Source organism: Thiobacillus denitrificans DSM 12475, assembly GCF_000376425.1.
GTDB lineage: Bacteria > Pseudomonadota > Gammaproteobacteria > Burkholderiales > Thiobacillaceae > Thiobacillus > Thiobacillus denitrificans.
The window spans coordinates 111,894-155,013 of record NZ_AQWL01000008.1 but is presented as its reverse complement, the minus strand read 5'-3'; the positions used below and the strand labels follow the sequence as shown (position 1 = coordinate 155,013).

At 61.5% G+C, this 43,120-nt stretch carries 41 protein-coding genes and 1 pseudogene (1 of these 42 running past the window's edge); 33 read left to right on the top strand and 9 right to left on the bottom strand.

The genetic code is table 11. The annotated features are described in order from the left end of the window. The 3 genes and pseudogenes from B059_RS20845 to B059_RS21780 form a co-directional block, all read left to right on the top strand. A pseudogene (locus tag B059_RS20845) lies at window positions 1-118 on the top strand (IS30 family transposase); the annotation flags it as partial. Continuing rightward, window positions 102-1,487 carry a ThiF family adenylyltransferase gene (locus B059_RS0113620; protein WP_157273704.1) on the top strand — a complete coding sequence of 462 codons (1,386 nt, stop codon included), beginning with the start codon at window positions 102-104 and terminating at the stop codon, window positions 1,485-1,487. The pseudogene B059_RS20845 and the gene B059_RS0113620, both read left to right, overlap by 17 nt. Further along, window positions 1,474-1,902 carry a ubiquitination-like system serine protease family protein gene (locus B059_RS21780; RefSeq protein ID WP_419184834.1) on the top strand — a complete coding sequence of 143 codons (429 nt, stop codon included), beginning with the start codon at window positions 1,474-1,476 and terminating at the stop codon, window positions 1,900-1,902. The genes B059_RS0113620 and B059_RS21780 overlap by 14 nt, the downstream gene beginning before the upstream one ends. 323 nt (window positions 1,903-2,225) lie before the next feature. Here the strand turns inward: B059_RS21780 and B059_RS0113610 are convergent, their stop codons facing one another. Together B059_RS0113610 and B059_RS0113605 are read right to left on the bottom strand one after the other, a co-directional pair. Then, on the bottom strand, window positions 2,226-3,512 hold the full coding sequence (locus B059_RS0113610) for a Y-family DNA polymerase (protein WP_018078809.1): 1,287 nt from the start codon (window positions 3,510-3,512) through the stop codon (window positions 2,226-2,228). Between the two features lie 8 nt (window positions 3,513-3,520). Beyond that, on the bottom strand, window positions 3,521-4,030 hold the full coding sequence (locus B059_RS0113605; protein ID WP_245538804.1) for a LexA family protein: 510 nt from the start codon (window positions 4,028-4,030) through the stop codon (window positions 3,521-3,523). Window positions 4,031-4,147: 117 nt separating this feature from the next. Here B059_RS0113605 and B059_RS0113600 point away from each other — a divergent pair, with 117 nt between their 5' ends. The 8 genes from B059_RS0113600 (at window position 4,148) to B059_RS20840 (ending at window position 19,102) form a co-directional block, all read left to right on the top strand. Continuing rightward, on the top strand, window positions 4,148-4,663 hold the full coding sequence (locus tag B059_RS0113600; protein ID WP_018078807.1) for a thermonuclease family protein: 516 nt from the start codon (window positions 4,148-4,150) through the stop codon (window positions 4,661-4,663). Then, window positions 4,663-5,337, top strand: a complete 675-nt coding sequence (locus B059_RS0113595) for an SOS response-associated peptidase (protein WP_018078806.1) — start codon at window positions 4,663-4,665, stop codon at window positions 5,335-5,337. Before B059_RS0113600 ends, B059_RS0113595 begins: the two co-directional genes overlap by 1 nt. A 21-nt stretch (window positions 5,338-5,358) precedes the next feature. Then, complete coding sequence (locus B059_RS0113590; RefSeq protein ID WP_018078805.1) at window positions 5,359-5,640, top strand: STAS-like domain-containing protein; 282 nt, start codon at window positions 5,359-5,361, stop codon at window positions 5,638-5,640. A gap of 327 nt (window positions 5,641-5,967) precedes the next feature. After that, the gene (locus B059_RS0113585) at window positions 5,968-12,009 is read left to right on the top strand and encodes an ATP-binding protein (RefSeq protein WP_026177525.1); all 6,042 of its coding nucleotides are present in this window, start codon (window positions 5,968-5,970) and stop codon (window positions 12,007-12,009) included. A gap of 436 nt (window positions 12,010-12,445) precedes the next feature. Then, on the top strand, window positions 12,446-17,464 hold the full coding sequence (locus B059_RS0113580; protein WP_157273703.1) for a hypothetical protein: 5,019 nt from the start codon (window positions 12,446-12,448) through the stop codon (window positions 17,462-17,464). 90 nt (window positions 17,465-17,554) lie between these two features. Further along, window positions 17,555-17,896 carry a hypothetical protein gene (locus B059_RS0113575; RefSeq protein ID WP_018078802.1) on the top strand — a complete coding sequence of 114 codons (342 nt, stop codon included), beginning with the start codon at window positions 17,555-17,557 and terminating at the stop codon, window positions 17,894-17,896. A 202-nt stretch (window positions 17,897-18,098) separates the two neighbouring features. Further along, window positions 18,099-18,860, top strand: a complete 762-nt coding sequence (locus tag B059_RS19125; RefSeq protein WP_026177524.1) for a hypothetical protein — start codon at window positions 18,099-18,101, stop codon at window positions 18,858-18,860. A gap of 83 nt (window positions 18,861-18,943) precedes the next feature. Next, complete coding sequence (locus B059_RS20840; RefSeq protein WP_018078799.1) at window positions 18,944-19,102, top strand: hypothetical protein; 159 nt, start codon at window positions 18,944-18,946, stop codon at window positions 19,100-19,102. An 810-nt stretch (window positions 19,103-19,912) separates the two neighbouring features. On the opposite strand, the gene B059_RS21775 is transcribed toward B059_RS20840, so the two are convergent. Then, window positions 19,913-20,188: a helix-turn-helix domain-containing protein gene (locus B059_RS21775; RefSeq protein WP_038058836.1), complete on the bottom strand. Its 276-nt coding sequence runs from the start codon at window positions 20,186-20,188 to the stop codon at window positions 19,913-19,915. A gap of 148 nt (window positions 20,189-20,336) precedes the next feature. Here B059_RS21775 and B059_RS0113545 point away from each other — a divergent pair, with 148 nt between their 5' ends. From B059_RS0113545 to B059_RS0113520, 6 genes are all read left to right on the top strand, one after another. Next, a complete protein-coding gene (locus tag B059_RS0113545; protein WP_157273702.1) occupies window positions 20,337-20,744 on the top strand; it encodes a hypothetical protein in 408 nt (135 codons plus the stop codon). Between the two features lie 65 nt (window positions 20,745-20,809). Further along, window positions 20,810-21,190 carry a type II RES/Xre toxin-antitoxin system antitoxin gene (parS, locus tag B059_RS0113540; RefSeq protein WP_157273701.1) on the top strand — a complete coding sequence of 127 codons (381 nt, stop codon included), beginning with the start codon at window positions 20,810-20,812 and terminating at the stop codon, window positions 21,188-21,190. Between the two features lie 485 nt (window positions 21,191-21,675). Beyond that, window positions 21,676-22,959 carry a DNA internalization-related competence protein ComEC/Rec2 gene (locus tag B059_RS19120; protein ID WP_272867466.1) on the top strand — a complete coding sequence of 428 codons (1,284 nt, stop codon included), beginning with the start codon at window positions 21,676-21,678 and terminating at the stop codon, window positions 22,957-22,959. Then, the gene (locus tag B059_RS0113530) at window positions 22,952-25,093 is read left to right on the top strand and encodes a RelA/SpoT family protein (RefSeq protein ID WP_018078793.1); all 2,142 of its coding nucleotides are present in this window, start codon (window positions 22,952-22,954) and stop codon (window positions 25,091-25,093) included. The genes B059_RS19120 and B059_RS0113530 overlap by 8 nt, the downstream gene beginning before the upstream one ends. 58 nt (window positions 25,094-25,151) lie before the next feature. Next, window positions 25,152-26,030 carry a Dyp-type peroxidase gene (locus B059_RS0113525; RefSeq protein ID WP_018078792.1) on the top strand — a complete coding sequence of 293 codons (879 nt, stop codon included), beginning with the start codon at window positions 25,152-25,154 and terminating at the stop codon, window positions 26,028-26,030. Next, window positions 26,027-26,461 carry a hypothetical protein gene (locus tag B059_RS0113520; protein WP_018078791.1) on the top strand — a complete coding sequence of 145 codons (435 nt, stop codon included), beginning with the start codon at window positions 26,027-26,029 and terminating at the stop codon, window positions 26,459-26,461. The genes B059_RS0113525 and B059_RS0113520 overlap by 4 nt, the downstream gene beginning before the upstream one ends. Before the next feature lie 12 nt (window positions 26,462-26,473). On the opposite strand, the gene mnmH is transcribed toward B059_RS0113520, so the two are convergent. From mnmH to smpB, 3 genes are all read right to left on the bottom strand, one after another. After that, window positions 26,474-27,520, bottom strand: a complete 1,047-nt coding sequence (gene mnmH / locus B059_RS19115) for a tRNA 2-selenouridine(34) synthase MnmH (protein ID WP_018078790.1) — start codon at window positions 27,518-27,520, stop codon at window positions 26,474-26,476. Between the two features lie 229 nt (window positions 27,521-27,749). Then, entirely contained in the window at window positions 27,750-27,923 is a 174-nt protein-coding gene (locus B059_RS21120) for a hypothetical protein (protein WP_018078789.1), read from the bottom strand. 126 nt (window positions 27,924-28,049) lie between these two features. After that, entirely contained in the window at window positions 28,050-28,493 is a 444-nt protein-coding gene (gene smpB, locus B059_RS0113505; RefSeq protein WP_018078788.1) for an SsrA-binding protein SmpB, read from the bottom strand. A gap of 50 nt (window positions 28,494-28,543) precedes the next feature. On the opposite strand from smpB, the gene B059_RS0113500 reads away from it, so the two are divergent. Together B059_RS0113500 and B059_RS0113495 are read left to right on the top strand one after the other, a co-directional pair. Further along, entirely contained in the window at window positions 28,544-28,975 is a 432-nt protein-coding gene (locus B059_RS0113500; protein WP_018078787.1) for a type II toxin-antitoxin system RatA family toxin, read from the top strand. Further along, window positions 28,972-29,328 carry an RnfH family protein gene (locus B059_RS0113495; RefSeq protein ID WP_018078786.1) on the top strand — a complete coding sequence of 119 codons (357 nt, stop codon included), beginning with the start codon at window positions 28,972-28,974 and terminating at the stop codon, window positions 29,326-29,328. The genes B059_RS0113500 and B059_RS0113495 overlap by 4 nt, the downstream gene beginning before the upstream one ends. Before the next feature lie 27 nt (window positions 29,329-29,355). Here B059_RS0113495 and B059_RS20835 read toward each other — a convergent pair whose 3' ends face one another. Both B059_RS20835 and B059_RS0113490 read right to left on the bottom strand, forming a co-directional pair. Next, a complete protein-coding gene (locus B059_RS20835) occupies window positions 29,356-29,547 on the bottom strand; it encodes a hypothetical protein (RefSeq protein ID WP_157273700.1) in 192 nt (63 codons plus the stop codon). After that, a complete protein-coding gene (locus B059_RS0113490; protein ID WP_245538801.1) occupies window positions 29,544-30,044 on the bottom strand; it encodes a hypothetical protein in 501 nt (166 codons plus the stop codon). Before B059_RS0113490 ends, B059_RS20835 begins: the two co-directional genes overlap by 4 nt. Window positions 30,045-30,123: 79 nt before the next feature. Here B059_RS0113490 and guaB point away from each other — a divergent pair, with 79 nt between their 5' ends. Both guaB and guaA read left to right on the top strand, forming a co-directional pair. Continuing rightward, window positions 30,124-31,584 (top strand): IMP dehydrogenase, encoded by a 1,461-nt coding sequence (guaB, locus tag B059_RS0113485; protein WP_018078784.1) that lies wholly within the window; start codon window positions 30,124-30,126, stop codon window positions 31,582-31,584. A gap of 111 nt (window positions 31,585-31,695) precedes the next feature. After that, entirely contained in the window at window positions 31,696-33,258 is a 1,563-nt protein-coding gene (gene guaA / locus B059_RS0113480) for a glutamine-hydrolyzing GMP synthase (RefSeq protein WP_018078783.1), read from the top strand. Between the two features lie 103 nt (window positions 33,259-33,361). Here the strand turns inward: guaA and B059_RS0113475 are convergent, their stop codons facing one another. Beyond that, window positions 33,362-33,934, bottom strand: a complete 573-nt coding sequence (locus B059_RS0113475; protein WP_018078782.1) for an NADPH-dependent FMN reductase — start codon at window positions 33,932-33,934, stop codon at window positions 33,362-33,364. Window positions 33,935-34,373: 439 nt separating this feature from the next. Here B059_RS0113475 and B059_RS0113470 point away from each other — a divergent pair, with 439 nt between their 5' ends. The 12 genes from B059_RS0113470 to B059_RS0113415 form a co-directional block, all read left to right on the top strand. Then, on the top strand, window positions 34,374-35,621 hold the full coding sequence (locus B059_RS0113470; RefSeq protein ID WP_018078781.1) for a BaiN/RdsA family NAD(P)/FAD-dependent oxidoreductase: 1,248 nt from the start codon (window positions 34,374-34,376) through the stop codon (window positions 35,619-35,621). Window positions 35,622-35,714: 93 nt separating this feature from the next. Beyond that, on the top strand, window positions 35,715-37,379 hold the full coding sequence (locus tag B059_RS0113465; protein ID WP_018078780.1) for an NAD(P)/FAD-dependent oxidoreductase: 1,665 nt from the start codon (window positions 35,715-35,717) through the stop codon (window positions 37,377-37,379). 86 nt (window positions 37,380-37,465) lie between these two features. Next, the gene (locus B059_RS0113460) at window positions 37,466-37,804 is read left to right on the top strand and encodes an ArsR/SmtB family transcription factor (RefSeq protein ID WP_018078779.1); all 339 of its coding nucleotides are present in this window, start codon (window positions 37,466-37,468) and stop codon (window positions 37,802-37,804) included. After that, the gene (locus B059_RS0113455) at window positions 37,801-38,271 is read left to right on the top strand and encodes an ArsI/CadI family heavy metal resistance metalloenzyme (protein ID WP_018078778.1); all 471 of its coding nucleotides are present in this window, start codon (window positions 37,801-37,803) and stop codon (window positions 38,269-38,271) included. The genes B059_RS0113460 and B059_RS0113455 overlap by 4 nt, the downstream gene beginning before the upstream one ends. Window positions 38,272-38,301: 30 nt before the next feature. After that, window positions 38,302-38,730, top strand: a complete 429-nt coding sequence (locus B059_RS0113450) for an arsenate reductase ArsC (protein ID WP_018078777.1) — start codon at window positions 38,302-38,304, stop codon at window positions 38,728-38,730. Window positions 38,731-38,745: 15 nt separating this feature from the next. Further along, window positions 38,746-39,243: an arsenate reductase ArsC gene (locus B059_RS0113445; RefSeq protein WP_018078776.1), complete on the top strand. Its 498-nt coding sequence runs from the start codon at window positions 38,746-38,748 to the stop codon at window positions 39,241-39,243. Beyond that, on the top strand, window positions 39,240-40,331 hold the full coding sequence (gene arsB, locus B059_RS0113440) for an ACR3 family arsenite efflux transporter (protein WP_018078775.1): 1,092 nt from the start codon (window positions 39,240-39,242) through the stop codon (window positions 40,329-40,331). Before B059_RS0113445 ends, arsB begins: the two co-directional genes overlap by 4 nt. 36 nt (window positions 40,332-40,367) lie before the next feature. Further along, on the top strand, window positions 40,368-40,808 hold the full coding sequence (locus tag B059_RS0113435) for a hypothetical protein (RefSeq protein ID WP_018078774.1): 441 nt from the start codon (window positions 40,368-40,370) through the stop codon (window positions 40,806-40,808). 10 nt (window positions 40,809-40,818) lie between these two features. After that, a complete protein-coding gene (locus B059_RS0113430; RefSeq protein WP_018078773.1) occupies window positions 40,819-41,736 on the top strand; it encodes an MBL fold metallo-hydrolase in 918 nt (305 codons plus the stop codon). Further along, entirely contained in the window at window positions 41,736-42,698 is a 963-nt protein-coding gene (locus B059_RS0113425) for a permease (RefSeq protein ID WP_018078772.1), read from the top strand. Before B059_RS0113430 ends, B059_RS0113425 begins: the two co-directional genes overlap by 1 nt. Then, window positions 42,695-43,009 (top strand): hypothetical protein, encoded by a 315-nt coding sequence (locus tag B059_RS0113420; RefSeq protein ID WP_018078771.1) that lies wholly within the window; start codon window positions 42,695-42,697, stop codon window positions 43,007-43,009. The genes B059_RS0113425 and B059_RS0113420 overlap by 4 nt, the downstream gene beginning before the upstream one ends. 13 nt (window positions 43,010-43,022) lie before the next feature. Then, window positions 43,023-43,120, top strand: partial view of an arsenite methyltransferase gene (locus tag B059_RS0113415; RefSeq protein WP_018078770.1) — the 5' end (the start) only. It continues 724 nt past the right edge of the window; the window shows 98 of its 822 coding nt (coding positions 1-98); it begins with the start codon at window positions 43,023-43,025; the stop codon falls past the right edge of the window.

The following is a 43,120-nucleotide window of genomic DNA, read 5'->3' as shown; positions in this document are numbered from 1 at the left end:
CTACTCGCAAGCCAAGCTCAATGCCATCGCGAGGAAATTGAATGAGCGCCCTAGGAAAACACTAAACTACGCAACACCCGCCGAACGATTTCACCAATCCGTTGCGTCGATCGGTTGAATCCGCCGCTGCGGTGGTGCTATTCCGCCGCTTGCACGTTCATGTCCCGGGACTGCCAGATTCCGACCGCTATGTCGCCCATGATGTGATTCAGTTTGAGGATGCATGGGTGACCGGGAGTTCACCAGAGATAGTCGCCTTCGAACTTGCCCCACTGCGCGAACTGTTCCAACGCTGCGAGGAGGAGGGGCTCGTCTTTGGCTTCATTCACAACCACCCCGCAGGCCCGGCGCAGTTCTCAGATATGGACGAAGAGAACGAGCGGACATTGATCAAGGCGCTACGTAACCGCAATGGCCCCGACATCACTTTTGTTGCGATGCTGTGGGCGGACGGGCAATGGCTGGCCAGGACGCGTAAAGGCGGGTGCCCGGAAATCGCGGTGCCAGTTAGGCACACGCTTGTACTTGGCGAGCGGATCACGCTTTACGGGTACAAGGAAAGCAGTGACGAACACACTGAGGTCCAGGCGCGTCAGGCTGCTGCGTTCGGAAAACCTTTCGTCGATATGCTTCAGTCGTTGCGCATTGGCGTTGCCGGAAACGGCGGCACCGGAAGCCCATTTGCAACGCTGGGCGCGCGCGGGGGAATCGGCGAGCTCGTGTTGCTCGATAAAGATCCGCTCGCTGCGAGCAATCTCAACCGCGTCAGGGGCCTCATGAAGGCAGATGTCGGTTTCGTCAAATCGGACACACTCAAGAACTTCATCGAAGGCATTGGGCTATCGGTCAAGGTTGCGTCCATAGCCTCAGATGTCGATACGGATCCGGTCGCCGTCGATGCGCTCGCTAGTTGCGATGTCATTGTTGGCTGCACCGACGATTTTGCAGGCCGTGAACTAATGAACGCTGCGCTTTATGCCTATGCGCAACCACTCATAGATATCGGGCTAGGCGGCAAGGTTGATGACGGGCTCGATGGTCACCCCTATCTTCGTTATCACTACGGACGCATCAGCACGATCCTGCCCGAGCAAGGCCAGTGCCTTTTTTGTCAGGGCGTGATCAAGGACATCTGGATTCAGGCACAGCTTGCACGCCGCGAAAATCCGGATATCACCGCCGAAGAACTAAAAGACCGTTACCTCGAAGACGGTGGCACAGACGCGCCCGGCGTCGGGCCCTTCACCAGTGCTTCGGCCGATTTTGCCGTTGCAACACTGTTTGACCTGATCAAGCCGTTTCGACGTTTTCCGCCGGAGGTGCGACGCGACATGTTCTTCGTGGATTTCGTGAAGATGGAGATCCACAGCCACGAAACGGTGGGCAACCCTGACTGCTCGTATTGTCGTGCACACGAATTCCTTTTACTGAAGGAATCATGCAGACTCAATCGACCATTTTTAGGAAAGCGCGATGACTTTTGTTAGCCGGGTCGTAGCATGGATTAGGGGGCTCTTTACCCCGCATCCGGTTCCCGGTCAGGCACCGGAGCATGCCCCACAACTCGCGGCACCAATTCATTTTTCCTCAGTCTTTATTGTCGGTAAGCCCCCTCATAATGACGAAATCGCGGCCGAATCTTTTTACTGCGTCATGATTGCAGACAAGCCAAAATGGGCCTTGTTTAAATGCCCTTGTCGGTGTGGTGACGTAGTTACACTCTCGCTTCAACAAGTACACCGCCCTCATTGGCGCTTAACGAGCACACTCACCGGTCGCCCAACCTTATACCCGTCGATATGGCGGGACAAGGGCTGTCTTAGTCATTTCTGGCTACGCGAGGGTCGCGTGTTTTGGTGCGCAGATACTGGAAAACACCCCGGCCTACGAACGTCTTATTGAGCGTTACCAGGCTTGGGATATAAGAGACTTGGGCGATCCGGGAATTGTTCCAACAGGCACTTGCGAAATACACCCCCGAAACCCATGAAATGGATAAATCACTCTTAATCTTTTCGCAAGCGCATTGCACAAAGAGGCGGGAAGGACAGATGACTCTCAGGACTCAATGGCTGCTGTGGGTCGGTAGCACGCGATATTGTTCCAGGCTGAGTGGCTGGTAACCGAAGTACGGCAGACTGAGTTTGTCTTGATACTCACAGTCGGCTTTGGCCGACTTGCCGACATCCCGGTCACCGACTTTATAGAGCTTCCCTAATCGCCATCTAAGCCCCTACCACCGGCAACCCCTCCCAAGCCGTCGTGAACCGCGACGTCAGATTCCCACGCCGCATCTTCCAGGTTTGCTCCACGCCCTCGGCACTGAAGCGCAGCGTCCCTTTCCCCATCTCTGAATTGATCGCATCCATCACGCTAAGCAGACGTGTCCGGCGTTCGGTCTGGGCCTCCGGCTCCTGCTGGAACAGATCGCCTTGGCTGACGCCTGCTGGCTTCAGATCGACCAGCATCACCCCTGCCTTTTTGTAGCGGAATTCCTTGCGGTAGATCCGCGTCATGCCCTGGCGGGCAGCCTGGATCAGCCGTGCTGTGTCGTGAGTCGGCGTGTTGAACCGGATCAGCACGGCCGGATGGTATTGCGGCTCGTTCGGGATGAACGGATTGGTTTGCAGGAAAATCTGGATGCCACCCGCCATTTCGTCTTCCTGCCTGAGCTTGCGTCCCGCCGTTGCCGCATAGCTCGACACCGCTTCCAGCAGATCCTGCAGCCGGGTCACCAGATGCCCGAAGCTGCGTGAGGACACGATCTGCTGTTTGGCAGGCGGTGCTTCTTCGAGGGGAATGCAGGAAATCCCATTCAACTCTCGGATCGTGCGCTCCATCGTCACGTTGAAGCGGTTTCGCAGGGTTCCGGGATTAGCCAGCTTCAGGTCCATCGCAGTCAAAATCCCCTGTTCGCGCAGGCTTCTTGCCCAGCGTGGCCCAACGCCCCAGAGGTCTCCGACGTCTACTTCGGCCATGTAGCGCCACTGCTGCCAAGGCGCCAGATCCTGCAGGTTGCAGACCCCGATCTGCCGGAAGTCGGGGTGGCGCTTGGCCAGCCGGTTCGCCAGCTTGGCCAGGGTCTTCGTCGGCCCGAATCCCACTCCGACCGGGATGCCGGTCCATTGATGGACCTGATGGCGTAGCCGAATGCCATGCTCGGTCAGGTTCCAGTGATCAAAGCCCCGGAAGCGCAGGAAGGACTCGTCGATGCTGTAGATCTCCTGCTCTGGGGAGAACTGGCTGATCACCGACATCATGCGCCGGCTCATGTCGGCATAGAGAGTGTAGTTCGAGGAGAGCGCCACCCCGCGATGCCGTTTCAGCATGTCCCGTACCTCGAAATGCGGCGCGCCCATCTTGATACCCAGGGCTCGGGCCTCTTCGCTTCGGGCCACCGTGCAGCCGTCGTTGTTCGAGAGGACGATGACCGGCCGATTTTCCAGTTTGGGATTGAAGACCCGTTCGCAGCTGACGTAGAAGTTGTTGCCGTCGACCAGGGCGTACTGCATACCCTGGCTCATCGCAGCTTGCGGACGACGCCCTTCACTACGCCCCAGATGGTCAGTTCCTGACCGGGCTTGATCTCGATCGGCGAGTACTCCGGGTTATTGGGGAGCAGCCTGATCTCACCGTTCAGGCGATAGAGCTCCTTCACCGTCAGATCGTTGTCGATGACCGCCAGCACGATGTCACCATGCCGTGCCTCCAGGGCGCGGTCCACGGCGATGACATCGCCATCGAGGATGCCGGCCCCGCTCATCGAGTGGCCCTGGACCCGGACATAGAAGGTCGCGGCCTCGTGTTCGACCAGGAATTCATTGAGGTCGAGATGACCTTCGGCATAATCCTCGGCCGGTGACGGGAAGCCCGCCGGCACGCGGGAAGTGAACAACGGCAGCCGGACAGCCGGACCGGATAGAGAAGCCGTCCCGAGCCACTCCACGTTGCCGCCAGCCTGTGCCATGATGGCCTGGGGCTGGGAGAGAAAGGCGCGGACACCGTTTATCCGGCTGACTGGAATACGCATCACCTTGGTTGCCTCGCCGTATGGCCCGGGGCTGGCCTTGGGGCCTGTGCCCTCGCGTTTGCCACCACGTCCCATGTTTGTCTTTGAATAGTGTTACACAGTTCAATTATAGCCGGAGTGATCAAATTGAAAATCGGGTTGGCAATACTTTCCCTTCTGGCCGGGATCACCCTGGCGCAGGCCGAAACCCTGATGGGGGAAGTCGTCGGCCTGGCCGACGGTGATACGGTGACCGTGCTCGATGCCCAGCGGGTGCAGCACAAGATCCGGCTTGCCGGCATCGATGCCCCCGAGAAAGGGATGCCCTGGGGCCAGAAATCGAAAGAGTCTCTCTCGGACCGGGTCTTTCGCCGGATCGTGATCGTGGAATGGCAGAAGCAGGACCGCTACGGCCGGCTGGTTGGCAAGATCATGGTGGACGGCCGGGATGCCAACCTCGCCCAAGTGGCGGACGGGATGGCATGGCACTACAAGGACTACCAGAAGGAGCAAACCCTCGATGACCGACTGCGCTATGCGCAGGCGGAGCTGGATGCCCGTAATGCCAGGCGTGGCCTCTGGGCCGACCCCGAGCCGGTAGCACCCTGGGCCTGGCGCAAGATGAAGCGGGAAGTCCGCGCGGGGCAGCCGTAATGTGCGGACGTTACGTGCTCAAGCAGATGCCGGCCAAGCTGAAAGAGCACTTCGACCTCGATGAAGTCGCGGACTTCGGTCCTCACTACAACATCCCGCCGGGCACCGACATCCCGGTGATCCGGCAGTCTCCGGAAGGCAAGTGGGTTCTTCATCTCCTGCGCTGGGGGCTGGTGCCGCACTGGGTCAAAGACCCGTCCATCGGCAACAAGCTCAACAATGCGCGCGGGGAGACCGTCGCCGAGAAACCGTCCTTCCGAGATGCCTTCAAGCGCCGACGCTGCATCATTCCGGCGGATGGCTTTTACGAATGGAAAACCGAAGGCCGGGTGAAGCAGCCTTACTACATCAGCCTGAAATCAGGAGAGCCTCTGGCCATGGGCGGGATATGGGAGAGCTGGCGCAGACCGGATGGAGAGATTCTCCGCACAGCCTGCATCATCACCACCGGACCCAACGAAGTGATGACGCCGATTCACGATCGGATGCCGGTGATACTCAGGCCAGAAGACTGGCAGGCCTGGTTGAATGCGCCGGCGGATGAAGTGCAAGGCATGGTCGGACCGTATGATGCCGAGCCCATGCAGGCTTGGCCGGTCAGTCGACGGGTGAGCAAGACGGTGGACGATGATGCAGGACTGATCGAGCCGGCCTCTTCACCCATCGAAAGCTAGCATCGGGAGGCGTTACATCGGATGGTACAGCTCATAACGATTCCTATGACGTTGGCTCAAGCTGGCGATGAGAACCTAGTATCCCGCGCTCAGGCTAAGTTGATCGCTCGCGAAATAGAAAAACTCGGCGAATTGCATACGGTGTGTCTGGACTTTGCGAACATCCCGGTAATTGGCCAAGGTTTTGCAGACGAGCTCTTCCGGGTGTTTGCGGCGAGCCATTCCAACATCACCTTTCAACCTGTCAATTGCAATCCGGCGATCCTGGCGATGATTGCACGTGCCAAGGGAACGGTAAGGTGAGCTTCTATTGAGAACCGCGGTAGCGGAACCGCCGGTTAATTAGCTGCACCTCAGGCACGGTCGACTCCCGCAGTGTAAGGCGGCTTGTCGGCCAAAGCGGACGGTCACCGCCGCAACCCAAGACGTCCGATTAAGGCTGATCTGAGTCATTCACGATCGACCTCGCCAATGACCGCTTCGATCGGCATAGGCCAGACTTCGTTTCAGAACGGCGTTCGATGACTCAGCAGCATGTATCCTCTAGCGCTGGATGCCCCAGGTGATGCTGAAGCAGTTCTTTTCTCCCGGTTGGCGTCAGCTACCGAATCCATTTCTATGGCTCCGATAATGTCCAAGAAACCGAATCCATCCACCGCTACAGCTCCTGCAACTGTGCCGGCGGAAGGCGAACGCCGAGCAGTCCGTGGATATATCGGCCAGTATGAGCGGGCGGGTGCTGCCATCTACGCCGCGCTCGAGCGCGACGAGCTGCTTTGGGTCGGCGTGGCCGATCGCAACGCGGGCATCGCCGACGACTTGGTGCTCGGCTTCGATGGATTGGTGGTCGGCCACCAGTTCAAGACGTCCAAGTTCCCGAGCACCTTCACTGTTGAGACGCTGTTAACTGGCGCAAACGGCCTCTTGAAGCCGCTGGTTCACGCTTGGCAGTGCCTGCGCAATGACAACTCGGGAGGCGGTGTCGAGATCCGCCTTGTCGTCAACGACTTCCCTTCGGTTACCGACAGGCCAGGCGGTGGCACGCCTGCCCACAGTGCGGCCTTTCTAGAAGAGCTCCGGCAGCATCCGAGTCGCCCGCTCGAAGATTGGTACACGTCCGAATGGAGTCGGCTAGTTGACCACCTGCGTCGTGAGACTGGACTGAGCGACGGCGACTTCGAACAGTTCTTGCACTGCCTTCGGGTGGTGTGCGGTGCCGCGGCCGACTTCATCCAATCCCACAAGCTGAACGCCGAGCAGGCGCGACAGGCATCCGAGATTGCCAGCGTGCTGCCCAAGCTGGTCGCCGATGCACGCGACAAGGACAGGTGGACGCGTGACGAGCTGCTTCGTGAGCTTGGCTGGCGCGACCCGGCCAAGACGCTCCTCATCCACCGGTTCCCGGTCGGAGCCTACGTGCAGCGCAACCGCGACACTGAGGTCAAGCTGCTGGCCGCGCTGCATGCCGCCGACCAGGGCTACGTCTCACTCATAGGACCGCCTGGCTCCGGGAAATCCACTCTCCTGCAGGTTGCGCTGGCCACTGAAGCAAATGTCCGGCTAGTTCGCTACTTGGCGTACGTGCCGGGCGCCGCTCAAGGCGTGGGTCGCGGGGAGGCCGACAACTTCCTGACCGACGTCGACACGCAGCTGCGCAACAGCGGCTTGGTTGGACTTCGTCTTCGCGATGACTCGCTGCATGAGCGCCGCGAACAGTTCGACGTCCTCGTGCGGCAGGCTGGTGAACGCTTCGACCGCGACGGGATCCGAACAATCATCGTCGTCGACGGGCTCGACCATGTGCCTCGCGAAGAGCGGCCGACCAATTCGCTTCTTGGCGAGCTGCCTCTTCCCGCGGCCATCCCCAACGGGGTTGTGTTCGTGCTCGGCACGCAGCGGCTGGATCTCGCGAATCTGAAGCCCGCCGTAAGAGAGCAAGCGGAGAAGAGCGAGCGACAGGTTCTCATGGGGCCTCTCGGCCGCGAGGAGGTCGCCCGGATGGCGGATGCGCTTGGCCTGCCTGCCGTGATTCCGAGATTGGATCTGAGCAATCTCACGCATGGCCACCCGCTGGCAACGCGTTACTTGATTCAGTCGCTGTTGCACGCGGACGAAGCCGGCCGTAAGCACCTTCTCAGCGGCGGGATGCCGTTCGACGGCGATATTGAGACTGTGTACACCGCTGCTTGGCGCGAGATCGCAAGCGATGTCGATGCCATGGACGTGCTGGGCTTCATCGCTCGGGCTGAGGCACCCATGGACCTGCGGCTGCTGGCCACGATGGTCAAGGAGTCCGCGATTGAACGCGCCTTGATCGTTGCACGGCACCTGCTCCGCAGGTCATCCCAGGGGTGGAGTGTCTTCCACAACAGCTTTAGGCTGTTCGTCATCGCTCAACCGCGAAGCCGCCTCGGAAGCGTCGACGCCGAATACTCGCAGCGCGTGTACCGCGACCTCGCCCAGTTGGCGAAGAACGCGCCGCCCGAATCTGCGCAGCACTGGCTTGAGCTGCGCTACCGCGCCCGTGCCGGCGACGGTGCCGATGCACTTGCACTGGCGATGCCCGCTCGCTTCAGGCAGCAACTGGCTGACGGGCGTTCTATCGCCGAGGTCCACGCTGATATCCGCCTGGCTCTGCTGGCAGTGCGTGGAACGCACGACGCGACCGCCTTCGCACGGCTGCTGCTGTGTCGTGACGAAGTGGGGCGGCGCGAAACTGCCCTTGAGTACGCCAACCAGCTTCCCCTGGCGATGCTGGCAGTCGGGGACATTGATGCCGCCCTCTCCTTTGTGCAGTATTTCCCCAGCCAGGGCTACGAGGTTGTCGACGCTCTGTTGGCGCGAGGCGACTTCGAGCGCGCGAAGGAGCTGTTTGAAAGCCTCGAGCCGCTAGCGCAGCTCCATACGTCCAAGTTCCAGAACCACGGCTTCAATCACAACATCAAGGAATTCGAAAGGTGGGCAAGGCGCGCCGTCAACTTCCGAGACAGCGAGCAGATCCAGACAGCGATTGACCACCTCGCTGCAGAGGGGCTACACCAGCCCGAAAAGTTAGATCCAGAAACTGTCGCCTCGCTGCGCCAGCATTTGAGGAGGGAAGCCGCAGAGGCGATGCTCCTTCAGAAGGTTGGCGCTGATCCACAAGCACTCTGCAGCGATCTCGGGGTAGCCGATGAAGACAAGCCGTCTGTAATGGTTCACTCAGGACTTGTGGCAAGTCGGCGTGGCGACGTCGCGCGAGCGCTTGCCCTGTTTGATGCCGCCGCCGCCCTTCCTGGCTTCGGAAACGTGCCCAACGGCTACCGCCGCCGTATGGCATTGATTGCATTCCAAGCTGGCCGTTGTGACCTTGCCGAGGCCCTGTTCGACAAGTTGGTCGCACCGATGATCTCCACGTGCGATGACGAGACGGACCTGGCTGGGCTGGGTGATCTGGTCGGCGCGGTGATGCATCACGCGAGGCTTTGCACGCTGCTCAATAAGCCGCTGCCAAGCGCGACACCGTCGAAGCACACCTTCCTTCATCCGTTCCAGCACCACGCCTCGAAGATAGGCGTGCTTCTAGCTCGCGCCGACAACGCGACCGTGCCGGCTGGCAGCATCCAGGACGAAGCCCGCATTGCCCTTGGGTACGTCCTACGTCTGACATCAGAAGGCGGCAGCGAGTCATATCGCATCCAGCAGGCCTTCAAAGCGGTCCCCGTGCTCGCGCAAGCGCTGCTGACACTAGGCGCCAAGTGTGGCGAGGATGAATACCGCGCCGTACTTCGAAAAGTTGAAGCAGCCATCGCCTCATCCACGCTGGGGGGTACTGCGTACCTGCGACGCAGATTGGCCGTCGATGCGTATCGGGTTGACGGTGACCGTGTGGGGGCCGTCGACCGGCTAAACGCCCTCGCGGCGGAGCTTCAAGAGAGCACGCCGAGCGAGCAGGTCGACGGGTTGGCGGATTTGGCCATCGCGTTGGCTGCGGTCGGGGACGTGGAACGGGCGAAACAGTTGCTGGCGACAGTTCCCGAGCAATGCCTTGGCTACGCGCTGGCCCCCAAAAAGGACCCACAGTACGCAATCTGGCGGGACATTCTGGTCCTTACGAACACTGCTGACCCGGAGAACCGTGTCAAGCGGGTCTCAAACTTGATGCACCAGGTCAGCGGCATGACCGAAACGGAAGGGTCGTCGGCCGCGCATCGCCTGACGATGTCGCTCATTGAGGAAGCGATGCAGGTTGGGCCTCGCTTCGGCTTCGAGGTGTCAGAGACACTGGCGGCTTGGCAATTGATTGGCTGGCCGAACCGCGTCGACCTACTCATGTCGGGGATGATCCGGCGAAGCCCCGAATTTGTCTTGCCTTGCGCGACAGTCTGGTGCGGGCTATGCCTGCCGTTCTACATGGAACCGCATTACCGGGATCCGTACAATGTCGGCGACTTCATCGACGTCGCAGCCGACGCTGCCGGCCCCGGCCAGATTGAGCCTCTCGTGCTGATGCTATTGGGGGCGATCGAGGTAGCCAGCAGAGCACACGAGAGGGTCGGACTGCTCAAGCGCCTTCGCGCCGCAGCTGGAAAACATGGGTTCTCATCCGCCGAGCTCGACGCCGCTGTCGCTCGATGGGCATCAGAAGCGCCGGAACCGCGGCATTCATCTACGCCCAGCAAGTACGACTCAGAGGTCACTCTCGAGGAGCTTGAGCGCGCGTTTGAAGCGGATGGCGACGAACTGAACTACAACGCCCCGTACCGTTTCAGAGATCTGGCCGAGACAGCTCCGCTTCCTCTGGTGCAGAGGATGTTTGAGCGCTGGCAGGTTTTGCAGGAGAACGCGCGTTGCCGCTTCCTAATGGTGAAGCGGTTGGTTGCGGCGGGAGAGATCGAGTACGCCAGAAAGCTGATGCAAGGCTACGAGACAAGCAAGGACCCTTGGAGTTCCTGGAGCCAGTGGATGGGTGGCGGCAAGTTCCTCTACTTTGAGGCGAAGAAGCTTTTGGAGGGACCAGCCATGTCCCCCGCCGCCTTCGAGAACATCGTCGATTCAGTGACGGCGGGCCAGGAGAGCACCCAGTCGCTGCTGACAGAGCTGGATTCGATATTGCCAGTAATCAGCGCGACGCCGGACTGGCCTGCCATCTGGTCGCTGCTTGAGGAGCAGATGGCCTGCACTCGCGAGTTCCAACTGGGACGGCCCTTCCAGTCGAGCGAGCTTCCGCTCAGCGACACGGATCTTCTGGAAGAGTTGCTGCACTTTGCCTATCGGCTGCCCGTTGCAGAAGTTCAGCGACACGCACGTAATTGCACGCTGCGATTGGCAGGGCAAACCGAACACGGTCAAGCTTTGTTCAAGTCCCTTATGCGGCGACTTCTAACCGGCGAATCCGATGCCCCTTTGCAGGCGCTCGGAACACTGCTGGCTGCTGACAGCGCGGACCTTGCCCCCGAGTTGGGCACCGCCGTCGCTGCGTTGGTCAGCCATCGCGACATTGCGGTGGCAGAGTCAGCCGCGCTTTTGTCGCATCGGTGGGGGCTGGCTGTCTCCTTGGACGCGACGCCACTGCCGCTCTTCTATAGCCTAGAATTCGAGCACCCTTCAGAGGGCGACCCTGCGTTCAGGGACGAGAGAACTGGTGCAATGCGCATCGAGTCGCCGCTTGGCTGGACCCAGATGTTGAGCTCGACGGCACGGCACATTGCGAAGGTGGCAGGCATTGACGAGATGACAGTCCGCCGCCGCGCGGCGATGTTCATCCAAGATTGGGGGGGACTTGAGGCATTCGGGCCCTCTGGCGTCAAAAGGCTTGAGGCTCAGCTTCGCGTCCTCGACATGCAGATCACTTACCTGAAGCCTCATGCCTACATTGCCATTGCCGCCCTTCGCCACGTCGCGGGAGAACTGCGGCTGGCCGGCAAGCTGACCGGCCGCGACAGGCCGACGCTGTTGGAGCGTTTGGGTTGCCCGCTTCCCCCTCGGCCGCTGAAGCTTCCGCGAGTGCGTCCCGAATGGATTCGAATGCCGCTGATGGACCGAAGTGCCGGTTGGTCCGAGCGAGAGCTGAAGTGGGATGACGAGGTCGACAACGACGTTGCGCCTTTTCCGGTACACCACGACGGCCAGGTCGTGGCCGAGGTGTCTCTCTTCAAGATTTTTAGGCCGCGCCTATCGGAGCACCGCCTCTACCGTTTTAGAGCACCCTCGGCACAGACTGACGGTGAAGACTTCGACGACTGCTATACCAAGCTGCCAATTGCTGTTTGGTTAGGTCAGTACCTCGCACTTGACAATGAACTGGCACCAACGCTGGTAAGGCGGGTTGTTTGCTCTGTGGACATGGGCTTCGACGCAGCAGCCTATCCATTCGTGTTGTGCCCGAACTGGGTGATGAGGCTTCGCTGGCGCGCGCATGACGACGAACCGAGCGTCTTCCTCGACGCGAGCGGAGCTGTGGTCGCAAAGATCCATTGGTGGCGTGACGCCGGTCCGGTTGATATCGATGCGGAATCTCTGTGGGGCGAGGGTTGCTACCTCGTTCTGACGCCGGTAGGCCTCGAACAGATCACCACTGCTCGTGGGAAGATGGACCTGGGCATCAACGTGTTCGCAAGCAGGCAGATCAAGCAGCCGAGCAGCTACGGGCAATCTCTCTTGAAGACGGCGAAGAACGGCTACTCGCTCTAAGTCATGCACATTCAGCGGCGATGCCAGGCGAGAGGGACCACGCGGGCTTGAGCCGGCCGTCCCGGAGGACTGCTTCCGGCCGGGGGGCTAGCGTTCGTAGTGCCTCAACGACCGACCGCTCCCGCGGCTTAGCGGTCGTTCATGGATTGCCTCTTGACAGACCGCTTTGGCCGAAGCGCAGCCCGTCTGGGGAAACCCTCACTCTAGGCTTCAACTGGCCCCATCTGAGGACCATTATCAATAGCGTCAATAAACCGACGCTCCTTTTTACGGCGGTGCTTTCCACCCGCAATTTGCCGTTGTTTAGGATAAAGTCGGTGCTCTATAACAAACCCCTTATGCCGCGTCAGCAGGAGACGCCGAGCAACGGCGAGAGCATTTTCGGATAAAAATGGAAGACAAGCCCCAACGCCCCCCCCTTCAGGGCACACAGGTCGTGAGTACCGTTGCCACTGGCGGCGGGGGCGGTGTGTTCCAGGCGCGGGTCGGCACACTTTATCTGGCAAACATGCTGACAGGGAGGCCGACTGCGTTCGGCCTGCACGGCGCTCGAGTCGAAACGCTTCGCTTCGAAGCCCGCTACACCGGCGCTCATACAGACGACATCTACTGTCAGCTGCGCGACAACGAGGGTTGTCGGCTTCAGCTCGTCCAGTGCAAGCGAGGACTCGACGCGACGCCTAGCAACACCGAGTTCGTCGATGGACTGCGTGGAGCCTGGAGAGACTTTCTTGGCGTAGAAGGAAGCCCCTTCGACCGGGCTTGCGACGTATTGGTCTTGGCAACAGTGGCTCCAGCGACACCGGCCAATAAGGCGGCCAAGCGTCTATGCGAACTGTCGCGTTCCTCGCTCAACTTGCCCGACTTCATCCAAAAGGTTGAGTCCAAGCTCTTTGACGCCCAGCATAAGCGTACTTTGAAAGCCTTCAAGGAAGTATCCAAGAACACGCTAGCCGACAAGTACAACGAAGAGCTCGTCTTCGAGCTCTTGCGGCGGATGCGTGTCGACATACATGATCTTGGCACGGAGGCCTCGCAAGAACTAAGTCTCGTGCAGGCACTGTTGGACTCAGGCCAGCCTGGAGACTCCGGCGAGCAGGTATGGAACGGCCTGTTCTCGTATGTATTCGAGCAAGGCATCACGGTCGGAACGGTCACTCGGGAGACCTGGAGATCGACCGCGCAGGTCGGCATCCAAGAAGCCGTCGGCCGCCTCACCGGGCAAAGGGGGCTTGCCAACATCGCCGAGCGTTTTAGCGGCCGAGCAAGTCTTCAACTCTCGCTCATCTCGACGAAGCTTCCCAATGGCACACACATCCCCCGCGGCCAGTGTGTTGCTCAAGTGCTGGCGGGCCTCGATGAGCGGCAGCTCGTCATCGTCACAGGCGGCCCGGGCGCGGGTAAGTCAGCGGTCATCGCGGAGCTCGCGCCACTGCTTCGCGAGTCCGGCCCGCTGTTCTTCTTCCGAGCCGACGAGCTCGACGAGCCGAGCTTGGCAGCAGTTCAGTCACTCAGCGGCATGCCTGATGCGGTGCTCAGCATGGCGAGCCTCTTGTGCAGTGGCACACCGACTGTCGTCATCGATTCGCTGGAAAAGGCGCTCGAAGCAAGGAACCCGGGTGCCCTTGAGGAGCTACTGGCGCTTGTCCGTCAGAACAAGAGGGTCAGGCTCTGTGTCACGACCCGCTCCTATGCTCTCAACGCGCTCTACTCGCTCTTCCTCTCTGACTTCTCCTACCAAGTCGTCGACGTCCCTTTGCTGACAGACCCAGAGATATCTACGGCAGTGGCAGGGACAACTCTTGAAGACATTGCTACCAAGGACGGCGGCGTGCGAGAAGTTCTTCGAGCGCCCTACTACCTACGCCTTGCTTTCAACTACACTGCGGCAGGAGCAGCTCTACCTCAGGCTTCCGGCAACGACTTGCGGCTGCGCCTGTGGACAGAGCGGGTTGCCCCCAGCAAAGGCTTGCCAGCAGGGCTGGCCACACGCCGTCGAGTAGCTTTCGACGAGGTCTGCTATGCGCGCACGGAACGCTTTGCTCAGTTTGTCGAGGCGCCAAATGACGCCGAGGCCGTTGTCTCGCTCCTGCAAGACGCGGTGCTGGCAAAGGATGCGATGGACCGGGTAGCTCCCGCCCACGACGTCTTGGAAGACTGGTCGCTCTACTTCAGGGTTGAACGGGAGGTGCAAGGTGCCGAGCGCGACTGGGGCTCGCTCTTCGGCAAGCTCGGCTCACACGCCGGAATGCGCAGGGCACTGCGCACATGGACAGCGCAGCGTTCAGCCGAAGAAGATGGGGATGCCTATGCGCTGCTCGAAGCTGCGCTCAGACAAAACTCGACCATCCCGCAGGTATGGCGAGACGAGGTAGCCATTGGTCTGCTGCGCTCAGAGCGGGTTGAAGAGTTGGTCGCAAAGCTTGGTAGCAGTGTCTCCTTCGACAGCGCCAGCCTCCTGCAGCGCCTAAGCCACTTGCTGCGTGTTGCCTGCAAAGGGCCAACGTCTATTGACTACTCAAGCTTGGTGGACGACCCTGCAAACAAAGAGATCGTGCTACGACTCGGGATGGCTGCGCCGGTTGGCAAAGCTTGGGACCTAGTCGTTGGATTGGTTGCAAGAACCTTCCCGAACATGCCGCCGGAGTGTAACTCCTGGGTGGTCCAGTTCGCGGAAGATGCCACGTCTCACGATGACAACTGGCAAAACCCTACCCAGAGAGTGCTCGACGTGTTCAACATGGCGGAGCACTTCTGCCAGCATGACCAAGACGGCTGGTACCGCGAGCAGTCAGTCGGCAGGCGTTTCTACGCTCTTCTATGTCGCTGCTCTGGCGCTGACCCGGCTAGGTTTAAGGCGTTCATTGAGGTTCTTCTCGAGCGCCTGGCAGCCGACCCCGACAGTCGAGACGTCTATTCGGAAGAGCGCCTTGAGTTTCTCGTCAACGTAAAAAACTGCCGCGAGGCGAGCTTCTTCACCTCAGACCTCGTCTGGAAAGTATTCTGGGCCCTCTACACCGAGCCTAAGCCGAGAGTTGGCCGAGACTTAGGCATGCACGGGTGGGAGGCGGAACTTGGGCTGAGCAAACGCGCAGCTCACAAGTTCTTCCCGCCATCGGTCCTGCAGGGCCCGTTCCGCTCGCTGTTGCTCTATGCTTGGCCGACGAGCGTGCGCTTCGTGGTCGACCTATGCAACCACGCCGCTGCCTCACTTGCCACAACGAGCCCGCACGAGATATCGATCGTGCCGCCAGAGAAAAGTCCTAATGGCCGGCTGCACATCCATGACTTTCGGTTATGGGCTGCCTACCGCGGGCACTCGGTCACCAGCTATGTGCTGAACGCGGCCTTGATGGCGCTGGAAGAGCGCCTCCTGATTGAGGCCAAGGCGCAGCCCAACGTCATCTCGCAGGTGCTTGAGATCATCCTGGACCTGGGGGAGTCGAGCCTAACAACGGGAATGGTGGCAGGGGTCTTGATGGCCCACCCTGAGCTCGTAACCGAGAAGCTGCTATCCATCTTCAAGTGCCCGCAGTTCTTCTCCGACGAAATTGCTCGCAGCGTACACGAGGGAACCGCGCTGGCCATCCACGGAGGGCACGATGGGCTAGATGCTTCCAGGCAGCGGGAGCGAATGGCAAGTAATCGGCTGCCGCATCGCCAGCAGCGCTTGGAAGACCTGGTTCTTCAACTGCAGTTCAACCGTCCAGACCTCCGTGAGGCCATCTACAGGATTCTGGACAGCCACCTGGAAGCGTTGAAGGGTGCTGAGGAGGTGCCAGACGGCTGGCGCATGGCGCTCAAGCGTATGGACGCCCGTGGCCTAAGGCTCGGAGAGCCCGTTGGCGATGGCAAGTGGGCTCCACTCGAGATTGCCAACCTTGAACCGGAACTGCAGCAAGCCAGCGACAAAGCCCAGGCTCAGATGCAACGGATGAACCGCATCGCTGCCGTGCGTACCTGGGCAGCAGCGGTCACGGGACGGTTCTCAACAGCCGAGACGGGAACTGCGGAACGTTTCTCGTCGCCCTCTGATCCCTATGAGGAGTTCGTTCGCCTCTGCGACGAGACTAATAAACAAGAGCTCGGCATGCTCGCTGGACTGGAAGACGAGCTTGCTTGCGCCTTGATTGGCATGTGGCCCACTGACACTTCGGAGGCACTTCAATGGGCCCAAGCCCTCTTGCTTGAACGCACCGCAGTACACGAAGACAAGGACGCATGGTTGCGCCAGGACCCTTCGATGGGTGAACTGCGGACACGGACGGTCATCTCGCTTGCCACCGTCGATCCGTCTCTACCCAAGATGGTTAAAGCGTTGGTCAACATTGTGACTGAGCCGACGTGGGAGCTGCGCCGTGTTGCGGCCAAGGCGATCTCCAACGAGCTCAGGTCAAAGCAGCCTGTTTTGGCTGAAGTACTGACCACTGGTCTTGCGCGGTACGCCGAGGCACTGGAAGCAACGATCGAACGCCCGCGCGGACGGACGCGCGACCTCGTCGATGAAGCTAGAGCTACTGCTGTCAAGGCGCTAAGTGACGCACTGCAAGAGATGGAGCCTGGCGTGCGTTCGTCACCAAGGAGCTTGGCCGCCGTCAAGGAGTGGACGATAGCTCTTGATGCTGCGCGAAGCGAGACGACCGATACTTGGCGCGTCCAGTCGCTCATGACGCTGGCTCGGCTGATGGCGGATCAGGAGGGTAGGCCCCGGGTGCAGCGGCACGACCCTGACGATGAGGACTTCGAGGCACGGTGGGAGTTGGGTGAGTTGCTGGCAGCTGAGCTCATAGCGCAGCAACGCAATGACTCCCCCCTCTTCGAGACGCTTGACCATTGCCTCGAGAATGCTCCTGAGTTCAGCGAAAGGATTCTGGAGTCGGCGCTTGGCGAGTGCATGAAGCAGGAGTTCGCAAATGCCACGGCATTCTGGCGGGTCTGGGACCGCGCCGCGACTAAGGTCTTTGGCGACGACTCGCTGCGGACGAAGAGCCGAAGGTCCTACAGCCGATTCGACAAAGTGCTCAGGACGCTTCTGCTGTGTTCAGTACGCTGGCCCAAGAGTTGGTCCGACCTTGAACTGCTGAGGTCCCGTCCGCAGTTCATCGCCAACTGCCTGACCGTCGTTGGCGACAGCCGATTAGGTCTGGAGAACCTGCTGCAGCTGATGGCGGGCGTGGGCAGAGTGTCCGCGGTGCCGTCGGCGCTACCTCAGTTGCGCGACGCCCTGGGCAGAGCTCCCGCCGACTTGCTCGATGACGGGAACAGCCTGTGGCACACGGAGACTATCTGCCGCGTAGCCGTGCATGAACACCGAGAGGCCCTGATTCGAGACGTCAACCTGCGCAGGGCAACACTCGACATACTCGACAGGCTTGTCGACGCCGGGTCGTCGCTCGGATTCCAGCTTCGCGATTACTTGGCGACTTCGCCTACAGCGACTATTGAGCTCCTTTAGTTCCAATACTTGTAGCTGCAAGTCACTTTGACTTTGTCGCTATAGGGCGTACGGGCATGAACCAATCAAATCAATCCCAAGGAGCAAAACGTGACTAATAACGACATCGCATGGCTCGCGGGCCTGGCCGTTACCGCAATTCCTACAATTATTTACTACATCCTTCTGATGACAGAGGATTACGGCCCGATCGAACGACGTGCGCGCCGATTTGCCATTCTTGCATCGTTCATCGTCTTCATGGCGATCTGGAGCGTGACCGCGTCAATCTATAGCTTTGTCAGTGAGTTAGCAGGCATTTTCCTGATGTTCCCATCCATCGGACTCAGCGCCGTCGCGGTATGGCACGTTAGCAGGCTTACGTACAGAAAGATGGGTGGTGGCAAGGAATCACAAAGCAGTAGCTCTGAAGGGGCCACTGTGCGGTCGTGATCCTGTTCTTGAATTGCTATTCATGAAGCCTGGGGATGTTGTCGAAATCTCCGTATCGTCTCGATGAGCGTGACGCAATGAACATCCAATGCCAACTTAGGCGGGGCATAAGAGTGAGGGAATGTGCCCTCTTCCTCGAGTTTAAGTTTATGCGGTTCCTGGCTTTGCCGACCTGATTGGCTGGGTAAAAAGGAAGAGGACTATGAACGAGGAACACACCCGAACACTTTTAGATGCTGCCCCGCTTCTATACAGAAGATACGGCAAAGGAAAACCAGATAATCCTTTTTCCTGCTGGGGGTTCCTGTGCGGTGACGGATGGTTCGATTTGCTGATGCGCCTTTCAGCGAGAATGGAAGCCGAATTGCAGACGGCCTTGGCGTCGGGAAGGCGCAAGCAGGATTTGCCTCAGGTGAGCGAAATAAAAGAGAAGTTCGGTCTGCTGAGATTTTATGTCAACAGGCAGCCGGTCCATTGGGGCGACTGGATTGAAGAGGTCAAGAGAGAGTCCGAGAAGACATGCGAACTCTGCGGTAGGCCAGGTAGGCTGCATCTGGGGATCGGCGTAAAGACGCTCTGCGAAGCCTGCGCTAAACATGATGGGTGGCAGCCGGCGGAAACAAGACGACCTGATGCGGTTTCTACAAACCTAAGTGGGGAGGCTTACAACGTGTTTGTGAATACGCGTCCTTTACTGCTGCTCAACCCGCGAAGTCCTGCCGTTGAGATAGCCGTGCCTCCAGAGTACTTGCCAGCAGTTGAGTGCATGGTGGATCGCATGGTGGCCGCGCTTAAACAGTTGGTTGAAGCTGGCCAATCAGTGGACGAGTTGCCGATTTTTCGAAGAATCTGGCTAGATCATGGATACCTGAACATCGAAATTGAGCCCGACTCTTTTCTCAATTTGCCCCAGGAAACTCAGGATGAGTTCGATGCGGCGCTGGCCGATGCGAGCGGGGTTTAAGATTTCTCATACGATGAGCTGATGGTTTCTTACGATCGTTCCCGGGAGTATCCGTTCTGATCCGTGATGTGGGCAAACTGAGTATGACCTTTTTCGAGTCCTTCCCGGCGAATGATCTCGGCCACGATTTTGTCGTAGGAGATCTCCACGGCGAGCGGCAGCAGCTTCTCGACAAACTCGATGCTCTGGGCTTCGATCCGATGCGCGACCGGGTATTTTGCACGGGAGATCTGATCGACTGATCGCCGGACTCGTTCGATGCGTTAAAGCTTCTGCATGAGCCATGGTTCCATTTCGTACGGGGAAACCACGAGGACGATCTGCCGAATTTTTCGAATTCGAACTCTCCAGATTCCCTGCCTGGCGACCTGCGTATTGCGACCAGGAGCGGCTCTACAGCCTTGAGCCAGTGCAGGTTGAGTATCTGAAACCACCTTGCCACCTCTCTTGGCTGCAGCCCCCGTGGTACTGAGAGTGGAAGGCGAGCGCGGCTTCTGGATGGTTCATGCGGATCGCAGTGACTACTACCGGTATGACAAGCCCATCCCGCTCATTCCCGACAACCTATTGCCTGAAGCGATCGGCAGCCTGCAGCGTAAGACATTCTTGTGGAGCCGTAGGTTGTTCGATCAGATTCCGGTCAAGGAATTGGAAGACTGGGGGCCGTTCCAAGTAGTACCCGGCCTGGAATTACAGTCCGGAGTGGGGCTAACCATTGTTGGTCACTGCATTGTTCAACAGCCGATACTGTACCGTTCACACTTGTTCCTGGACACAGGGGAAGCCCCAGATGGCCCGGGCCTAAGTCTTCTGCGCGTAGCGGATGTATTGCAGTACTCCCAGGCTATTCGAAATTGTTTGGCGAATTCATAGGTGAACAAACTCTGGCTGTTATGTCACCCAAGGCGGCATAGATACGCCTAACAGCTGTACGAGTTTTGCGTACGTCGTGTTGATGTTCTTTCTAACATGCCGAAGGCCACCTGAAAGCGAAGCATTCCAGATCGTGGTGCTCACAGTCACAAACGCACCGTGGTGTTTGCCGGGTGCTTCTATGGCCGACCCAAGTCTGCCTTGATTCGGCCAAACAGCCGATCAAGATTTTCGTGCTCTTCGGCGCGTAGATATGTGAGGCATAAGAGGGCAAGGGGATGAACACCGAGGACTTGGGCAAACTCGTCGACTTTTTCCAAAGTCGGACACCTCAGCCCTCTTTCGATCATGCTGATATAGGTGCGACTGGACACGTTAGAGAAATCTTCCTGGGTCACTCCTCTGATCGTTCTGAGTTCCTTAAGGCTCTTAGCGAAGGCCGTTCTCGTATCCATGGGGTCATCCCTCTCGATAGGGATGACCAATTAATCGCATTGAACACTATTGCACTACAAACTATAGTATTCATACGATGAATTCCGCGCAAAATACTCGACCATGACTTTGCACACGACCACATTCATTACCGAGGAAGACGGCAGAATGGACATACCCGCCATATTCGGGAAGGACGACTCGATCTGCTGGAGCTACGTCATACAAACCGAGTTCCTCCCGTGGTTTTATTGCTTATATTCGGAAGAATTCGAAAAGGGGGTGATCAAGAAAAACATGATTTCCATGATCCATCCAGATCAATTTGTCGGGCTACTTGAAGCGGAAAATGTAATTGAGCTGCTGGATGTTCAGGTTGTTCTTCCTGGACATATGACCAAGGAGGAAAGATGGGTCATGCGGCCGCTGACTTCAATGTGGGAAGGGCAGGTAGACGGTTACACAGAATATGTCTACGTGACCTCAGACGGTAAGCGGTTCTCCACCAGCAGAGAAATCACCGACGAAAATCAACTCGATGATAGACAGATGCTTTTCCCTCTTTCCACAAGTTGAGCCATTATCCAAACAATCCTTCCATCAGGGTTTTGTCTCTTCTAGGGGGGGCGGACATTCTCCAAGTGAATCCGAACACCCCTTTGGAATGGGTCTCAAAGATTCGCCAAGGTTTCCCTACTCAGGCCCTGGATTCACTTGGAGCGAACCTACAGGTCACAACCGCAGAACTCGCTCAACTTCTGGGCATAAGTGTTCGCATGCTTGCGCAGCGCCGGCGTAAGGGGATTCTGTCTCAACAGGAATCCGAAAGGTTGTTCCGTGTGGCCGGAGTTCTAGCCAGGGCAGAGGAAGTCTTCGGCGACATGGGTAAGGCGATTCATTGGCTTAATTCTTCAATTACCGTGTTGCGTGGAGCGACGCCTCATTCCCTGCTTGATACAGAGGTCGGGGGAAGGTTGGTCATGAACACTCTCGTGCGCGCCGTGCACGGTATTCCCGCCTGAAACGTTTATAGGCTAATCCGGCGCCAATTCTTGGTCGAGGCACAATTTTCCGCCTTCGTTTTTTCCTGGGGGGGTGGTAGGTATCCGTGCGGCGAAGGTTAATCTTTTCGCAATATTCTGTTCTCTCGGTGCGTGACGTTGCTAAAGACGACAAAAAACGACGGTTAGTCAGAGTGGCAAGGCTGAATGGCTATTCCTCGACTATAGCGGCCGCTCGAACTTTAGAACGGGATTGGCCACTGTCAATCTCTTATTAGACATTGTTCGGATTGGCCCTTTTGAATCGCAGCTTCGGCATACCCTTATGCTTAGATCGATGCTTCTCCGATTTGTCTGCTGTTCTGGGGAGTGCGTCAGTTCGTCCGGGATTTCAAAATTGAATCGGGATTAGATTATTTTGTTCATGAACACGTGACTCACAAAGATCGATTGGCATCCCCATAAAGCATGCTTAAATAAAACAAATGTGAACAAAACAACTCTACATAAGCAATGGGTTCTGGCTGTCGTTCGGCGCCATGGCGGCGATCCTGTGGGCGACGTTCGGACGGCTGGCGCTGCCCGACAGGCTGCGCGGCTGGGTGGCGGTGCAGGCGGCGGTGACGCTGGCGCTGGCGCCTGCCTTGTTCCTGCTGTTCCAGCAGGTGTCACTGGTTTCACCGTTCGCCAACGCCATCGCCATCCCGCTCGTCAGCTGGCTGGTCACGCCGTTGGCGCTGCTTGGCGTGATCGTGCCGCCGCTATGGCATGCGGCGGCATGGCTGATGGCAGGATTGGGGAAAGGGCTGGTCTGGGCCAGTACGCTGCCGTGGGCAGTGGCGGCCCAGCCTGCGCCGGAGGGATGGGCCGTGCTGCTGGCAGTCGCCGGCACCGTTTGGCTGCTGCTGCCGCGCGGGTTTCCGCTACGGGTCCTGGGCGGCCTGCTGTGGCTACCGCTGGTGTTTCCCGTGCGCGCCAGTGTGGCGCCCGACACTTTCCAGGCGGAAATCATCGATGTCGGGCAAGGCACCGCCATCCTGATCCGCACCGCGCAGCATGCGCTGCTTTACGACACCGGCGCCGCGTTTGCCGACAGCGACACGGGCGAACGCATCATCGTCCCCTATCTGCGGGCAGCCGGTGTCGTCGGGTTGTCCGGCGTGATCGTTTCGCACGACGACAGCGATCACAGCGGCGGCCTGCAGTCGCTGCTGCGCGACGTCCCGACCGACTGGCTGCTGCATGGCCTGTCCGCCGCCAACCCGCTTTTGATGAATGCGCCCGCCCCGCGCCGCTGCGTTCGGGGGCAGCGCTGGCAATGGGAAGGCGTGCGCTTCGAGATACTGAACCCGCCCGTCGCGGCCTATGCCGAATCCACCCGCCGCGACAACGATTTCAGCTGCGTGCTGAAAATCAGCCGGGGCGGTCACAGCCTGCTGATTACCGGCGATGCCGAGCGGCGCGGCGAACTCGAATTGCTGGAGTCGGGTGCGGATGTCGCGGCCACGGTACTGGTGGCCGGGCATCACGGCAGCCGCACTTCGTCGCTGGCGGAATTCGTCGACCAGGTGCGGCCGCGTTATGGCGTATTCACGGTGGGCTACCGTAACCGCTTCGGTCATCCGCATCCACAGGTGACGGTGCGATTCCGTGAGCAGGGTGCGCGGATTCTGCGCAGCGACACGGGTGGCCTTATCCGGCTGACGTTTGGCGAAGCCGGGGTGGTGGCCTCAGAATATCGTCCGTCCCACCGCCGTTACTGGCATGACATGCCGCTGCCCCATGAATGAAGCCGTCCGCCCCCGCTGTTTCGAGGCCACCGATCTGGAATCGGCGCGGCAAGCGCTGGCGCGCGTGTTGCCGGTGGCGGAAAACGACCTGCCCTGGCGCGCGCTGGCTTATGCGCACGACCGCCTGGGCGGCAGCGTGGACTTTGCCCACAGCGTGGGCACGGCGCTGATCGTTGCCGAGCTGCGCGTGGGCGCGGATGCCGTCGCCGCGGCGCTGCTGCATGCCTGTCTGGGCGATGCCCCCGATTTCGACACCGTGTTCGGTACCGCTGCGCGGCTGGCGCGCGGGGTGGCGGCGATGGCACGTATCGAGACGCTGGCCAGCAGCGTCACCGACAAGCGCGTCGATCCGCATGCCCAGCTGGAAGCGTTGCGGCAGATGGTGCTGGCGATGGTGGCGGATATCCGTGTCGTGCTGGTCAAGCTCGCCGAACGGACGCATGCGTTGCGTTGCGCCGCCAGCAAGGATGCCGTTATGCGCGAAGTGCTGGGGCAGCAGGCGCGCGAGCTGTTCGCGCCGCTGGCGAACCGGCTCGGCGTATGGCAGATCAAGTGGGAAATGGAAGACTGGGCGTTCCGTTATCTGGAGCCCGATACCTACAAAAGCATCGCCGTTCAGCTCGACGAAAAGCGCGCCGACCGCGAGGCCTATATCAAGAGCATCATCGAGCGTCTGCAGGCCGAGCTTGCACTGCACGGCATCGAGGCCGAAATCAGCGGGCGCCCCAAGCACATCGCCAGCATCGTCAATAAGATGCGGCGCAAGCGGCTGAGCTTCGAGCAGCTCTACGACATCCGCGCGGTGCGCGTGCTGGTGAAACACGAGATCGACTGCTACACCGTTCTGGGCCTGGTGCACAACCTGTGGCAGCCGATTCCGGGTGAGTTCGACGACTATATCTCGCAGCCGAAGAGCAACGACTACCGTTCGCTGCATACTGCGGTGATCGGCCCCGAGGATCGCGCACTCGAAGTGCAGATACGCACTTTTGACATGCACCGCAATGCCGAACTGGGTGTTGCCGCGCACTGGCGCTACAAGGAAGGCGGCAGGCAGGATGCGCAGTACGAAGAAAAGATCGCCTGGCTGCGGCGCATCCTGGAATGGAAGGACGACGTTGCCGACAGCAGCGAATTCACCGAACAGTTCAAGACCGAACTGTTTCATGACCAGGTCTACGTACTGACTCCGCAGGGGCGGGTGGTGGCGCTCGATCGCGGCGCCACGCCGGTGGATTTCGCCTACGCGCTGCATACGGATCTGGGGCACCGCTGCCGCGGCGCCAAGATCAACGGGGCGATGGTGCCGTTGAGTACCGCGCTGGAGAATGGCCAGCGGGTCGAGATCATCGCCGCCAAGGAGGGCGAGCCGAGCCGCGACTGGCTGAATCCCGCGCTCGGCTATCTGGCCACCCATCGCGCGCGCGCCAAGGTGCGCGCGTGGTTCCGCCAGCGCGACGTCGGCGAACAGGTCAGCCTCGGCCGCACCCTGCTGGAAAAGGAACTCAAGCGCATGGGCGTGGTGGATGCGAATCAGGAAAAGCTCGCCCAGCGCCTCAAGTTCGGCAAGGTCGAAGAGTTCCTTGCCGCGCTCGGACGCGGCGACGTCGGCCAACGCGACCTGGTCAATGCCCTGCCGGAATCCGGCAAAGCCATGGCTGCGCTGGCCCCCACCAGCAAGCCCCGGGCTCGCGCCAAATCAGGCAACCCGGTTACCATTCCGGGGCTGGGCGACGTGCCGTTGACGCTGGCACGCTGCTGCAAACCGCGGCCGCCCGACACCATTGCCGCCTACACTACGGTCGGGCGCGGCCTTACGGTGCACCGCGCCGACTGCGCCGCGCTCAAGCGCGCCAACCCTGCGCGCATGCTGCCTGCCGAATGGGTGCTCGACTCAGGTGCCGCGTTCGAAGTGGATATTCGCCTCAAGGCCTTCGACCGACAGGGCCTGTTGCGCGATATTTCCGACGTCATCGCCAAGGACCGGCTCGACGTGCTGCGTGTCAATACCGAGAGCCGTGGCGAATTTGCGCACATGCAGCTCACCGTGCGGGTCAAGGAGCTGCAGCAGCTGTCGCGCCTGCTGGCGCGCCTGCAGCATGTGCAGAACGTGATCGAGGTGGGACGCAGCTGAGTCTTCGTTGATGCTTTCCACGCTTTGCAGCATTTTTCCATTTAGCGTTTTGCCTGTCATGAAGCCACAATCCGCCATTCTTGATGCCATCCCCGACCACGCGCGCCATCTGTTCTTCGACCTCGATCCGGCGGACGACTCCCGTGCCGCATTGCGGGCGCTGGCAACGGCCTGCGACGGAAAATCGGCGGTCATGGGAATCGGGGTGAAGGTTGCCGAAGTGCTGGGCGTCGATATGGCAGGTCTGCGCGGGTTTCCGGTGTTGCCGGACGCCCGCCCGCCGATTCCGGCAACCCAGCACGCGTTGTGGCTGTGGCTGCGCGGCAACGAACCCGGCGAACTGCTGTTGCGTGGGCATGCGCTGCAGGCGATGGCTGCGCCTGCCTTTACCCAGGCGCAGGCGATCGACAGCTTCCGCTACCGGGACAGCCGCGACCTGACCGGCTATGAAGACGGCACCGAAAATCCCAAGGACGAGGCTGCCGTCGAGGCAGCGATCGCGCAGGGGCAGGGTCGCGGCATCGACGGCTCCAGCTTTGCCGCCATACAGCAGTGGCTGCATGATTTCCCGGTGTTTGACGCGCTGCCGCGCGCGCAACAGAACAACTGTTTCGGCCGCGATCGCGACAGCAATGAAGAACTCGGCGACGCGCCCGAATCGGCTCACGTCAAACGCACCGCACAGGAGGACTTCGATCCCGAAGCCTTCGTGGTGCGCCGCTCCATGCCCTGGGTGGCTGGTGTCGATGCCGGGCTGCTGTTCCTCGCCTTTGGCAAGTCGTTCGACGCTTTCGAAGCCCAGCTGCGCCGCATGACTGGGCACGACGACGGGATCAGCGATGCGCTGTTTCACTTCACCCGTCCACTCACTGGCGGCTACTACTGGTGCCCGCCCATGGCCGGCAATGCAGTCGATCTTTCCGCTTTAGGCGTGTGAGCGTGCCGCCCAGGCCGGAGACGCCGCCCGCAAACGACGCGCCCGAAGGCGCGCTTACGCTGCGTACACCGTGGTGGCGCAACTGGAAAGTGATGCTGTCGCTGTGGCTGGGGATGGCCGTGCTGGTGGGACTGGGTCTGTATTTCGACGTCGATCGCGGTGTGATCGCGGGCAGCGTGGTGGCAATCGGGCTGATCTCCAATGCCTTTGCCTGGCTGCTGGGGATGATCTCCCTGGTGCCGGTCATTGGCCCGGTCATCGTCAAGGTGCTGTCGATCGGCTTCATCTGGCTGCTCAACGCAGTGGGCTATCTGGTGTCTTATATCGCCATCCGCCGTGGCTACTCCAGGGATGTGCTGACCTATCGCGGGCTGACCGTGGCGGTCATCATCGGCATCGTGATCGGCTTCGTGCTGGGCAAGCTGATTTAAGGCCTGTCAACACTACTTTCCCGGTACGGCAGCCAGAATCTCCCGTGCCAGCTGCTGCAGGCCGCCGCGGGATAGATCGGCGGTGCTGAAAGCTCGATCGGCCGGCATTGGCGCGTAATGGCTCGACAGCGATCTGCCGTAGGCCGGGTCGTAATGCTGTTCCAGCAAGGCGGCCACCAGCTCGTCCCATGCCTGCAGGCCGGCCAGCGCCTGCCACGCCGCGACGGTTTCGTGGCCGCGCAGCGAAACAAGATGGGCGAGCCGGCTGTTGATGATTGCGGGATCGTGCAGGAAATGTGCGTAGTCCTCGGTCAGAAGCCGGACGCGCGCCGCCAGCGGGATTTCCAGCCGTATGCAGGGGCTGGCGCGCATCGCCGCGATAAGCGCATCGGGCACCCGCAGTGCGCCGATTTTTTTGCTTTCCGATTCCACGAATACCGGGCGCTGTGGGTTGAACCGGGCAAGGGCGAAGCAGACGGCGCTCTCGAAACTTTTTTGCGTCGGCTGGGGCTGCTCGGGCAGCGCCCCCAGCAACGAGCCCCGATGAGCGGCGAGTGCTTCGAGGTCGAGCACCTGGGCGCCTTCGCCGGCCAGAGCCTGCAGCAGTCGGCTCTTGCCGCTGCCGGTCGGGCCGCATACCACGCGATAGCTCAAGCACGCCGGCAGACGCTCGAGTTCCGCCACCACATGCCGCCGATAGGCTTTATAGCCGCCGTCGAGCTGCATCGCGGCGAAGCCGATTTTCTGCAGGATGTGCGTCATCGCACCGCTGCGGCTGCCGCCGCGCCAGCAATACACCAAGGGGCGATACGATTTGGGCTTGTCGGCAAACCAGGTTTCGAGGTGACGGGCGATATTGCGCGACACCAGCGCTGCGCCGACTTTTTTTGCCTCGAACGACGACACCTGTTTGTACAGGGTGCCGACGCGTTCACGCTCGGCGTCGCCCAGCACCGGCAGGTTGATGGCACCGGGGATGTGGTCCTCGGCAAATTCACCCGGGGAACGGGCGTCGATGATCTGATCGAAGGCAGGGAGGTCTGCTACGGTGGCTGGCAAGCTGGACTCAACTTTCGGGGATGGAAACAGAGGGACACGGTCGAAAGCATGCCATTGTCACATGGCGGCGGAGGCGGCTGCAAAATCGTGCCCGCCGGGTCAAGCGGGGTGTTGTTCCGCCAATGGGCGGTCTGCTAGTGCGTTGTGTCGGACAGCGGGGAGGAGGGGGTCAGGGGCCAAAGCGATAGCATGGCATGGGCGCACGCCTGCGCGCCCATGCCGGCGTTGCTTAAACGGCTTTCAGGGGCGCAAACCTGCGGTCTTCGGTGCGCCGGCTGGCTACTTTGCGGCGATCTGCTGCAATGCCGGACGGCAGTGCAGCATTGCGCGGCGCGACGCGACGATCGCCCAGACGGCGTTCCAGCGGGATGAATTCAACGTGATAAACAGGAAGGGCCGACATCGGTTTTGTCCTTGTTTGTCGAGATATTGACAATTGTAGTTGACATCTCGACGGGTCTGCAAGGAAAAGCACGGCCGATAAGCCGGTTATTTCGTCCGTAAGTCGCCGCTGGCGCGCAAGCCGGGATCAGGTCGTCCGGATCAGGCGCTGCTTTTCGCGCTGCCATTCACGCTCTTTTTCCGCCGCGCGCTTGTCATGCTGTTTCTTGCCTTTTGCCAGACCGATTTCCAGCTTGATGCGGCCTTTGGAATAGTGCATGTCGAGCGGCACCAGAGTGAAGCCGGCCCGCTCGGTCTTGCCGATCAGCTTGTTGATTTCCGCTGCGTGCAGCAGCAATTTGCGCGAGCGCGTGGGGTCGGGATGGATGTGGGTCGAGGCGGTAGGCAGCGGACTGATGTGGCAGCCGATCAGATACACGGCCCCGTTCTTGACGACGACGTAGGCTTCTTTCAACTGCACGCGGCCGGCGCGTATGGCTTTGACTTCCCAGCCCTCCAGCACGAGGCCGGCCTCGAATTTTTCCTCGATGAAATAATCGTGAAAGGCTTTTTTGTTGTCGGCGATGCTCATGGCGGGCTGGCTTGCGTACAATTCTCGATTTTACAAGGCTTTAGGTACCCATGGCACGTGTGGAAAAAAGTGTGCTGGTGGCGCATTCTCCCGAACGCATGTTTGAACTGGTGGATCGGGTCGAGGATTACCCCGCTTTTCTGCCCTGGTGCGGCGGCACCGAATTGAAGTTCCGCGATGAACACAGCACGGTGGCGACGATTCATATCGCCTATATGGGCATTCGGCAAAGTTTCACCACTGAAAATGCCAAAAGCCATCCGCGTGAAATGCGCATCAGATTGCAGCATGGCCCGTTTGCTGAACTCGAAGGCGACTGGTCGTTCCTGCCGCTGGGGGACGAGGCCTGCAAGGTCGAATTCCGGCTGCAGTACGTGTTTTCCAGCCGGGTGCTGGAGACCATTCTGGCGCCGGTATTCAGCCACATCACCAATACGTTTGTCGACGCCTTCGTTCGCCGCGCCGACGAGGTCTATGCATGAGCGCAGCCAATATCAGTGTTGAAGTGATCTACGCGCTGCCGGAGCGGCAGCCGCTGTTGCGAGTGAGTCTGGCCGAAGGCGCGACGGTGGAAGACGCCATCCGCCTGTCCGGCGTGCTGGAGGCATTTCCCGAGATCGATCTGGACAAGAACAAGGTCGGAATTTTCAGCAAGCTGGTCAAGCTGGATGAAGCGCTGCGCGACAAGGACCGGGTGGAGATCTACCGTCCGCTGATAGCCGATCCCAAGGAAGTCCGCCGCAAGCGGGCGGAAGAAGGCAAGGTCACCCGCAAAGGCGGGGGCGATGCCGCACCGGAAAAAGCGCCCGGGGCAGACGCGTCCGAGGCAGCGTAGGCCGCCCCGGCCTTGCATGTCCCGGGTTCACCGGCAGAAATCGGCAACGGCTTTTTGACCGCTGGCCAGGGCATCGGCGCGTGCGCCGTCATCCATGCAGGTGCGTTGCCCGGCAGCATTGGTCTGTAAACACGCGGCGTATTCTGCAGCGCGCCCAAAAAAAAAGCCTTCCGGCGTGAAACCGGAAGGCTTTTCTGGTGGGCGAGTCAAATCAGTCACTCACCGATTTTGAGAATCGGATAGTCAAGCTGAGCCAGGCCTTTTTTTACCTGGTCGCTGGCCAGCCTGGCCTGCTTCAGCACCGTGGCGCTGTCGCCTTTTTCAGCGGCGGTTTCGGCCGCCTTGAGCGCGCTTTCTGCGGTGGTCCACAGGGCGTTCTTGGCTTTGGCTGTCTTGACGTCGGCCTGAGCCGCGGTGAGCGCGGTCTGTGCTTCGGCACTGATGGCGGCTTTGCCCGGTTCGGCAGCCTTGGCGGCGGGCTGACCAGCAGGCTGGTTGACATAAAGACCACTACAGCCAGCCAGGCCCAGCAGGGCAGCGGAAGTCAATGCAAGCAAAATTCTGGACATTTTTTTATCTCCTCGAGTTGTATGGCGTTCAGGGGCGGGCTGCAGAACCGTGCGCCCTAGCAGGTTGAATGCTGACGCAAAGTTAGCCGCATCACGTCCGGGAGTCAACCGCCCGCCGTGGTTATCGGATTGGTAGATTACGACCAAGCGTGGGCGCGCGTTGGCTTGCGGTTTGTGCAGGGCGGGGGCGGACGCGTATAATTCCGCTTTGCGTTAAGGAAAGCCCATGCGTGTTCTGCAAAAAGCGCTGACGTTCGACGACGTTCTGCTCGTTCCCGCCCATTCCGCCATCCTCCCTCGCGAAGTCAGCCTGTCCACGCAGTTGACCCGCACGATCACCCTGAACCTGCCCCTGCTGTCGGCTGCCATGGATACGGTGACCGAGGCGCGCCTGGCGATTGCGCTGGCACAGGAAGGCGGCATCGGCATCATTCACAAGAATATGAGCGCCGAAATGCAGGCAGCACAGGTGACGGCAGTCAAGCGTTTCGAGTCCGGCGTGGTCAAGGATCCGATTACCGTCGCGCCGCAGATGACTGTGCGCCAGGTGCTCGAAATCACCCGCGCGAAGCGTATTTCCGGCCTGCCGGTGATCGACGGCGGCAAGGTGGTCGGCATCGTCACCAACCGCGACCTGCGCTTCGAAACCCAGCTCGACCAGACGATCGCCAAAATCATGACGCCGAAGGAACGGCTGGTGACGGTGAAGGAGGGCGCCGGCCGCGACGAGGCATTGGCGCTGCTGCATAAACATCGGCTGGAGCGCGTGCTGGTGGTGAACGACGCCTTCGAACTACGCGGGCTGATTACCGTCAAGGACATCCAGAAATCCAGTGAGCACCCGCAGGCATGCAAGGACGCAATGGGCCGTCTGCGCGTCGGCGCGGCGGTCGGCACCGGCGAGGGCACCGAAGAGCGTGTGGCTGCACTGGTGGCCGCCGGGGTCGACGTGGTTACGGTCGATACCGCGCACGGCCACTCCAGGGGCGTGCTCGAACGGGTGCGCTGGGTCAAGCAGAACTTTCCCGACGTGCAGGTCATCGGCGGCAACATCGCCACCGCAGCCGCGGCCGCCGCGCTGGTCGAACACGGGGCTGACGCCGTCAAGGTCGGCATCGGCCCCGGCTCCATCTGCACCACGCGCATGGTCGCGGGCGTCGGCGTGCCGCAGATCACCGCCGTGGCGAATGTGTCAGATGCGCTGGCGGGCAGCGGCGTCGGGGTGATCGCCGACGGCGGCATCCGCTACTCCGGCGATATCTCGAAGGCGCTGGCTGCCGGCGCCGACTGCGTCATGCTCGGCGGTCTGCTGGCCGGCACCGAGGAAGCGCCCGGCGATATCGAGCTGTTCCAGGGCCGCTCCTACAAGTCGTATCGTGGCATGGGTTCGCTCGGCGCGATGCAGCAGGGTTCTTCCGACCGCTATTTCCAGGACACCGAAAAGAGCGCCGAGAAGCTGGTGCCGGAAGGCGTCGAAGGCCGGGTGCCCTACAAGGGCGGCGTGCTGGCGGTGATCCATCAGCTGATGGGCGGCCTGCGATCAAGCATGGGCTACCTGGGCGTCGCCAGCATCACGGACATGCACGCCAAGGCCGAGTTTGTCGAGATTACTTCGGCCGGCGTACGCGAATCGCACGTGCACGATGTGCAGATCACCAAGGAAGCACCGAATTACCGTGTTGAGTAGGGATTAGGATTCAGGGGTCAGGATTTATGAAAGGTCACGCTGCGCGTGGCTTTTCTTTTTTGTCCGGCTCCAGCCCTCGTCCCTCAATCCCAGATCCCGGCCCCTTAAAATATGCACCAGAAAATCCTCATCCTCGACTTCGGTTCCCAGTACACCCAGCTGATCGCTCGTCGCGTGCGCGAAGCAGGCGTCTATTGCGAACTGCATCCCAACGACGTGACCGACGCTTTCGTACGCGAGTTCGCGCCGGCCGGTGTCATCCTGTCCGGCGGCCCCAGTTCGGTCTACGAGGAAGAAACCCCGCGCGCACCCGAAGGCGTGTTCACGCTCGGCGTGCCGGTGCTGGGCATCTGCTATGGCATGCAGACCATGGCGGCGCAGCTGGGCGGCCAGGTCGAGTCCGCGGCCAAGCGCGAATTCGGCTACGCCGAGATCCGCGCGCGCGGCCACACGGCCTTGCTGCGCGACATCCAGGACCGCGTCAATGACGAGGGGCATGGCCTGCTCGACGTGTGGATGAGCCACGGCGACAAGGTCACTGCACTGCCGGAAGGCTTCAAGCTCATGGCGAGCAACGCCGCCACCCCGATCGCAGCGATGGCCGACGAGGCACGCCGCTTCTACGGCGTGCAGTTCCACCCCGAAGTCACCCACACCCTGCAGGGCAAGGCGATCCTCGGCCGCTTCGTGCACGACATCTGCGGCTGCGGCTCCGACTGGAACATGCCCGACTACGTCGACGAAGCCATCGGCAAGGTGCGTTCCGAAGTCGGTAGCGATGAGGTCATCCTGGGCCTGTCCGGCGGCGTCGATTCCTCGGTGGTCGCGGCACTGCTTCATCGGGCGATCGGCAACCAGCTCACCTGCGTCTTTGTCGACAACGGTCTGCTGCGTTTAAATGAAGCGGAACAAGTGATGCAGACCTTTGCCGACAACCTCGGCGTCAAGGTCATCCATGTCGACGCCCGTGGGCGCTTCATGAAGGAACTTGCCGGCGTCACCGACCCTGAGCAGAAGCGCAAGATCATCGGCCGCGAATTCGTCCACGTGTTCCAGGAAGAAGCCGAGAAACTGCCCAAGGCCAAATGGCTGGCGCAGGGCACCATCTATCCCGACGTCATCGAATCCGCCAGCGCCAAGACCAAGAAGGCGCACACCATCAAGAGCCACCACAACGTCGGCGGCCTGCCCGACACCCTGCATCTTAAGCTGCTCGAACCCCTGCGCGAGCTGTTCAAGGACGAAGTGCGCGAGCTCGGTATCGCGCTGGGGCTGCCGCACGACATGGTCTACCGCCATCCCTTCCCCGGGCCGGGCCTCGGCGTGCGCATACTCGGCGAGGTGAAGGGTGAATACGCCGACCTGCTGCGCCGGGCCGACGCCATTTTCATCGAGGAGTTGCGTGCCTCCGGCTGGTACGAGAAAACCAGCCAGGCCTTCACTGTGTTCCTGCCGGTGAAGAGTGTCGGCGTCATGGGCGACGGCCGCACCTATGATTATGTGGTGGCGCTGCGCGCGGTGCAGACCCAGGACTTCATGACCGCCCACTGGGCCGAGCTCCCCTATACCCTGCTCGGCAAGGTCTCCAACCGTATCATCAACGAAGTGCGCGGCATCAATCGCGTCGTCTACGACATCAGCGGCAAGCCGCCGGCGACGATCGAGTGGGAGTGAGATGTCGTAGAAATGGCGATGGCGGCCCACCGCGGACGGATCGCCAGGAAGCGTCGTCGCAAATAACCTGTCCGGGAACGTTCAGGGAAAGCAGCCCTGCGGATCAGGCATCTTTAGGCAGGACCGATGTAACCCGTGCGATGAAGATGTGAAACTCCGCCATATAGTTGCGCAGGAAATCCTCGGTCGAGGTGGCGGTGACTTCGCCATCGTCGGTGATCAGGCCGGGCGCGAACTGGATATAGGCTTCCGGTGCGTTCATCTGCGGTGAGTTGCAGAAACTGAGCACGCTACGCAGGCTCTGCTGGGCGACGGCGGTGCCGATCGCGCCTGGCGACGCACCGATAACGGCGGAAGGCTTGTGGGTGAATGAGTTGGTGCCATAGGGTCGGCTTGCCCAGTCGATGGCGTTCTTCAGCCCGCCGGGGATCGAGCGATTATATTCGGGCGTCACGAACAGCAGCGCATCGACCGTTTTGAGCGCATCCTTGAACGCCCGCGCGACCGGCGGAAAATCGGCGTCGTAATCATAGCTGTAGAGCGGTAGATCCTTGAACGAAATCTCGGTGAAGACGAGATTTTCCGGGGCAAGGCGAATGAGCGCCTTCGCAAGCTTGCGGTTGATCGATTCGCGCGCAAGGCTGCCGATGAGATAGCCGACTTTATAGTGCATCATGACATGGCCTTTCCGTTCGTGGGATCAGAGGGAAGTGGTGACGGATCGCCCGAGTCAATTTCCGTCGCTGGCAGCCGGTGCACCTTCGCCTGGGGTGGAGCCGGCAGGTGTCGACGCGGTATGTCTTTCCTTCTTGCCAATCCAGGATCACCGTTACCCACTATAGCAACGGATAGGATGCTCGGGAGACGTTCCGCGTATCGCGATGAAAAGCCTGGTCTGCCCCAGCGGTCCGGGTTTATTGCGTGTGCCCGGCGCGTTGGCCAGACCGGTGAAATCGTGGCGGGGCGCCGCGCCCACAATGCAGGCGTCCGCCCCGGCCCGATGGGTGTCACGCGCGCGTCGGCCGGCAATCGCGGCGGAGCGCGGTTTTGATCGGCCCTCCGGTGCTCGTCGCTGCGCGGGTATCATGCCCGGTCCCGTTCCTTTCATGAAAACCATGTCCACAGTTGCGGTAATCGGCGGCGGCCCCGCGGGCCTGATGGCGGCCGAGGTGCTCGCTGCCGGCGGCGCGCAGGTCGATGTTTACGACGCCATGCCCTCGGCCGGGCGCAAGTTCCTGCTTGCCGGCGTCGGCGGCATGAACATCACCCATTCCGAGCCATCCGAAGCTTTTGTGTCGCGCTACGGCGCGCGCGCACCCGCCATCCGGTCGCTGCTCGATGCCTTTTCGCCGAATGCGCTGCGCGCGTGGATCGAGGCGCTCGGGATCGAGACTTTCGTCGGCTCGTCGGGGCGGGTGTTTCCCCGGGACATGAAGGCCGCGCCGCTGCTGCGCGCCTGGCTGCATCGCCTGCGCGAATCCGGCGTACGCTTCCACGTGCGCCATCGCTGGCAGGGCTGGTCGACCGACGGCGCGCTGCGCTTCTTTTCTCCACTGGGCGAGATTCACGTCGCGGCGGACGCGGTCGTGCTGGCGCTCGGCGGCGCGAGTTGGCCCAGGCTGGGCTCGGACGGGGGCTGGGTGCCACTGCTGGCGGCGTGCGGCGTCGATGTTGCGCCGCTGGTGCCGGCCAACTGCGGCTTCGACGTGGCAGGCGGCTGGAGCGCGCACCTGCGGACGCGCTTCGCCGGGCAGCCGCTGAAGACCGTGGCGCTGCGCTTCGCCGACGCCAGCGGCCGCACTCACGAACGCCGAGGTGAGCTGATGCTGTCCGACACTGGCATCGAGGGCAGCCTGGTCTACGCGTTGGCGGCACCGCTGCGCGACACGATCGCGGCGCAGGGTGCGGTGGTCGTGCAGCTCGATCTGCTTCCCGACAAGCACCCGGAGCGGGTAGTCGCCGACGTGTCGCACCCGCGTGGCGCGCGCTCGCTGTCCAGCCATCTTGCGAGCCGCGCGGGCATCAGGGGCGCGAAGATGGCGCTGCTGCGCGAAATCCTGCCGCCCGGGGAACTGAGCGATCCGGCCAGGCTCGCGCACGCGATTAAATCGCTGCCGATCACGCTCGCGGCGCCGCGGCCGGTCGCCGAGGCGATCAGCAGCGCGGGCGGCGTGCGCTTCGAGGCGCTTGACCAACATCTGATGCTGCGCGGCCTTCACGGCGTTTTTTGCGCCGGCGAGATGCTCGACTGGGAGGCGCCCACCGGCGGCTATCTGCTCACGGCCTGCTTCGCCAGCGGGCGCATGGCAGGGCAGGGCGCATTGCGGTACGTGGGTTGCGAAAACGCATCGTCGGGATCGTAGGCGTCACCCCGGTCCGACGATTGCGGCGGTGGGCCGTTCTACAATACGCCCGGCCGCGATAGCCTGCCCGATCATTTTTGAGATACGCAACCGATGCTGCGACTGACCGAACTCAAACTCCCGCTTGACCATCCGCCCGCGGCCTTGCGCGCGGCAATCCTGCAGCGGCTGCAACTGACGGACGACGCGCTCGCCGGCTTCAGTATCTTCAAGCGCAGCCACGACGCGCGCAAGAAGCACGCTTTGCTACTGGTCTATACGGTCGACCTCGAGGTCAGGAACGAGGCGGCGCTGCTGCAGAAATTCCGTAACGACCGCCACCTGACGCCGGCACCGGACATGGCCTACCGCTTCGCCGGCCACGCGCAGGAACCTCTGGTGGAGCGCCCGATCGTCGTCGGCTTTGGCCCCTGCGGCATCTTCGCCGCGCTGGTGCTGGCGCAGATGGGCTTCAAGCCCATCGTGCTGGAGCGCGGCAAGGCAGTGCGCGAGCGCACCCATGACACCTGGGGCCTGTGGCGCAAGCATGTGCTCAACCCCGAATCGAATGTGCAGTTCGGCGAGGGCGGGGCGGGAACCTTCTCCGACGGCAAGCTCTACAGCCAGATCAAGGATCCCCGGTATCTCGGGCGCAAAGTGCTGACCGAGTTCGTCAAGGCGGGCGCGCCGGAAGAAATTTTGTATGTGTCGAAGCCGCATATCGGCACCTTCCGTCTGGTTGGCATGGTCGAGGCCATGCGTCACGAGATCGAGGCGCTGGGCGGCGAGATCCGTTTCGAGCAGCGCGTCACCGACGTCCTGATCGAGGACGGCGCGGACGGCACGAAACGGATCGTCGGCGTGGTGCTCGCCAGCGGCGAGATTTTGAAGAGCCGCCACGCCGTCCTCGCGCTCGGCCACAGTGCGCGCGACACCTTCGAGATGCTGCACGCGCGGGGTGTCACCATGGAAGCCAAGCCGTTTTCCATCGGCGTCCGCATCGAGCACCCGCAGTCGCTGATCGACAAGGCCCGCCTCGGGCCGAATGCCGGCAACCCGCTGCTCGGCGCGGCCGACTACAAACTGGTGCACCACGCCAGGAACGGCCGCGCGGTGTACAGCTTCTGCATGTGCCCCGGCGGCACGGTGGTGGCGGCGACCTCGGAGCCGGGGTGCGTCGTCACCAATGGCATGAGCCAGTATTCGCGCAACGAACGCAACGCCAACGCCGGCATCGTCGTCGGCATCACGCCTGAGGATTTCCCCGGCGACGGCCCGCTCGCCGGCATCGAACTGCAGCGGGAACTGGAAGCGCGCGCATTCGAGCTCGGTGGCGGCAATTACGACGCGCCGGGCCAGCTGGTCGGCGATTTTCTTGAGGGCAGGCCGTCCACCCGGCTTGGCAGCGTCGAGCCCTCGTACAAGCCCGGCGTGCATCTCACCGACCTCGCCACGGCGCTGCCGGATTACGCCATCGAGGCGATCCGCGAGGCGCTGCCGGCGTTCGACCAGCAGATCAAGGGCTTCGCGATGAAGGACGCGGTGCTCACCGGCGTCGAGACGCGCACCTCGTCGCCGGTTCGCATCACGCGCGGCGACGATTTCCAGAGCGCCAACGTCAAGGGGCTGTATCCGGCTGGTGAGGGCGCGGGCTATGCCGGCGGGATCCTGTCCGCCGGGGTGGACGGCATCAAGGTCGCCGAGGCGGTGGCGCGCGACATGTTGGGACTGCAAGCGGCCGAGTCGGGCGCGCGTTCGGGGCCAGGCTGCGACTACTGACATGCGTTCGTGGCGTCCCGCGGCTCCGCGGGCCGTCACGAAAATTTCATTTGCTTTTGGTTCTTTGTTTCAATATTGTTTGAAATATGGAAACGAAAGCCGCCGTCGCCGCGCTTGCCGCACTCGCCCAGGACTCCCGCCTAGCGATCTTCCGAGCCCTGGTGCAGGCCGGGCCCGCCGGGCTTGCCGCGGGAAGGATCGGCGAACTGACCGGCATCGCACCGTCGTCGCTGTCGTTCCACCTGAAGGAGCTGTCGCACGCCGGCATGGTGGATTCGGCGCAGGCGGGGCGCTTCGTCATCTACACCGCCAATTTCACCACCATGAATGCGCTGCTCGGTTTTCTCACCGAAAACTGCTGTGGCGGCAACCCCTGCACGCCGGCGTGTCCGCCGGTCTGCGTAACCGAAAAGGAATCAGCATGAAACGTCTGCATGTGCACGTTGCGGTCGATGATCTGGCCGCCAGCATCAAGTTCTATTCCACCATGTTCGCTGCCGAACCCAGCGTGCTCAAATCCGACTACGCGAAATGGATGCTCGACGATCCGCGCGTCAATTTCGCGATCTCGGCGCGCGGCGCCGCCCCGGGCCTCAATCATCTGGGGGTACAGGTGGAGAACGCCGACGAACTGGCCGAGATGGACGCGCGCCTGCGGAAGCTCGATGCCGAGGTGGTGGAGGAAATGGGCACCGCCTGCTGCTACGCCAGGTCGGACAAGTACTGGGCGACCGACCCCACCGGCATCGCGTGGGAAACCTATCACACGCTCGACAGCATTCCGGTGTTCGGCGGCCAGGCGGCCGGCGAGTGCTGCGTGCCCGAACCGGTGGCCGGGGTCTGCGGCGGCATTCCGGTCAAGGGCAAGCCGGCTGCGGGCGGTTGTTGCTGAGTTCCATTCCGTTATATCTGAGGATCCATCGTGGCTGAAAAACCCTACACCGTACTAGTGCTGTGCACCGGCAATTCCTGCCGCTCGCAGATGGCCGAGGTGCTCTTGAACCACGACCTCGCCGGCCAGGTGCGCGCGCTCTCCGCCGGCACCCGGCCGCAGCCGAAAGTGGCCGACGGCGCGATCGCCGCGCTGAAAGAGGCCGGCCTCGACACCGACGGCCTGCACCCGAAGGACATCGACGCCGTGATGAGCGAGGACATCGACCTCGTGGTGACGGTGTGCGACAACGCGAAGGAAGCCTGCCCGATCTTCCCCAGGCCGATTCCCGGCATCCACCTGCCGTTCCACGATCCGCACGGCGAGCCGCTGGAGAGCTTCCTGGCGGTGCGCGACGACATTCGCACCCGGCTGGTTTCAGCGGTGCGGAACCAATTCGGCTTGCAGGCCACCAGCTGAACCCGGAGACCTGCGATGACCGACACCGTCTATAACGTGCTTTTCCTGTGCACCGGCAATTCGGCGCGTTCCATCCTGGCCGAATCGCTATTGAACGATCTCGGCAAGGGGCGCTTCCGGGCTTTCAGCGCAGGCAGCCATCCTGCCGGACGGGTCAACCCGTTCGCACTGGAACTGCTGGAGAAGAACCACTTTCCCACCGGCGAACTGCGCAGCAAGCCGTGGGACGAATTCGCGCAAGCCGATGCGCCGCGGCTGGATTTCGTCATCACCGTGTGCGACAAGGCGGCGGGCGAAGTCTGCCCGGTGTGGCCGGGGCAGCCGATGACCGCGCACTGGGGCATCCCCGACCCGGTGGCGGCCGAGGGGGGCGACGAGCCCAGACGCCACGCCTTCGTCGATGCCATGAACCGGCTGCAGCGCCGCATCTCCATGTTCGTCAGCCTGCCGTTCGAAAAGCTGGACCGCATGAAGCTGCAGCAGGCCGTGCGCGAGATCGGCAAGACCTCATGAGTGCGCAGTGCGAGGTGATCGGCAAGCGTGCTGCCGGCATGGCCGGGGCAGCCGCGCCGATGAGCGTGTTCGAGCGCTGGCTCAGCCTGTGGGTGGCGCTGTGCATCGTTGCCGGGGTGCTACTGGGCCAGCTTTTCCCCACGCCGTTCCAGGCGCTGGGGCGGATGGAGGTGGCGCAGGTCAATCTGCCGGTCGGCATTTTGATCTGGATCATGATCATCCCGATGCTGATGAAGATCGATTTTTCCGCCCTGCATCAAGTGCGCTCGCACTGGAAGGGCATCGGCGTCACGCTGTTCGTCAACTGGGCGGTAAAGCCGTTCTCGATGGCGCTCCTGGCGTGGCTGTTCATCCGCCACTGGTTCGCCCCCTACCTGCCGGCGGAACAGCTCGACAGCTATGTTGCCGGCCTCATCCTGCTGGCCGCTGCGCCGTGCACCGCGATGGTGTTCGTGTGGAGCCGGCTGACCGGCGGCGACCCGTATTTCACGCTGTCGCAGGTGGCGTTGAACGACGCCATCATGATCGTCGCCTTCGCGCCCATCGTCGGCCTATTGCTCGGGCTCTCCGCGATCGTGGTGCCGTGGGACACGCTGTTCACCTCGGTAGTGCTCTACATCGTCATTCCGGTGATACTGGCGCAACTCTGGCGCAGGTTGCTGCTGACGCGCGGCCAGACGGCGTTCGACGCGGTGATGGGCCGGCTCGGCCACGCCTCCATCCTCGCGCTGCTTGCGACCCTGGTGCTGCTGTTCGCGTTCCAGGGCGAGGCGATCATCGCGCAGCCGCTGATCATTGCGCTCTTGGCGGTGCCGATCCTGATCCAGGTGTTCTTCAATTCCGGACTCGCCTACTGGCTCAATCGCAAGGTCGGCGAAAAGCACAGCGTGGCCTGTCCGTCGGCCCTGATCGGCGCGTCCAACTTCTTCGAGCTGGCGGTAGCGGCGGCGATCGCGCTGTTCGGCTTCGAGTCGGGCGCGGCGCTCGCCACCGTGGTCGGCGTGCTGATCGAGGTGCCGGTGATGCTGCTGGTGGTGAAGCTCGTCAACCGCAGCAAGGGCTGGTACGAAAAGGGGCTGCCCGGCTGACCGTGGTGCATCTGTCATTCATTGATGGGGCAATACATGAAAAAAATCCTGTTCGCGGCACTCGCTTCCGCTCTCGTCGCCGTCTCCTTTCCGCTGGCCGCTGAGGATGATCCCCGGGTGGAGGTCGACATGCCGGCGATGATGCGCGCCCACATGCTCGCCAATATGCGCGACCACCTGACCGCGATCGCTGAAATCCAGGCGAGCCTTGCCGCCGGTGAATACGATGCCGCAGCCGACATTGCGGAAAAACGCATCGGCATGAGCTCGCTCGCCAGCCACGGCGCCAGCCACATGGCCGGCTTCATGCCGAAGGGCATGCAGGAAACCGGCACTGCGATGCACCAGGCTGCCAGCCGTTTCGCCGTGACCGCACAGGAAACCGCTGTGACCCGCGACCTGCCCCGTGCCCTTGGCGCGTTGAGCAGGGTCTCCGAACAATGCGTGGCCTGCCATGCCGCCTATCGTCTGAAATAGCGAGCTCACCATGCGCATGCTTTTCGCACCGCTGCTTTTCATCCTCGCGCTGGGCGCCGATGCCGCCCATGCCTGGGAGCCCAGAGCCGAGAAGGTCGTCGATAACGTCTACGCCATCGTCGGTCCGCTCGGCCAAAGGAGTGCCGAGAACGATGGCCTCAACGCCAACTTCGGCTTCGTCGTCACGCCGCATGGGGTGGTCCTGATCGACTCCGGCGCGAGCCGCCTCGGTGCACAAAAGCTCGAGGCCGCGATCCGCAAGATAACGCAGCAACCGGTGCGCTGGGTCGTCAACACCGGCAGCCAGGACCATCGCTGGCTCGGCAACGCCTATTTCGCCAGCAAAGGGGCCGAGGTCGTCGCGCTCGCCCGCACCGCCGCCACTCAGGCTGAATACGGGGCGCAGCACATGGAAGGTCTCAAGCGGTTTCTCGGCAAGCGCCTGGATGGCACGCAGCCGCTGCCTGCACCGAAAGCGGTGGAGGCGGGCACGCTCGAACTGGGCGGCGAGACGCTCGAACTCGCCTACACTGACGCCCATTTTCCGGGTGACGCGTGGGTGTGGCTGCCGAAGCACGGCGTGATGTTCAGTGGCGACCTGGTCTACGTCGATCGCCTGCTCGGCGTACTGCCGTGGTCGAGCGTGAGGAGCGGCCAGCGGGCCTTCCATGCACTCGCTGCACTCAAGCCCGCGCGTATTGTCCCTGGTCATGGCCGCGTCTGCGACCTCGCGCAGGCGCAGCGTGAAACCGGCGACTACTACGATTTCCTCGTCGCGCAAGTGGGCGCTGCAGCGAAGGAGATGGAGCCGATGGGTGCCACGCTCGACCGCTACGCCGATTTGCCTGAATTCCGGCACCTCAAGAACTACGGCGACCTGCACCGCGCGAACATGAACCGCGCGTTCATCGAGTTCGAGTCGCAGTAATGTTCGACACACTCGCCACCCTGCTGGTCTTCGACCTCGCCGGCCTGACGCCGGGCACGCCGCTTGGCGTGGCGCTGCACTTCTTCGTCATGGATGTGGCGAAGATCCTGGTGCTGCTGACGCTGGTGATCTACGCCATGGGACTGCTGCGTGCGCTGCTGAAGCCCGAGAAGGTGCGCGAGTTCATCCGTCACCGTGGCCATCTGCAAAGCCGCTTCATGGCGGTGGGACTGGGCGCAGTGACGCCGTTCTGCTCATGCTCGTCGATCCCGCTCTTCATCGGCTTCGTCGAGGCCGGCATTCCGCTCGGCGTCACATTTTCGTTCCTGATCGCCAGTCCGATGATCAACGAAGTCGCCATCGTGGTGCTGGCATCGGTGATCGGCTGGAAATTCACCGTGCTGTATGTCGCCGCCGGACTCAGCGTCGCCTTGATCGGCGGCTTCGTGCTGGAGCGTTTCAAGCCCGAGCGCTGGATCGAGGATTACGTGTGGAAGATCCGCATGGGCGAAATCGCAGAGATCGAGGAGGACACCTCGCTGCGCGCCCGCCACGACTATGCGCTGAGCCAGGTGAAGGAGATCGTCGGCCGCATCTGGAAATTCATCCTGATCGGGGTAGGCGTCGGCGCGTTCATCCACGGCTACGTGCCGGCCGATTTCGTCGTGAAGATCGCGGGTGACGGCGGGCTGCTGTCGGTGGCCGGTGCCGTCCTGATCGGCGTGCCGCTGTATTCCGACGCGGTCGGCATCATCCCCATCGCCGAGGTTCTGCTGCACAAAGGCGTGCCCATCGGTACCGTGCTGGTGTTCATGATGGCGGTGACTGCGCTGTCGCTGCCGGAACTGATCATCCTGAAAAAAGTCGTGAAGGTACCGTTGCTGGCGTTGTTCACGGCCTACCTCAGCATCGCGTTCATCATCGTGGGCGTGCTGTTCAATGCCTTGAAGGGGATTTTATGAGTTCAGACCTGCATCCATCCATCGTCGCCCTGGTTTCGCTGGCGGCCAACATCGCGGCGAACCATCCCAAACAGGGACTGTGCCAGATCGAGCGTCTGAAGGACTACGGTGTGCCGCGCGAGCAGATCGACACTGTGATCGAGGTCGCGCGCCACATTCGCGACGAGGCCGCGCAACAACTCGATGCCAGCTTCGACGAGACCTGCACTGCGCTGCTCGCGCCCAGGACGGCCGCGATACTCGCGTCGGTCGCGGTGGCAGATGCCAGCACCTGCTGCACGCCCACACCCTCTGGCAAGTCCTGCTGCTGAAAGGAGATCCATCATGAGCGCACACGAACACGACCAGATCCGCCAACAGGTACGCGACGCCTACGGTGCCGTCGCGCGCGCCGAGTCTTCAGGCTGCTGCGCGCCGAGCAC

Excerpts from the sequence above, each read along its gene's own strand:
- B059_RS0113455 (WP_018078778.1), top strand. The coding sequence starts at position 37,801 with ATGAAACGTCTGCATGTGCACGTTGCGGTCGATGATCTGGCCGCCAGC.
- B059_RS0113590 (WP_018078805.1), top strand. The coding sequence starts at position 5,359 with ATGGTACAGCTCATAACGATTCCTATGACGTTGGCTCAAGCTGGCGAT.
- B059_RS20840 (WP_018078799.1), top strand. The coding sequence starts at position 18,944 with ATGACCTTTTTCGAGTCCTTCCCGGCGAATGATCTCGGCCACGATTTT.
- guaA (WP_018078783.1), top strand. The coding sequence starts at position 31,696 with ATGCACCAGAAAATCCTCATCCTCGACTTCGGTTCCCAGTACACCCAG.
- B059_RS21780 (WP_419184834.1), top strand. The coding sequence starts at position 1,474 with ATGACTTTTGTTAGCCGGGTCGTAGCATGGATTAGGGGGCTCTTTACC.
- B059_RS0113445 (WP_018078776.1), top strand. The coding sequence starts at position 38,746 with ATGACCGACACCGTCTATAACGTGCTTTTCCTGTGCACCGGCAATTCG.
- B059_RS0113545 (WP_157273702.1), top strand. The coding sequence starts at position 20,337 with ATGGACATACCCGCCATATTCGGGAAGGACGACTCGATCTGCTGGAGC.
- B059_RS0113430 (WP_018078773.1), top strand. The coding sequence starts at position 40,819 with ATGCGCATGCTTTTCGCACCGCTGCTTTTCATCCTCGCGCTGGGCGCC.
- B059_RS0113610 (WP_018078809.1), bottom strand. The coding sequence starts at position 3,512 with ATGCAGTACGCCCTGGTCGACGGCAACAACTTCTACGTCAGCTGCGAA.
- B059_RS0113595 (WP_018078806.1), top strand. The coding sequence starts at position 4,663 with ATGTGCGGACGTTACGTGCTCAAGCAGATGCCGGCCAAGCTGAAAGAG.
- B059_RS19125 (WP_026177524.1), top strand. The coding sequence starts at position 18,099 with ATGAACGAGGAACACACCCGAACACTTTTAGATGCTGCCCCGCTTCTA.
- B059_RS0113425 (WP_018078772.1), top strand. The coding sequence starts at position 41,736 with ATGTTCGACACACTCGCCACCCTGCTGGTCTTCGACCTCGCCGGCCTG.
- B059_RS0113585 (WP_026177525.1), top strand. The coding sequence starts at position 5,968 with ATGTCCAAGAAACCGAATCCATCCACCGCTACAGCTCCTGCAACTGTG.
- B059_RS0113605 (WP_245538804.1), bottom strand. The coding sequence starts at position 4,030 with ATGCGTATTCCAGTCAGCCGGATAAACGGTGTCCGCGCCTTTCTCTCC.
- B059_RS21120 (WP_018078789.1), bottom strand. The coding sequence starts at position 27,923 with ATGTCGGCCCTTCCTGTTTATCACGTTGAATTCATCCCGCTGGAACGC.
- smpB (WP_018078788.1), bottom strand. The coding sequence starts at position 28,493 with ATGAGCATCGCCGACAACAAAAAAGCCTTTCACGATTATTTCATCGAG.
- B059_RS0113475 (WP_018078782.1), bottom strand. The coding sequence starts at position 33,934 with ATGATGCACTATAAAGTCGGCTATCTCATCGGCAGCCTTGCGCGCGAA.
- B059_RS0113420 (WP_018078771.1), top strand. The coding sequence starts at position 42,695 with ATGAGTTCAGACCTGCATCCATCCATCGTCGCCCTGGTTTCGCTGGCG.
- B059_RS0113460 (WP_018078779.1), top strand. The coding sequence starts at position 37,466 with ATGGAAACGAAAGCCGCCGTCGCCGCGCTTGCCGCACTCGCCCAGGAC.
- B059_RS0113470 (WP_018078781.1), top strand. The coding sequence starts at position 34,374 with ATGTCCACAGTTGCGGTAATCGGCGGCGGCCCCGCGGGCCTGATGGCG.
- B059_RS0113525 (WP_018078792.1), top strand. The coding sequence starts at position 25,152 with ATGAAGCCACAATCCGCCATTCTTGATGCCATCCCCGACCACGCGCGC.
- B059_RS0113495 (WP_018078786.1), top strand. The coding sequence starts at position 28,972 with ATGAGCGCAGCCAATATCAGTGTTGAAGTGATCTACGCGCTGCCGGAG.
- B059_RS0113500 (WP_018078787.1), top strand. The coding sequence starts at position 28,544 with ATGGCACGTGTGGAAAAAAGTGTGCTGGTGGCGCATTCTCCCGAACGC.
- B059_RS0113465 (WP_018078780.1), top strand. The coding sequence starts at position 35,715 with ATGCTGCGACTGACCGAACTCAAACTCCCGCTTGACCATCCGCCCGCG.
- guaB (WP_018078784.1), top strand. The coding sequence starts at position 30,124 with ATGCGTGTTCTGCAAAAAGCGCTGACGTTCGACGACGTTCTGCTCGTT.
- B059_RS0113435 (WP_018078774.1), top strand. The coding sequence starts at position 40,368 with ATGAAAAAAATCCTGTTCGCGGCACTCGCTTCCGCTCTCGTCGCCGTC.
- arsB (WP_018078775.1), top strand. The coding sequence starts at position 39,240 with ATGAGTGCGCAGTGCGAGGTGATCGGCAAGCGTGCTGCCGGCATGGCC.
- B059_RS21775 (WP_038058836.1), bottom strand. The coding sequence starts at position 20,188 with ATGGATACGAGAACGGCCTTCGCTAAGAGCCTTAAGGAACTCAGAACG.
- B059_RS0113530 (WP_018078793.1), top strand. The coding sequence starts at position 22,952 with ATGAATGAAGCCGTCCGCCCCCGCTGTTTCGAGGCCACCGATCTGGAA.